51 protein-coding genes, 1 tRNA gene and 1 pseudogene (2 of these 53 running past the window's edge) are annotated in these 57,671 nt (G+C 45.0%); 25 read left to right on the forward strand and 28 right to left on the reverse strand.

All coding sequences use genetic code 11. The features are described 5' to 3' along the window. The 4 genes from C9991_RS00395 to C9991_RS00410 form a co-directional block, all read left to right on the forward strand. On the forward strand, window positions 1–83 hold the final stretch of the coding sequence (locus C9991_RS00395; RefSeq protein WP_106810682.1) for a DUF4249 family protein. It extends 841 nt beyond the left edge of the window; only the last 83 of its 924 coding nucleotides appear in the window; the start codon falls outside the window, past its left edge; the stop codon is at window positions 81–83. A 190-nt stretch (window positions 84–273) separates the two neighbouring features. Then, on the forward strand, window positions 274–783 hold the full coding sequence (locus C9991_RS00400; protein ID WP_106810683.1) for a nitroreductase family protein: 510 nt from the start codon (window positions 274–276) through the stop codon (window positions 781–783). A gap of 11 nt (window positions 784–794) precedes the next feature. Then, the gene (locus C9991_RS00405; protein WP_106810684.1) at window positions 795–1,304 is read left to right on the forward strand and encodes a thioredoxin family protein; all 510 of its coding nucleotides are present in this window, start codon (window positions 795–797) and stop codon (window positions 1,302–1,304) included. A gap of 50 nt (window positions 1,305–1,354) precedes the next feature. After that, entirely contained in the window at window positions 1,355–1,810 is a 456-nt protein-coding gene (locus C9991_RS00410) for a copper resistance protein NlpE (protein WP_106810685.1), read from the forward strand. 78 nt (window positions 1,811–1,888) lie between these two features. Here the strand turns inward: C9991_RS00410 and C9991_RS00415 are convergent, their stop codons facing one another. The 4 genes from C9991_RS00415 to C9991_RS00430 are packed head-to-tail and all read right to left on the reverse strand — an operon-like array spanning window position 1,889 to window position 4,664. Beyond that, window positions 1,889–2,653, reverse strand: a complete 765-nt coding sequence (locus C9991_RS00415; protein WP_106810686.1) for a TlpA family protein disulfide reductase — start codon at window positions 2,651–2,653, stop codon at window positions 1,889–1,891. 43 nt (window positions 2,654–2,696) lie between these two features. After that, on the reverse strand, window positions 2,697–3,386 hold the full coding sequence (locus tag C9991_RS00420; RefSeq protein ID WP_106810687.1) for a hypothetical protein: 690 nt from the start codon (window positions 3,384–3,386) through the stop codon (window positions 2,697–2,699). Between the two features lie 49 nt (window positions 3,387–3,435). Continuing rightward, window positions 3,436–4,173 carry a PG0215 family putative anti-sigma factor gene (locus tag C9991_RS00425; protein ID WP_106810688.1) on the reverse strand — a complete coding sequence of 246 codons (738 nt, stop codon included), beginning with the start codon at window positions 4,171–4,173 and terminating at the stop codon, window positions 3,436–3,438. After that, on the reverse strand, window positions 4,170–4,664 hold the full coding sequence (locus C9991_RS00430) for an RNA polymerase sigma factor (RefSeq protein WP_106810689.1): 495 nt from the start codon (window positions 4,662–4,664) through the stop codon (window positions 4,170–4,172). Before C9991_RS00430 ends, C9991_RS00425 begins: the two co-directional genes overlap by 4 nt. 173 nt (window positions 4,665–4,837) lie before the next feature. On the opposite strand from C9991_RS00430, the gene C9991_RS00435 reads away from it, so the two are divergent. The 5 genes and pseudogenes from C9991_RS00435 to C9991_RS00455 all read left to right on the forward strand — a co-directional run. Then, complete coding sequence (locus C9991_RS00435; protein ID WP_232823254.1) at window positions 4,838–5,467, forward strand: SDR family NAD(P)-dependent oxidoreductase; 630 nt, start codon at window positions 4,838–4,840, stop codon at window positions 5,465–5,467. 201 nt (window positions 5,468–5,668) lie between these two features. Further along, entirely contained in the window at window positions 5,669–6,541 is an 873-nt protein-coding gene (locus C9991_RS00440) for an AraC family transcriptional regulator (protein ID WP_106810691.1), read from the forward strand. A gap of 71 nt (window positions 6,542–6,612) precedes the next feature. Continuing rightward, window positions 6,613–6,870: a hypothetical protein gene (locus C9991_RS00445; RefSeq protein WP_106810692.1), complete on the forward strand. Its 258-nt coding sequence runs from the start codon at window positions 6,613–6,615 to the stop codon at window positions 6,868–6,870. A gap of 48 nt (window positions 6,871–6,918) precedes the next feature. Next, window positions 6,919–7,452: an MBL fold metallo-hydrolase gene (locus C9991_RS00450; RefSeq protein ID WP_106810693.1), complete on the forward strand. Its 534-nt coding sequence runs from the start codon at window positions 6,919–6,921 to the stop codon at window positions 7,450–7,452. 99 nt (window positions 7,453–7,551) lie between these two features. Next, window positions 7,552–7,746: pseudogene (locus tag C9991_RS00455) on the forward strand (HAD family hydrolase); the annotation flags it as partial. Window positions 7,747–7,865: 119 nt separating this feature from the next. On the opposite strand, the gene C9991_RS00460 reads toward C9991_RS00455, so the two are convergent. After that, window positions 7,866–8,273 carry a hypothetical protein gene (locus C9991_RS00460; RefSeq protein WP_106810695.1) on the reverse strand — a complete coding sequence of 136 codons (408 nt, stop codon included), beginning with the start codon at window positions 8,271–8,273 and terminating at the stop codon, window positions 7,866–7,868. Window positions 8,274–8,393: 120 nt separating this feature from the next. Here C9991_RS00460 and C9991_RS00465 point away from each other — a divergent pair, with 120 nt between their 5' ends. The 3 genes from C9991_RS00465 to C9991_RS00475 all read left to right on the forward strand — a co-directional run bounded on the left by C9991_RS00465 (window position 8,394) and on the right by C9991_RS00475 (window position 11,967). Beyond that, window positions 8,394–9,092, forward strand: coding sequence for a nitroreductase family protein (locus tag C9991_RS00465; RefSeq protein ID WP_232823206.1), 699 nt, complete (start codon window positions 8,394–8,396; stop codon window positions 9,090–9,092). A 27-nt stretch (window positions 9,093–9,119) separates the two neighbouring features. Next, window positions 9,120–9,818, forward strand: coding sequence for a winged helix-turn-helix domain-containing protein (locus tag C9991_RS00470; protein ID WP_106810697.1), 699 nt, complete (start codon window positions 9,120–9,122; stop codon window positions 9,816–9,818). Between the two features lie 103 nt (window positions 9,819–9,921). Beyond that, complete coding sequence (locus tag C9991_RS00475) at window positions 9,922–11,967, forward strand: porin family protein (RefSeq protein WP_106811702.1); 2,046 nt, start codon at window positions 9,922–9,924, stop codon at window positions 11,965–11,967. Between the two features lie 138 nt (window positions 11,968–12,105). Here C9991_RS00475 and carB read toward each other — a convergent pair whose 3' ends face one another. The 5 genes from carB to C9991_RS00500 all read right to left on the reverse strand — a co-directional run bounded on the left by carB (window position 12,106) and on the right by C9991_RS00500 (window position 19,845). Next, the gene (gene carB, locus C9991_RS00480) at window positions 12,106–15,330 is read right to left on the reverse strand and encodes a carbamoyl-phosphate synthase (glutamine-hydrolyzing) large subunit (RefSeq protein WP_106810698.1); all 3,225 of its coding nucleotides are present in this window, start codon (window positions 15,328–15,330) and stop codon (window positions 12,106–12,108) included. 107 nt (window positions 15,331–15,437) lie between these two features. After that, entirely contained in the window at window positions 15,438–16,514 is a 1,077-nt protein-coding gene (gene carA, locus C9991_RS00485; RefSeq protein ID WP_106810699.1) for a glutamine-hydrolyzing carbamoyl-phosphate synthase small subunit, read from the reverse strand. A gap of 215 nt (window positions 16,515–16,729) precedes the next feature. Continuing rightward, complete coding sequence (locus C9991_RS00490) at window positions 16,730–18,607, reverse strand: amidophosphoribosyltransferase (protein WP_106810700.1); 1,878 nt, start codon at window positions 18,605–18,607, stop codon at window positions 16,730–16,732. Between the two features lie 162 nt (window positions 18,608–18,769). Continuing rightward, window positions 18,770–19,570 carry a polysaccharide biosynthesis/export family protein gene (locus C9991_RS00495; RefSeq protein WP_106811703.1) on the reverse strand — a complete coding sequence of 267 codons (801 nt, stop codon included), beginning with the start codon at window positions 19,568–19,570 and terminating at the stop codon, window positions 18,770–18,772. Between the two features lie 201 nt (window positions 19,571–19,771). Next, a tRNA-Pro gene (locus C9991_RS00500) sits at window positions 19,772–19,845 on the reverse strand. 188 nt (window positions 19,846–20,033) lie between these two features. Here C9991_RS00500 and C9991_RS00505 point away from each other — a divergent pair. The 5 genes from C9991_RS00505 to tsaE are packed head-to-tail and all read left to right on the forward strand — an operon-like array spanning window position 20,034 to window position 27,151. Beyond that, a complete protein-coding gene (locus C9991_RS00505) occupies window positions 20,034–21,287 on the forward strand; it encodes a 3-phosphoshikimate 1-carboxyvinyltransferase (RefSeq protein WP_106810701.1) in 1,254 nt (417 codons plus the stop codon). Window positions 21,288–21,344: 57 nt separating this feature from the next. After that, entirely contained in the window at window positions 21,345–21,737 is a 393-nt protein-coding gene (locus C9991_RS00510) for a hypothetical protein (protein ID WP_106810702.1), read from the forward strand. Between the two features lie 15 nt (window positions 21,738–21,752). Beyond that, window positions 21,753–25,136, forward strand: a complete 3,384-nt coding sequence (gene porW, locus C9991_RS00515; protein ID WP_106810703.1) for a type IX secretion system periplasmic lipoprotein PorW/SprE — start codon at window positions 21,753–21,755, stop codon at window positions 25,134–25,136. 23 nt (window positions 25,137–25,159) lie between these two features. Next, window positions 25,160–26,713, forward strand: a complete 1,554-nt coding sequence (gene porX, locus C9991_RS00520) for a T9SS response regulator signal transducer PorX (RefSeq protein WP_106810704.1) — start codon at window positions 25,160–25,162, stop codon at window positions 26,711–26,713. Window positions 26,714–26,737: 24 nt separating this feature from the next. Beyond that, complete coding sequence (gene tsaE / locus C9991_RS00525) at window positions 26,738–27,151, forward strand: tRNA (adenosine(37)-N6)-threonylcarbamoyltransferase complex ATPase subunit type 1 TsaE (RefSeq protein WP_106810705.1); 414 nt, start codon at window positions 26,738–26,740, stop codon at window positions 27,149–27,151. 160 nt (window positions 27,152–27,311) lie between these two features. Here the strand turns inward: tsaE and ribD are convergent, their stop codons facing one another. From ribD to C9991_RS16805, 3 genes are all read right to left on the reverse strand, one after another. Then, a complete protein-coding gene (gene ribD / locus C9991_RS00530; RefSeq protein ID WP_106810706.1) occupies window positions 27,312–28,280 on the reverse strand; it encodes a bifunctional diaminohydroxyphosphoribosylaminopyrimidine deaminase/5-amino-6-(5-phosphoribosylamino)uracil reductase RibD in 969 nt (322 codons plus the stop codon). A 67-nt stretch (window positions 28,281–28,347) separates the two neighbouring features. Then, a complete protein-coding gene (locus C9991_RS00535) occupies window positions 28,348–29,007 on the reverse strand; it encodes a hypothetical protein (protein WP_106810707.1) in 660 nt (219 codons plus the stop codon). Then, window positions 28,992–29,144, reverse strand: coding sequence for a hypothetical protein (locus tag C9991_RS16805; protein ID WP_198643720.1), 153 nt, complete (start codon window positions 29,142–29,144; stop codon window positions 28,992–28,994). Before C9991_RS16805 ends, C9991_RS00535 begins: the two co-directional genes overlap by 16 nt. Before the next feature lie 29 nt (window positions 29,145–29,173). On the opposite strand from C9991_RS16805, the gene C9991_RS00540 reads away from it, so the two are divergent. After that, on the forward strand, window positions 29,174–30,673 hold the full coding sequence (locus tag C9991_RS00540) for an alkaline phosphatase family protein (RefSeq protein ID WP_106810708.1): 1,500 nt from the start codon (window positions 29,174–29,176) through the stop codon (window positions 30,671–30,673). Between the two features lie 225 nt (window positions 30,674–30,898). On the opposite strand, the gene C9991_RS00545 is transcribed toward C9991_RS00540, so the two are convergent. After that, window positions 30,899–31,231, reverse strand: coding sequence for a Fic family protein (locus C9991_RS00545; RefSeq protein ID WP_157949315.1), 333 nt, complete (start codon window positions 31,229–31,231; stop codon window positions 30,899–30,901). A 78-nt stretch (window positions 31,232–31,309) separates the two neighbouring features. Beyond that, the gene (gene fmt / locus C9991_RS00550) at window positions 31,310–32,287 is read right to left on the reverse strand and encodes a methionyl-tRNA formyltransferase (RefSeq protein WP_106810710.1); all 978 of its coding nucleotides are present in this window, start codon (window positions 32,285–32,287) and stop codon (window positions 31,310–31,312) included. Between the two features lie 134 nt (window positions 32,288–32,421). On the opposite strand from fmt, the gene C9991_RS00555 reads away from it, so the two are divergent. From C9991_RS00555 to C9991_RS00565, 3 genes are all read left to right on the forward strand, one after another. Beyond that, window positions 32,422–32,991 carry an L-threonylcarbamoyladenylate synthase gene (locus C9991_RS00555; protein WP_106810711.1) on the forward strand — a complete coding sequence of 190 codons (570 nt, stop codon included), beginning with the start codon at window positions 32,422–32,424 and terminating at the stop codon, window positions 32,989–32,991. Window positions 32,992–33,057: 66 nt separating this feature from the next. Next, on the forward strand, window positions 33,058–34,827 hold the full coding sequence (locus tag C9991_RS00560) for a chloride channel protein (protein WP_232823255.1): 1,770 nt from the start codon (window positions 33,058–33,060) through the stop codon (window positions 34,825–34,827). A gap of 26 nt (window positions 34,828–34,853) precedes the next feature. Next, window positions 34,854–36,290, forward strand: coding sequence for a lipopolysaccharide biosynthesis protein (locus tag C9991_RS00565; RefSeq protein ID WP_106810713.1), 1,437 nt, complete (start codon window positions 34,854–34,856; stop codon window positions 36,288–36,290). A gap of 52 nt (window positions 36,291–36,342) precedes the next feature. Here C9991_RS00565 and C9991_RS00570 read toward each other — a convergent pair whose 3' ends face one another. From C9991_RS00570 to C9991_RS00580, 3 genes are all read right to left on the reverse strand, one after another. Then, a complete protein-coding gene (locus tag C9991_RS00570) occupies window positions 36,343–36,999 on the reverse strand; it encodes a SprT-like domain-containing protein (RefSeq protein WP_106810714.1) in 657 nt (218 codons plus the stop codon). Further along, the gene (locus C9991_RS00575; protein ID WP_106810715.1) at window positions 36,996–37,562 is read right to left on the reverse strand and encodes a peroxiredoxin family protein; all 567 of its coding nucleotides are present in this window, start codon (window positions 37,560–37,562) and stop codon (window positions 36,996–36,998) included. The genes C9991_RS00570 and C9991_RS00575 overlap by 4 nt, the downstream gene beginning before the upstream one ends. Window positions 37,563–37,736: 174 nt before the next feature. Further along, window positions 37,737–39,287 (reverse strand): ATP-dependent DNA helicase, encoded by a 1,551-nt coding sequence (locus tag C9991_RS00580; RefSeq protein WP_106810716.1) that lies wholly within the window; start codon window positions 39,285–39,287, stop codon window positions 37,737–37,739. Between the two features lie 179 nt (window positions 39,288–39,466). Between C9991_RS00580 and C9991_RS00585 the strand changes: the two genes are divergently transcribed. Further along, the gene (locus C9991_RS00585) at window positions 39,467–39,718 is read left to right on the forward strand and encodes a type B 50S ribosomal protein L31 (RefSeq protein WP_094881737.1); all 252 of its coding nucleotides are present in this window, start codon (window positions 39,467–39,469) and stop codon (window positions 39,716–39,718) included. A gap of 165 nt (window positions 39,719–39,883) precedes the next feature. Continuing rightward, on the forward strand, window positions 39,884–40,825 hold the full coding sequence (locus tag C9991_RS00590; RefSeq protein WP_106810717.1) for a DNA/RNA non-specific endonuclease: 942 nt from the start codon (window positions 39,884–39,886) through the stop codon (window positions 40,823–40,825). 168 nt (window positions 40,826–40,993) lie between these two features. Here the strand turns inward: C9991_RS00590 and C9991_RS00595 are convergent, their stop codons facing one another. From C9991_RS00595 to C9991_RS00635, 9 genes are all read right to left on the reverse strand, one after another. Beyond that, entirely contained in the window at window positions 40,994–43,102 is a 2,109-nt protein-coding gene (locus C9991_RS00595; RefSeq protein WP_106810718.1) for a fimbrillin family protein, read from the reverse strand. A gap of 77 nt (window positions 43,103–43,179) precedes the next feature. Further along, window positions 43,180–44,142, reverse strand: a complete 963-nt coding sequence (locus C9991_RS00600; protein ID WP_106810719.1) for a fimbrillin family protein — start codon at window positions 44,140–44,142, stop codon at window positions 43,180–43,182. A 58-nt stretch (window positions 44,143–44,200) separates the two neighbouring features. Then, on the reverse strand, window positions 44,201–45,259 hold the full coding sequence (locus tag C9991_RS00605) for a DUF5119 domain-containing protein (RefSeq protein WP_106811704.1): 1,059 nt from the start codon (window positions 45,257–45,259) through the stop codon (window positions 44,201–44,203). A gap of 8 nt (window positions 45,260–45,267) precedes the next feature. Next, entirely contained in the window at window positions 45,268–46,542 is a 1,275-nt protein-coding gene (locus C9991_RS00610; protein WP_106810720.1) for a DUF3575 domain-containing protein, read from the reverse strand. Window positions 46,543–47,531: 989 nt separating this feature from the next. Next, window positions 47,532–49,505 (reverse strand): thioredoxin family protein, encoded by a 1,974-nt coding sequence (locus tag C9991_RS00615; RefSeq protein WP_198643721.1) that lies wholly within the window; start codon window positions 49,503–49,505, stop codon window positions 47,532–47,534. A gap of 86 nt (window positions 49,506–49,591) precedes the next feature. Beyond that, window positions 49,592–50,428 carry a fibrobacter succinogenes major paralogous domain-containing protein gene (locus C9991_RS00620; RefSeq protein WP_157949316.1) on the reverse strand — a complete coding sequence of 279 codons (837 nt, stop codon included), beginning with the start codon at window positions 50,426–50,428 and terminating at the stop codon, window positions 49,592–49,594. Continuing rightward, window positions 50,425–50,862: a hypothetical protein gene (locus C9991_RS00625; protein ID WP_198643722.1), complete on the reverse strand. Its 438-nt coding sequence runs from the start codon at window positions 50,860–50,862 to the stop codon at window positions 50,425–50,427. Before C9991_RS00625 ends, C9991_RS00620 begins: the two co-directional genes overlap by 4 nt. An 861-nt stretch (window positions 50,863–51,723) precedes the next feature. Further along, the gene (locus C9991_RS00630) at window positions 51,724–52,551 is read right to left on the reverse strand and encodes a GSCFA domain-containing protein (RefSeq protein ID WP_106810724.1); all 828 of its coding nucleotides are present in this window, start codon (window positions 52,549–52,551) and stop codon (window positions 51,724–51,726) included. Between the two features lie 14 nt (window positions 52,552–52,565). Beyond that, a complete protein-coding gene (locus C9991_RS00635) occupies window positions 52,566–55,142 on the reverse strand; it encodes a YfhO family protein (RefSeq protein ID WP_106810725.1) in 2,577 nt (858 codons plus the stop codon). Window positions 55,143–55,700: 558 nt separating this feature from the next. Between C9991_RS00635 and C9991_RS00640 the strand changes: the two genes are divergently transcribed. Both C9991_RS00640 and C9991_RS00645 read left to right on the forward strand, forming a co-directional pair. After that, window positions 55,701–56,384 carry a 5'-methylthioadenosine/adenosylhomocysteine nucleosidase gene (locus tag C9991_RS00640; protein WP_106810726.1) on the forward strand — a complete coding sequence of 228 codons (684 nt, stop codon included), beginning with the start codon at window positions 55,701–55,703 and terminating at the stop codon, window positions 56,382–56,384. A gap of 22 nt (window positions 56,385–56,406) precedes the next feature. Beyond that, window positions 56,407–56,892 carry an S-ribosylhomocysteine lyase gene (locus C9991_RS00645; protein ID WP_106810727.1) on the forward strand — a complete coding sequence of 162 codons (486 nt, stop codon included), beginning with the start codon at window positions 56,407–56,409 and terminating at the stop codon, window positions 56,890–56,892. 110 nt (window positions 56,893–57,002) lie between these two features. Here C9991_RS00645 and ltrA read toward each other — a convergent pair whose 3' ends face one another. Beyond that, window positions 57,003–57,671: the end of a group II intron reverse transcriptase/maturase gene (gene ltrA / locus C9991_RS00650; RefSeq protein WP_106810728.1), read on the reverse strand. 738 nt of this gene lie beyond the right edge of the window; the window shows 669 of its 1,407 coding nt (coding positions 739–1,407); its start codon lies beyond the right edge, outside the window; it ends in the stop codon at window positions 57,003–57,005.

The following is a 57,671-nucleotide window of genomic DNA, read 5'->3' on the forward strand; positions in this document are numbered from 1 at the left end:
ACACAAACGTACACGGAGGCTACGGATGTATAGGAGCCTATGCGGAGGTAGTGGGCAACTGGCTTAAATATAGCAACAATTAAAACTCTACAATTATTTGCTTAACCGAATTCTTTTATCTAAATTTGCAAAAAACAAAAAAGCCTATGCCAAGATTCATCAACCCATTCTCGGACTGGGGATATATCAGCATTGAGCGTAGAAGACAGAAAAAAATATGACAAGAGTTTGAAGATAATGCTCAACTATATTATTTCGTAACAATATATAAAAATGAATATTCTAGAACTATCACAACAGCGATTCTCGGCACGCAAATATACAGCCGAGCCTGTAAGCCAAGCCGACTTAGACTATATACTCGAATGTGTACGTCTTGCACCATCAGCTGTAAACCGCCAGCCATGGAAGTTTGTAATTGTACGCAGCGAGGAAGCAAGAAAGAAGCTGTGGCTTGCATACGACCGTGAATGGTTTCGCACAGCCCCACTATATATCGTGTGCATGAAAAATAATAAGGAATGTTGGACACGCCGTTACGACGACAAACCTCATGGCGATATAGATGTTGCTATAGCTGTAGAACACCTGTGCCTTGCTGCTACCGAACCTGGACTGGGTACTTGCTGGGTATGCAACTACGACACTAATGTTATGAGTAAACAATTCCATAGCGACGACTTTGAAACTGTTGCCATAATCCCCATTGGACACATAGCCGAGGATTGCCCACACGCAGAGAAAAAGCGCAAGGCAATGGAGGAGATTGTAGAAGAAATATAAATAGAAAACAAATGAAGAGATTATTAATAACAGCGATTCTCATGGTAACGACCATGATGACTATCACGGCTCAGACCGCATTGAAGAAGGTATATAATGAGAACATCGACCCAATGGAACAGATTGACAAGGCTCTTGTCAATGCTAAGGCCGAAGGCAAATATGTAGTATGCCAAGTAGGTGGCAACTGGTGTCCATGGTGTCTGCGCTTTGCCGACTTTGCCGAAAAGAACCAAGCAGTAAACAAAGTTATTAATGACAACTTTGTTTACATACACGTAAACTATAATCCACGCAAGGCTGGTGGCGAAGAAGCAGCAAAGAAGGCTGCCAAGCTTATGCAACGTCTTGACAATCCAGCCCGATTCGGTTTCCCCGTATTCGTTGTGCTTGATGCCAACGGCAAGGTGTTGCACACACAAGACTCAAGTTTTCTTGAGAAAGAAAAGAGCTACAGCGAAAAGAAGGTGCTAAGATTCTTCAATAACTGGACTCCGGCTGCTGTAGAAAACAAGAAATAAGCTATAAGTAAAGAGAAATAAAGGATAATAACAACAAAACACTAATAAGTATGAAAAGAATTTTTATTTATGTTGCAGTAATGGCTGCAGCAGTTATGGTTTCTTGCAATGGTAAGAAGACAGCACAGAATGACGCAAACAACGATTCAACAAGCGTAACTGATACAACAGCTACTGGCGAGAATGTTGACCTAACTACTGTTGCCGGCACTTACGAAGGCACATTGCCTGCTGCCGACTGCCCGGGAATAAAGACTGTTCTCACTATCAATGCTGACAGCACTTATGAAATAAAGCAGGACTATATAGACCGTAAGGACGGACACGATGAGGCAAGCGGTGTACTGCAAGTGCTCAGCGGCAATGTCTTGATGCTTGTACGTCCATCAAGCGGCGAGCATACATTCTATAAGGTTAAGGACAGCAAGAGCATCGTTATGACCGACTCGCTTGGCAATGAGGCTGAAGGCGAAATGGCTAAGCTGTACGTGCTGACAAAGAAGTAAAAGCTACATTTATTAATAACAAACGGGAACAGCGAACTCCTATCATTCGCTGTTCCCGTTTTTCTTTCTACTTAAGCCTCAACTATGACCAACTAAAGCATCTATCAATTGCAATATCTCACTGCTGACATTATCATTAGCGCCATGCTTGCAATATCTTACAATGCCATCCTTATCTACAACAATGGTCAATGGATAGCCCTCATTGCCCACTCTTTTGGTGAAATACGTGTCATTGGCAATGTGTGTCCAATTGAAACCTTCCTTCTCCGTGATTTGCTTCACCTTGTCGACATTCTCGAAATTGGCTGAAACGAACTGCACATCAGGATATTTGTCTTTCCACGTCGATAGGATTGGCATCTCCCTACGGCACGGTCCGCAACCAGAATACCACACATTTACAACCGTAACATGACCTTTCAATCCATCCTTAGTCCATGTCTTGCCGTTAATATCTTTCTCAGAGAAATCATCCGGAAGAGCCTTGCCAACAACAAACTTCTCTACATCAGTTGAATTGATAAGCTTTCTCATCTTGGCAAAGTTCTGCGCTCCTTCCTCAAGTTGCTCACCATTAAGCACATTTTCAAAAGGAATTTCATACTTCTTTATCGACTGCGGCACCTTGAAGTCGTCGCCTACAAAGAGATTTACAACCCTATTTCCGTCCTTATCAGCAAGAGCCATTATCGAACTGCTAATCTTAAAAGCCTCATCCATCGGCAATTCCTTAGAGAAATAATGGCCTCCAATTCTATACATTGGCACTATCTTGTCCTGTGCTATCATCTGAGATGCGACACACAACAACAAACCCAGCAGTAACAAAATCTTTTTCATACGTTGATTGTGTTTTATATCCTACCATTCATTATAGCAAGCATCACTTTGTCTTGATAATACAGATATCATGCGTCTTGCCAATTTCCCCATGCTCCATAGCTGCCTTTGAACCACGCTTCAATATAACGATGTTTGATATTTTCGATGGTGCAATGTCTTTCACTTCCTGAGACGTTGCTGACTTGCCATCTACTACATACAATATGTTCTCCTTGCTTGCCTTGGTGAAGATTTTCAGCACACCATTCTTCCCTTTCTCTCCATAGGCGTTGGCTACGTCCGACCCTGGCTTGTACACATTTATTGAATTTATGTCGCCAGACTTGATATCGTTGATAGACCCAGTGTATTCCTTACCATCCAGAATAATCAATGGCTTGGAATTAAGCACGTCAAACTTTGTCACTTCCACCTCTCTCTTACCTGCCTTTTCCGACTTATTTATATTGTTTCCATTTGCCAAAGTATCCTTTGTGATGTAATGAAATTCGGTAGAAACTTTATACGGTCGGTTTCTCAGACTATCAGGCAATATTTCATCAGTATGTATACTGTAAACATCCCCTTTGTCGTCTTTTATCACATTAAACAACAAGATTTTCTTTCCCGTGAGTTGCGAACCGTCGAAATTCTCTATCTTCTCGCCATTAATGATAAAGACGTTTTCTTGCGCATACGATGCTGCTGCCACAAAGAGCGCAATAAATGTAAGGACAAAAAACTTTTTCATAAGTATAATATTTTAAGTTGTTTATTATTTCTATCGAGAGCTAAAGGTTTTAATTGAGTGCAATAAACTGACTGCTCAACTCATCGTCAGAACATGAGACAATGAAGGAGGCAGACGTTCCATCATCATAACATTTGGTTACAATGTTTGCCTCACCCACTTTTCTTATCTCATAGCTTTCCACCTGTTCGTTTGGTAATGTTACCGTAGCGATGATATTATCAACCCTATTGACTACACTTGGTTCGACTGTAGGCAATCGCTTTTTGGTCAATCGCTTGGATTGAGTCTTACTTTGAGTGTTATTATCAACCTTTTCCTCTGTAGATTTTTCTATTGCGTCAGTATCTTGTGTCTTGACTATGTCCACATCATATTTTACCACGTCTGCCTTTTTAGGCTTTTCTACAGCAACAATTTTGTCTACAGCAGAAGTATTGTCTGTAAAAGCTGTCCATGGTTGGATAGCAACAAATGCCACTACTACTGCTGCACATGCCGCAACAGCCAACCAACGCCATACATGTGATGTATGTTTTGGCAGTATATGCGCTGCAGAGGGTTCAACAGCCACATCAGATGTGAGCATTGCATCAAGTTCCGCATTGCTGAAGTTGTAATTATCAGTCTTGAAGCTACTAAACATCTCCTTATATACTTGCCATTCCGTAGGAATATCATCAGCTGTATCGAAGTATTCTGCAAGCTGCTGTTCCTCAAGTTCAGTAGTCAGACCATCAACAAACTTGCCCAACAGTCGTTCTATATATTCTCTTGAGTATTTCATTGTTTTGCCTTTTTAAGATTCTTAATAAGTTCCATTCGTGCCTTGCTTATCATTCCACGCACCGAGCTTTCCGTAGTACCAATTATACGTGCAATATCTGCATACGGCATATTCTCGACGTTGCGCATCCGTATAATGGCACGATGCCTGTCGCTAAGTGCTCTGATACTCTGTTTCAGCATACGGTCACTCTCTTTAATTTCCAGTTGGTTATGCGGATTGTCAGCATTAGCCATATATCCAACCTTATCTATCTGCACATTACATCTTGCGTCACGAAGCATGTTAAGCGACACGTTTCTACACACAACCGAAGCCATGTGCTGCATCTTTGTAGCATCCGCTATACGCTCACGTACAGTCCACAGTTTCAAGAGAGTTTCCTGAACAGCATCCTCAGCGTCAGAGCCATTACCAAGATAGTGCATAGCCTGCTTGAGCAAACCATCGCGCAGACTCTCTGCACCATTCACAAACTCTTGTATTTCCACGTCATTTCTTTCTATTTGTTTTTACATTAATAATAACACAAGAGTTATTATTTCGCTACGCAAAACTAATAAAAACAGGAGATTTTGTTGTAAGTACAGCCATTTATTTGTAATTTCACATAGAATCCCCTCAAGATATTCCGATATATGCCAATGTAGATAATCGTATCGGTATCGTAGGACGTCGAGCAAACCTACTTAATAAATTAAGTCGACAATACCCATCCAAAACTATTATTGCAAAAGCAGATGTTGCAAACTTAGAAGAGATTGAACAGGCGATTAATACACTTCACAAAGAGTTAACACACTTTGATCTTGTCATCATGTGTGCAGGCGTTGGTGACATTAATACCACACTTGACTATGCAATTGAGCGTCCTACAATAGATACTAATGTTGTAGGTTGGACTTATGTTATTGATAAATTGTATTGCATTTTTGAGCAACAAGGTTTTGGTCATCTTGTAGCTATAAGTTCTGTTGGCGGATTGCGAGGCGAACTAGCAGCACCTGCCTATAGTGCAACTAAAGCTTACCAAATAAATTATATGGAAGCAATTCGGAAAAAGGCTTTCAAGAACGGTGGTCGTATAACCGTAACAGACATCAGGCCAGGTCTTGTTGACACAGCCATGGCAAAGGGAGAAGGTCTGTTTTGGGTTATGCCAGTTGAAAAAGTATCTAATCAAATCATTTCAGCCATTCACAAAAAGAAGTCCAAAGTCTATGTCACAAAACGATGGCATATCCTTGCTTTCATCTACAAAAATTTGCCATTTAGTATTTTTAAGCGATTGTAATCCAAGACCTCTGGTACCATTAAATTGTCATCGTCAATATCTCATTCACGGGTTTATGGACTGTGTAAAATTAGCAGCGTGGATTGGATTTTCTGGTATATCAAATTTCAGATGTTCGTTAAACAATCAAATAAATATAGTCTATGCAAGTAGTGTTCAATATAGTTTTGGTAACTTTGTGGAATCCAAAGGTATTTGATTATGAAATTGATTGAATTTAGCAAAACAGAATGCGGAGTTGATTTTCTGATGAAAGTCGGTCCCAAAAAAGATTTGAAAGGCAACATTTCCGATGTCGCTCCTTTCAAGTCAGACTTTTTTGAGATATTCTTTTTCCTGAAAGGTAACGGGAGGATTCTTCTTGGTGACAGGACAATACCTATACATGACAATACAATTCTTTTCATATCTCCTTTTCAACGGCAAAAATGGGAGGTGGATGAAGATGCCCTTGATTTCAAGTTCGTCATTTTTCAAGAGGAGTTTATCAATAACCTGATTTCCGACAAATATTTCGTTTACCGCCTGTTGTATTGTTATCAAACTGCCTGTCCGCCGTTGTTGGAGATAGCTGCCGACGAAATGTGTCGGTACGCAGATTATATTGACGAAATGGCGTATGAACAGGTACATCCAGTGGCAGACAGCTATCACATGCTACTGTCCTCCCTGTACAGCCTGCTGATAAAACTCAACCGGGCATACGCCAAGGAATACGCTCTACCTTTCGGTGCACCTAAAAACAATTATGCCTATAAGTTCAAACAGCTTCTGGAAAAACATATTGCCGATAATCTTACCGTTAACGATTACGCCGAAATGACGGGGGTGAGCAGGATTTGCCTGAATAAAACCGTCAAGGAACAGTTCGGAACAACGGTGTCGGATATGATAAGGTATCGTATGACGGAAGAAATCAAAAGCCGTTTGTTGTTTTCCGGTTTGTCGGTTAAGGAAGTGGCTTTCTCGCTTCATTTCTCGGAGCCGAACCACATGATGCGTTTCTTCAAGTCGCAGACAGGACAAACTGTATGTGAATTCGTAAGCGGTTATCAAAATGGTAGTATTCCGTAAATCTATGGTAGTGCCTTTCTGTCTCAAATGTATTAATTTTGCAGCGAAATTAAAACTTAAAATTTGAGACAATGAAACGAATTACAACAACTCTTCTGTTTATCAGTCTGTTTCTGTGCGTCTATGCGCGCGGAAATGCTGCAGAATCCCAAATTCAGTTAGTTAGAAATGCAACCCTGCTTATTGACTATGCCAGGCATCATATTCTGCTCGACCCGATGCTTTCACCTAAGGGCGCATTAGGAAGCGTGAGAGGCAAAGTAAAAACACCGATGGTGGAATTGCCAATGAAAGTAGACGAAATCACCAAGGGGCTTGACCTCATATAGGTTACCCACGCTCACGTTGACCATTTTGACCCAACGGCAGCGGCTGTATTGGATAAGTCGCTGAAATTGTTCGGACAACAAGCCGATGAACAATACTTTCTTAACTGCAACTTCTGGAATGCCGAAGCCATTGCCGACAGTGTGGTATATGACGGTATCACGATCATTCGCACGGATGCGCAACACGGCACTGGCCGCATGCTGAAAAACATGGGAGACGCTTCGGGGTTTGTCCTGAAGGCCTCCGGACATCCTACCGTTTATATAATCGGTGATGGAGTTTGGACACAAGGTATTGCCGACAATATCGTAAGATATAATCCTGACTATATCGTGGTTAATTCCGGCGGAGCCGTAATGCCCGGCGGTTACGACGCTACGCCCATCATCATGGACGAACGGCAGGTCATGGCATTGATACAAGAAAGCGGCAACGCGAAAATCATTGCCGTACACATGGATGCTGTGGATCATTGCCTTACCACCAGAGCTGTTTTACGGAAAGAGGCGAAGAGAATGAAAATAGGAAATGATAAATTGCTCATTCCTGAAGACGGAGAGATTATTTCCTTGAGTAAATAACATTTGATTTGGATAGTGGAATGAGGGTGTGTCAAAATGGGAGTTATAGGAAGTTCTATTTTGACACACCTACGCTTCATTTAATGAAAGGCATAAAGAATAAAAAGATTTCTATTTTTTGACATTGACGGTACGCTCGTGAGTTTCACAAACCACAAAATTCCAGAGTCTGCCATATATGGATTGACGCTTGCGAAAGAAAAGGGGGCCGGCATATACATTGCGACAGGACGCCCATACGGGCTTATAAACAATATTGAAGAAATAAAACACTTGGTCGATGGCTATATATCGGTCATTAGAAAAATGACAAGAAGATTTTTCTAATGACCAATTTTGAATAAACTATTGAGTCGCTTTGGAAGCGATAAATTCTCTTACTGTATATTACTTAGTATACCATCATTAGTATCTTAGAATATTGATTTAATATAGCTAATAAGTTCTGTATTGTTGCAATTAGGAACCTCAAGAGATCTGCCTCCTTTCAAGCCATGCATACACAGTTCTTTTTCAGAAAGCTTTGTGCCTTCATATTCTTCAAGAAGTTCAAGTTTATAGGTAATATCATTAGGTGGTGTTTCTACCCAAAACGCTTGATCTTCACGTTTGCAATTCTCTGCGGTCACCACCATTTTGAAGCGTACACAACGCTCATCAGACATAAAAAGATACACAATGTCTCCGATAGAAAAACGTGCTCTTCCCATTCTCCAGCTGATAAATCCAAGACTGTGGATTACGTCAGCATGTCTACACCTTTTTCTGTTGGCAAAGGCAAGCCAAGTGCGATTTAGTGTCATGCCTATAGGATATTTCATAATCAGTTGTTTTGATTTACAAAAATACTTTATTTGAATGATTCATACAAATATTCATCTGATATCTTTCATAAAGAAAAAAATGTGTATCTTTGACATCTGATAAACATTAAAGTATATATGACGATGACATTACAGGAAGCAATAATGCTAAGACATAGCGTGCGCAGGTACATACACAAGCCTTTATCGGCAGAAATCATTGAGACGCTGAGGAAGAAGATAGAGGAGTGTAACGCTGAGGGCGGACTGCACATTCAGCTTGTTACTAACGAGACACGAGCTTTCACGGGACTCTTCTCGTACGGCAAATTCTCTGGTGTTGAGAACTATATAGTGATGGTAGGCAAGAAGGCTGACGACCTTGACGAACGTGTGGGCTATTACGGGGAACAACTTGTACTGCTGGCGCAGACGCTCGGACTGAATACTTGCTGGGCAGGACTGAGCTATCGCAGAGTGGACGAGGCTTACAGTGTTGGTGATGACGAAAAACTGACGTGTATGATAGCCTTGGGATATGGAGCTACGCAAGGACATAAGCGCAAGAGCAAGACAGCAGAGCAAGTGAGCAACATCAGCAGCGACTCGCCCGAATGGTTTCGCAATGGTGTGGAAGCAGCACTCCTGGCTCCTACAGCCATCAATCAGCAGAAATTCTCGTTCACTTTATTGCCTAACGAACAAGACACAGAAGACAAACCAAAGGTTCTCGCCAAGCGAGGTTTCTCAATGGTGGGATATACTAAAATGGATATAGGCATAGCCAGACTGCACTTCGAGATTGGTGCAGGAACGGAAAACTTCGATTGGGCGTAACGTCCTTTTTATATAAAGAGAACAATTATGAAGACACTTCCATACATAGTATTCAGCTTTATCATGCTTTGCGCATTGTGCACCAGCATAAACAGCTATAACAGAACAGAGAATATGATAGCGCAGGACGTAAATAGGGCTTTGGAGCAAGTCCTGGCGAAGATGCCTGACAATGTGGTAACCACAGACACCATACGCTGTTATCGTAACTATCTGACCATTGCCGAGCTGAAGGATACGGCAGGCATTGCCATGCGTACTGTTCGTAGGGACGGACGTTGGGAGACGAAGATGGTGGCAGAGGCCAACTATGGCTTTGCTGCGACATTCATGATGTCTGACCAGAAGGCTTCCGGCTCTCTTATGTTTGTCGGTATGATGTGGCTGTTGGGTAGTCTGTGGTATGTGAAGCGGAAAAGGCCAGAACTGGTGGCGCAAGGTTTGGCGTACGGAGGCATAGTGCTCAATGGCGACAAGTTTATGACGCTTTCGGGCGAGCAGATCCGTCTTACACCAATGCAGCATTCCCTGCTCGAGATGTTTATGCTGACGGACACGCATACTCTCTCAAAACAGGAGATTTGTGACCGTCTATGGCCGAAGAAACCTGACGCCAGCGATACGCTCTACACTCTTGTACGACGCATTAAACCAATCATCGAAGCTCATAGCCGTCTGAAGATAGAGTCGGACAGAGGCAAGAGCTATAGTCTGAAACTCAAATAGATAGGATGGTTGTCAGCCAATTGTCAGGGAAATGTCAGACAGATAAATTGGCTTTCTTAAAAGGAGAATATATATTTGCATCGAAAATCAAAAAATGGTGCAAATGAAACGATTGATTACACTTTCCATTATTCTTTCTTCCACATTCTGTGCTTATGCTCAGGATGTGGAAAAGACTATCACGCTCGACGAAGTGACAGTAAAAGCAGCCAAGGTTGTGAACAAGGCAGACGGTATGATAATTTATCCTACCGATGCTCAGAAGCAAGCTTCTAACAATGGCTACAGCATTCTTGAGAAACTCACACTTGCCAATCTTCGTATCGACAACATCAGACATTCTATTACTGCCATCGACAATAGGGGAGGAGTTCAGATTAGAATAAATGGTATCGTGGTTGGCAAACCGGATATGTTGGCTCTCAATCCAAAGGACATCTCCAAGATAGACTTCATCAACAATCCCGGCGTTCGTTATGGTGACGGCATAGCCTATGTCATTGATATAGTGACACGCAGAAACGAGAGCGGATATACCGTTGGCACGGACCTTACCTCGGCGCTTACCACGTTGCAGGGCGATGACATGGTTTATGGTAAATGGAACAAGGGCAAGAGCGAATTATCGTTTTCGTATGACGTGAGCGGGTATAAAACCAAAGGCGAAAAGAGCAAGCAGTCGGCAGATTACACCTTGACAGATGGTAGTATCTATACAATAGAACGAAACGATGTGGAGTCGCTTCGTAAATCCATATCGCATGATGCAAAACTTACCTATAACTGGTCAGACTCAACGGCAACAGTCTTTCAGGCATCATTGAACGGAGCATTCAACAACACTCCCGACAATTATACTGTTAAGGATATTGTGGACGGCACTCGCCAATATAAAGCAACAAGTAGAGCGAAAGACAAGAGCTATTCGCCCGTATTGGATATCTATTTCTTCCGTCAGCTCACGCCATGTCAGTCTGTTACCGCAAATGCTGTAGCCACGTATATCTCCACACAGACAAGCAGTTATTATGACGAGGGCACACCTTATAAATATAATGTGGATGGCAAGACGGCTTCTCTGCTTACAGAGGTAATCTACGAGAATCGACTGAAGCCCTTCACTTTCTCTACAGGCTTGAATAACAGTTATAAGTACATCAAGAACAACTATCTTGGTGATGCTTCCTCTTTTACCAAGACCAACAACAACCGCCTATATGCCTTTGCCGAAATCAAGGGCATGCTCCAGCCTTTTAGCTACACATTAGGAACTGGCGCAAGTTACATTCATTACACTCAGAACGGACACAGATACAACTTCTGGACTTTCCATCCAAAGGCATCTCTGACATATCAGATTAGTAATAGCATGCAGCTGAGCTATACTTTTGGGATGCAGGACAAAGTCTCGCGCATAGCCATGACGAGTGATGCTACGATTCGCACAAACAGTATGGAATGGACAGTAGGCAATCCTGACCTGAAACCTTCGCACGATATTGAGCATCGCCTACATGTTTCATACAACACAAGTCGCTTGCAGACCTTCGTTGAAGGTTATTATAAACAATGTCTAAAACCGAACATGGCTCACTATGAGCGAACTGACGGCAATAAGTTTCTTTATACCCAAATAAACCAAAAGGAGATAGACGCGCTGGATGTCTATGCATATGCAAGCTATTGGCTCTTGCCCGAAAAGCTCCAAATTGCAGCCAATGGAGGAATATATAGATGCTTCAATTTCGGCTACGGCTATACGCATTGCTACACCTCATGGTTTTATGCAAGTAGCATCACGGCTTATCTCGGCAACTTCACGTTGCAAGGCTATGTTGACAACGGCAATCGATTCTTGGAGGGTGAATCTAAAGGCTACAACGGAGCTTATTCGGTACTGAAAGCATCCTACACATGGCGCGATTGGCAATTTTCATTGTCATGGGTAAATCCATTTATGAGCAATTACAAGTCGTACGAGAACGAATTGCTCAACCGCAACCTATATAAGCATACCATCGGCTATTCCAAAGGCAACGGCAACCAAATATCCCTGAACCTATCCTGGCGTCTAAGCCGAGGCAGCAAGCATAAGTCAGCAGAAAAGAGAATTAACCTGCGCGACACGGATAATGGTATTATCAAATAAAAATACAAAAAACGACAATAGAGACAATGTAGACAACTCAATAGCGGTTGTCAGTCATTGTCTCTATTGTCGTTTTTATGTTATTGAGAGTTGGGATTTCATAACCCTCAACTCTCAATTCTTAATTTTCAACTCGGATTAGTATTCACCCCAAGCCTTGATGTCGATATCCTCAATCTTCGTTGTGCAGAATGCATAGATAAATGCACTTGCAAGACGAGCATTGGTGATAAGAGGCACGTTGAGGTCGATAGCGGCACGACGAATCTTGTAGCCGTTGGTAAGCTCTGAGCTTGTGAGGTTCTTCGGGATGTTGACAACCATGTCGATAGTATGGTTGTGCAACAAGTCGAGAGCCTTAGGCTCTTCACCCTCCTCTGATGGCCAAAGCACATGAGTGTTCTCAATGCCATTCTCTGTAAGGAACTTGCTTGTACCACCTGTAGCATACAGTTTGTAACCATTCTCAAGAAGCATCTTGGCTGCGTCGAGCATTGCAACCTTCTGCTTTGCACCACCTGTAGAAAGAAGGATGTTCTTCTTCGGAATGCGGTGACCTACAGAGAGCATACTCTTAAGCAATGCTGTGTTGGTGTCGTCGCCCAAGCAACCTACCTCACCGGTAGAGCTCATGTCAACACCAAGCACTGGGTCGGCCTTCTGCAAACGGTTGAATGAGAACTGCGAAGCCTTGATACCTACATAGTCGAGATCGAAGAGGTTCTTGCTCGGCTTCTCTACCGGCAAACCAAGCATTACGCGAGTAGCAAGCTCGATAAGGTTGATCTTAAGAACCTTGCTCACGAATGGGAACGAACGTGATGCACGCAAGTTACATTCGATAACGAGGATATCGTTGTCGCGAGCCATGAACTGAATGTTGAATGGTCCGTTGATGTGAAGTTCCTTGGCAATCTGACGACCTACACGCTTACAGCGGCGAACAGTCTCAACATAGAGTTTCTGTGGCGGGAACTGGATGGTAGCGTCACCAGAGTGTACACCAGCAAACTCAATGTGCTCTGATATAGCGTAGGCGATAACCTCACCATTCTTAGCCACAGCATCCATCTCAATTTCCTTTGCATGCTCGATGAACTTACTAACCACAACAGGGTGATCCTCACTAACGTTGGCAGCCAACTGCAGGAATCGCTTAAGCTCATCCTCATTTGAACAAACGTTCATAGCAGCACCCGAGAGAACGTAAGACGGACGAACGAGTACTGGGAAACCTACACGCTCGATGAAGCGGTCGATATCCTCCATACTTGTAAGTGCACTCCACTCTGGCTGGTTGATGCCATTGTTGGTAAGCATCTGCGAGAACTTAGCACGGTCCTCAGCATTGTCGATATCCTGAGCCTTGGTACCGAGAATTGGCACATGCTGCTCGTCGAGAAGCATAGCAAGGTTGTTAGGTATCTGGCCACCAGTAGACACGATTACACCATGAGGAGTCTCAAGGTCGATGATGTCCATCACGCGCTCGAATGTGAGCTCGTCGAAATAGAGACGGTCGCACATATCATAGTCGGTTGACACTGTCTCTGGGTTGTAGTTGATCATTACCGAACGGTAACCCTCCTTGCGGATAGTATTCAGAGCCTGAACACCACACCAGTCGAACTCTACAGACGAACCAATGCGGTAAGCACCTGAGCCAAGAACGACGATAGAACGCTTGTCGTTTTCGAAAGTAATATCGCTCTTAACGCCAGCGTATGTCACATAGAGGTAGTTGGTCTGAGCTGGATACTCTGCAGCAAGTGTGTCTATCTGCTTAACAACAGGAAGGATGCCATAGTTCTTACGACGTGAACGCACCACAAGCGAAGCCTTGCGCATAGACTTAAGCTCGTCCTCCAAACCTACTGCACGAGCAATCTGGAAGTCGGTGAAACCATAAACCTTGGCTGTACGCAGAAGTTCCTTGTCGAGAGTGTTGATATTGCACTTCTTCATAGCCTCATCGATGTCGATGATGTGCTTGAGTTTCTCAAGGAACCACTTGTCAATCTTTGTCAGCTCATGTATCTGGTCTACGGTATAGCCCTTATGCATAGCCTTCGAGATAACAAACACACGCTTGTCAGTAGGCTCGCGCAAAGCTGCATCAATATCCTCTATTTCAAGCTCCTTGTTCTCTACGAAGCCGTGCATACCCTGGCCAATCATGCGCAGACCCTTCTGGATAGCCTCCTCGAAGTTGCGGCCGATAGCCATAACCTCACCTACCGACTTCATTGAAGAGCCAAGCTCCTTGTCTACACCACGGAACTTAGAGAGGTCCCAACGTGGAATCTTGCAGACTACGTAGTCGAGTGCCGGCTCAAAGAAAGCGGATGTTGTCTTGGTAACAGAGTTCTTCAACTCAAACAAGCCATAACCCATACCGAGCTTAGCAGCAACGAAAGCCAAAGGATAACCTGTAGCCTTAGAAGCAAGAGCAGATGAGCGGCTCAGACGAGCGTTTACCTCGATAACGCGATAGTCCTCCGACTGTGGGTCGAAAGCATACTGCACATTACACTCACCAACGATGCCGATATGACGAATAATCTTTATAGCCAAAGCACGGAGCTTGTGATACTCTGAGTTGGTAAGGGTCTGCGACGGAGCGATAACGATCGACTCACCAGTATGGATGCCTAATGGGTCGAAGTTCTCCATGTTGCAGACAGTGATACAGTTGTCGTAGCGGTCGCGCACTACCTCATACTCTATCTCCTTCCATCCCTTCAAGCTCTTCTCTACCAACACCTGCGGAGAGAACGAGAATGCCTTCTCGGCAAGCTTGTCAAGTTCTTCCTCGTTGTCAGCAAAGCCAGAACCAAGTCCACCGAGAGCGTAAGCAGCACGGATAATAACCGGATAGCCAAGCTCGGCAGCAGCCTTACGAGTCTGCTCTATATTCTCGCAAGCCTCGCTCTTGATAGTCTTAACGTTGATTTCGTCGAGCTTCTCTACGAAGAGCTCGCGGTCCTCTGTGTCCATAATAGCCTGAACCGGAGTACCAAGCACCTTCACATTATACTTCTCGAGGATACCCTGACGATAAAGCTCAACACCACAGTTGAGCGCTGTCTGTCCACCAAACGAGAGCAGGATGCCATCAGGACGCTCCTTCTTGATAACCTCCTCTACGAAGTAAGGCTGAACAGGAAGGAAATATATCTGATCGGCAACACCCTCTGATGTCTGCACGGTAGCAATGTTAGGGTTGATGAGCACAGTCTCAATACCCTCCTCACGCAAAGCCTTGAGAGCCTGAGAACCAGAATAGTCGAACTCGCCCGCTTCACCAATCTTCAAGGCACCCGAACCGAGCAACAATACTTTCTTTATATTTTCGTCTTTCATTTATTCTAATGCTTAATTGATTAATGTTTGATGTCTAAATGGCTGATGCCATAAACATACAAAACTTAAACATTTGGATTTTTCACTTTTCGTTCTTCACTTTTCACTTACTTCAATGCTTCCACAAACTTGTCGAACATGAACTCTGTGTCTACCGGACCTGAGCATGCCTCTGGATGGAACTGGCTTGAGAACCAAGGCTTAGACTTGTGGCGAATACCCTCGTTAGAACCGTCGTTCATATTTACGAACAATTCCTCCCAGTCAGCACCAAGTGTCTTAGCGTCAACAGCATAACCGTGGTTCTGTGATGTAACGAAGCACTTTTCGGTGCCAACCATACGAACTGGCTGGTTGTGCGAACGATGACCATACTTGAGCTTATAGATGTGAGCACCTGCAGCCTTAGCAAGCAGCTGGTTGCCCATACAGATACCACAGATAGGCTTGTCGGAAAGGCTCATCTGCTTCTGGATAATCTTAACGGCAGCCTCACACATGTCAGGGTCGCCAGGACCGTTGGCAAGGAAGAGTCCGTCAAACTCCATGTCGGTATAGTCGTAGTTCCAAGGCACACGAATAACCTCACAACCGCGGTTGATAAGACAACGTATGATGTTGGCCTTAACGCCACAGTCTACGAGAACAACCTTCTTGTCAGCACCCTCATTGTAGCGTACAATCTCCTTGCAGCTAACCTTATCTACGAAGTTAACTCCAGCATACTCGGCGGTTGGGATATTCTCAGGTTCGTCGTCAAAGATAATCTTACCCATCATAACACCATGCTCGCGCAACACCTTTGTAAGTTCACGGGTGTCGATACCTGTAATACCAGGTACGTGCTCGCGCTTGAGCCATTCTGCAAGACTTTCAACAGCGTTCCAGTGGCAATACTCCTCACTATAGTCAGCCACAATGATAGCCGAAGCGTAGATTTTGTCACTCTCCATGAACGTTGGCAATCCGTTCTCCTCAAAAGAGAAAGGAGGCACGCCATAGTTTCCTACAAGCGGATAGGTCAGAGTCATGAGCTGTCCGGCATAAGAAGGGTCGGTCAACGACTCAGGATATCCCATCATCGCTGTGTTGAAAACGACCTCTCCAGCCACTGGTGCTTCATAACCGAATGACTTACCATGGAACTTGGTTCCGTCTTCCAATACTAAAGTTACATTTCTCATAGTTCTATATCTTCTCTTTGTTTGTCTTGAATATTTTAGTTTCTTCTTTCCCCTTGTTTGTTATAGTTGGACTTATACCCTCCTACACTTATTCGCGCACAGACGCCCTGAAAGCGCAAAAGTGTAATCGTGGTATATACTTTTGCCCTTCCAGGGCGCGTGTTGCTAAGGTGTTGCCAACACAGGCTGCGACAGATCTGTCGTACCACTTATGTTTACATTAGCTTCTCCATATAGTTGACGAAAGCCTGGTTGCAGAGTTTTGTTCCGCCTGGTGTTGGATATTTGCCAGTAAAATACCAGTCGCCTTTATGGTTTGGTATAGCCTCATGCAGCCCATCAATAGATTGGTATACCAGTTCAACTGGTGTTTCCAGTTCGTCTGGGCGCAACATTTCTACTATCTTTTGGTTTATCTCGTCTATTGTGAACGGCTTGTATACGTCGCGTACACAGTTACGCATCAACTGCTTCGGCTTAAGCAGCTCAAGCTTGCACGACTCGTACACTCGCTTAAGCAAGTCTTGCATGCCTCGTTCCTTTATAAGCTCCATTGTTGCACGGAATACGCAGAACTCCTCAAGGCGTGGCATATCTATGCCATAATAGTCTGGATAGCGTATCTGCGGAGCCGACGACACGATGACTATCTTCTTAGGATGCAGACGGTCGAGTATACGCAAGATACTCTCCTTGAGCGTTGTGCCTCTAACTATAGAGTCGTCTATCACCACAAGGTTGTCTACGTAAGGTTCAATGCATCCGTATGTTATGTCGTACACATGTGAGGCAAGGTCGTTGCGCGAATTGCCCTCAGTGATGAATGTACGCAGTTTGATGTCTTTTATTGCCACCTTCTCCGAGCGTACAAGCGTGTCGAGTATTGCATGCAATTCCTCGTCTGTTGGTTTATGGTCGAGTTGTTGTATCTTCTCAACCTTCAGTCGGTTGCTGTACTTCTTAAATCCCGAGAGCATACCATAGTATGCCACCTCAGCCGTATTTGGTATGAAGGAGAATACGGTGTGGTCGATGTCGTTATCTACAGCCTTCAGTATCTGTGGCACAAGTAGCTCGCCCAGCTGTTTGCGCTCGCTATATATATCACGGTCAGAACCTCGGCTGAAGTAAATACGCTCGAAAGAACAAGCCGAGTCGCCTCGCTGTTGAAGTATCTGTTCCATTCTAACCTTGCCTTGTCTACTTACGAGCAAAGCATATCCAGGTTGCAATTCCTGAATATCCTCACACTCGAGATCGAATGTAGTCTGTAGAACAGGACGCTCAGATGCCACTGCAACAAACTCATCATTGGCATAATAGAATGCAGGACGGATTCCCCATGGGTCGCGCATAGAGAACATCTCTCCCGAACCGGTAAGTCCGCACATTACATATCCACCATCAAAATCAGGCATTGATGTCTTTAGAACATTAGCCATATCCATGTGCTCGTCTATATAATGTGTCAGTTCCATACCGTCAAGACCTTGAGCCTTAGCTTCCACATAATTGCGTTCAGCCTCACGGTCAAGACGGTGTCCCATCAGCTCGAGCAATGTATATCCATCGCTGTAAATACGCGGGAACATGCCTCGAGTCAGCATCTTCTGGAATATCTCGTCGATATTCGTCATATTGAAGTTGCCACAGATACATAGATTCTTTGCCTGCCAGTTGTTTCGGCGCAAGAAAGGATGTACGTATGAAAGTCCCTTCTTTCCAGTCGTGGAATAGCGCAAGTGTCCCATGTACAGCTCGCCAGCAAACGGCAAGTGTTCCTTAGCAAAGTCGGCATCGGCAAGCAACTCAGGTGAGAGGCAAGCAAATTCCTTCTGTACACGTCCGAATATCTCGGTTATCGCATCCTTGCCCTCAGCTCTTTCACGAAACATATACTCCGTACCTGGCTGTCCGTCGAGCTTCACGCAAGCCATACCTGCACCTTCCTGTCCTCTGTTGTGCTGCTTCTCCATCATCAGATAGAGCTTGTTAAGACCGAACATCCAAGTGCCGTACTTTTCTTGATAGTATTCCAATGGCTTGAGCAATCTAATCATTGCCACACCACACTCATGCTTTAATGGTTCCACGATTATTATCCTTAAAGGGTTATATATATACTTTTATCTATGTCTTTCTATAAAAGATTTGAAAAATGACGTTTTGTCGTCTGTTTGCCTTAACACTTAGTGTATAGGTAAAAATTAAGCGTCAGGTTCTTTACCCAACGCTTATTTGAGTGCCATAAGGCACTAATTTCTAACAATATTAACAACCAATGCAGCTACAGACGTCAAGATGCTCACGAATGAGAACCACAACGTCGTAGACTGACCAATAGCGGAGTTCTTAGCCTTCACGCTGTTCGGCTCTACATAAATATAATCGTTTTGCTGTACATAATAGTACGGCGAGTTGATGATATTGGCATCATTGAGATTAAGGCGATGAGCCTCTTTCTGACCATCAGCATTCTCACGTATAAGAAGCACATTGTCACGACGTCCATAGATAGTAAGGTCGCCTGCCTGGGCAAGAGCCTCAAGCACACTCATCTTCTCTGTAGACACGGGAACAACCTTAGGCGATGTCACTTCGCCAGCAACCGTTACACGATAGCTCGACATTGACACTGTTACAACAGGGTTTTCCGATTCGGCAAGATAGGGCTTAACCTTCGACTTGATAAGGTCCTCACACTGATCTTTTGTAAGACCGGCAACATGTACTGTTCCTACAACAGGAAAATCTATATCGCCGTCATTGTTTACAAGATACTGTAAGAGTGAACCAGTTGTACTACCTAAACGTCCGTCAGTGCCAAGTGTGTTCTGAATAGAGAGGTTAAACGGCTTTGATGTAGAAGGATCGGAAGTAACAACGGTTATAGTCAAAAGGTCCTTAGGCATAATGCGTGCATCATAGAGACCTTTTGATGCTGTGAGACTTGTAGAATCAATGTTCTGGAAATAAGCAACCTGCTTGGCTGACGAACAAGCGTCGAGCAGCAATACTATTGTCATTAAGACAAAAGGGATCAACAATTTCTTCATATTAATACGTTGCAACATAATTGTGATTGGTTGTGCAAAAATACTACATATTTCTGATACTGGCAAAGTTTTACGACATTTATTTTATTGTAGTGCCAAATTATTAATATATATAATATGTATAGGGCGATTTACTAAAATATACGTCCACATACAACAAAGGGTTAAAACACTGAACTTCAGTATCTTAACCCTTGTAAGTCGGGATGACTGGACTCGAACCAGCGACCTCACGCCCCCCAGACGCGTGCGCTAACCAACTGCGCTACATCCCGTACTCCTTAAAAGCGAGTGCAAAGATACTTACTAATTGTGAAACAACCAAATTTATTGATAACTTTTTAACGTACGTGGATTTATTTTTTTATCTTTGCAGTGTCATATGATTTTTATGATAAACGTCATTAGACACTATACAACAACTGTTGTTTAAAACAATAACAAGTAATATAAAACTTAGCATATGCAATATATACTTAACCCACCAGCATCGCTAAACGCAGACATAAAGTTGCCATCATCTAAAAGCATCAGCAACCGTGCTTTGATTATACACGCTCTGTCTAAAGGTCATCTGCTACCAGAGAATCTGTCTGTGTGCGATGATACGGAAGTGATAGTTAATGCACTGATGTACAATCCAGATGTTATCGACATCAAGGCTGCGGGAACGGCCATGAGATTTATGACTGCTTATCTATCGGTTACACCTGGTGAGCACGTCATTACTGGCACTGAACGCATGAAACAGCGTCCTATACGCATACTTGTTGACGCTCTGCGCTATATCGGTGCTGATATAGAATATGTAGGCGAAGAGGGTTTCCCGCCTTTACGTATTAAAGGACATCCACTAGATGGTGGATATATGGAGGTTCCAGCCAATATCAGTTCTCAATATATCTCAGCCCTGTTGATGATAGGCCCTGTATTGAAGAATGGACTTGAGCTGAAGATGACAGGTGAGATAGCCTCTCGACCATATATAGACCTTACTCTATGGATGATGCGCGAGTTTGGTGCCGATGCCGATTGGAGTGATGTCGACACTGTTAAGGTTACCCCAAAACCATATCAGCAGCATAAGTATCTTATTGAGAACGACTGGAGCGCATCGTCTTATTGGTACGAAATGATGGCTCTGTTGGGCGACACCGAATCGTCAGTTTCATTGTTAGGACTCTTTGACGCGTCAAAACAGGGCGACTCTATTGTTAAGTATATATTCTCATTGCTTGGTGTTAAGACCAGATTTGTCAATGAAGAACAACAGGATGCCGCTTCGGTTGTGAAACTTAAGACATTGCCTTGCCTTCTGCCCAGACTCGACTACGACTTTGTCGCTGCTCCCGACCTGGCACAAACTATTGTCGTTACATGTGCATTAATGAACATTCCGTTCCGTTTTACTGGATTGGCAAGCCTTAAGATAAAGGAGACCGACCGTATTGAGGCACTTAAACGCGAATTGCTTAAGTTAGGATATGTGCTGCGCGACGAGAACGACGACACTCTTATATGGGACGGCACACGCTGCGAACCTACATTCGAGCCTATCGACACTTACGAAGACCATCGTATGGCAATGGCCTTTGCACCAGCAGCAATCAAATGTCCTGGACTCCGTATCAACAATCCGCATGTTGTTACAAAGTCGTATCCGCAATATTGGGACGACTTGGAGAAGGCGGGATGGAAGATTGAGAAGGTAAAGTAGCAGACTCAAGACCATCTTGCTTACCTTTTAGTAGCTTTAACAAACAAATAAGTGTAAATGCTGATTCTGATATTATCAATAGTTGCACTCGGCATCTTTGCAGCCCTCTATTCGCTGCTGTCAAGCCGTGGCAAACATGACGACGAACCTATAAAGGTGGCACAGACATGTGCCACCTGTGATGGTACACCCACCACAAAGTGCGAACAAGACTGTATGATGGAGGCTTCAACCAAGCCAATTGAATATTTCGATGACGAGGAACTCGACTCATTCATTGGTCGACCTGCCGATAGCTATACCGACGACGAAACCGAACAGTTCTCTGATGTGCTATATACCATGCGTCAAGACGAGGTTGCGGCATGGTGCCGAAGCCTTAACCTCCGCGGCATACAGTTGCCAAACCAGATTAAGGACGAGGTTGTGATGATGATATCCGACAATTGAAGTTACTCTTTAGATGTGAAAAGATTTTATTCTAGACATATTATCCCATTCATTATCGTTGCCATCATTGTGGCAGCGACAGGATGTTCTACGCAGAAAAACACGGCTAAGACTCGTTTTTGGCACGGCTTCAAAGCCAGATACAACACCTATTATAATGGCTCGCTTGCTTATATCGACGGCTCATTGGAAAAAGAGAACGGCAATAAGGACAACTTCACCGAGATGTTGCCATTGTATACTGTTTCTAATAAGCAAAGCCGCGAACTGGGCAAGGCCAACTTCGACCGTGCCATAGAGAAGTGTCAGAAAACCATCAAGTTGCATAGCATAAAACGCCGACCCGAGTGGACAAAGAACCGACGCAAGACCGAAAAAGACATTGAGTGGTTATCGCGTCGCGAGTATAATCCTTTCCTGTGGCGCGCATGGCTGCTTATGGGCCGATCGCAATTCTATAAGGGAGCCTTTGACGAGGCTGCCTCAACATTCGCATATATGGGACGCCTGTACCAAACCCAACCTGCCATATACGCAAAGTCGCGTGCATGGCTTGCCAAAAGCTACATAGAGGAGGGATGGCTTTACGATGCAGAAGACGTGATACGTGGTATGGAGCGCGACTCTATTCATTGGTCGGCACGCAAGGAATGGGATTATACCTATGCCGACTACTATATACACACTGGCGACTACGCCAAGGCTGTGCCCTATCTGCGCCGTGTCATCAAGCACGAGATGCGCCGCAAGCAGCGTGCAAGGGAATGGTATCTTATGGGACAGCTACAAACAGCACTTGGCAATAATACCGAAGCTCTTAAAGCATACAAGAAGGTTGTGCGACAGAATCCACCTTATGAGGTTGAGTTTAATGCCCGCATTGCTATGACAGAGGTGTTGTCGGGCGCACAATCCAAGAAGATGATAGGCCGACTGAAGCGCATGGCTGCATCCGACAAGAATAAGGACTATCTCGACCAAGTATATTATGCACTTGGCAACATCTATATGTCTCGCCAAGACACAGCAAATGCCATATCTGCCTACGAGCGTGGTGCTGCCAAAGCCACACGTTCTGGCATAGAAAAGGGTGTATTGCTGCTTCGCCTCGGCGATATATACTGGTCTATGGAGCGATATGGCGATGCCAAACGTTGCTATGGCGAGGCTATAGGCATGCTTGACAAGGAACGCAAGGACTACGAGCAAATGTCCGAACGCTCAAAGGTTCTCGACCAGCTTGTTCCATATACAGATGCCATTCATCTGCAAGACTCGTTGCAAGCACTCGCCAATATGAGCGAGGCCGACCGCAATGCTGCTATCGATCGTACTATTAACGAGCTTAAGCGTAAGGAACGCGAGGAGCGTCGAAAACAACAGGAACAGGATGCCCAGCAGACCATAAACAAAAACAGCGGTAGCAATACTGCCATAAACAATCGTCCTAACGCTGCTCAGCAGAACAACCAAAACGCTAACGCCATGTGGTATTTCTATAATCCTATGGCCGTTAGCCAGGGAAAGGCTGCCTTTGAAAAGCTATGGGGCAAACGCGAGAATGCCGACAACTGGCAACGTATAAACAAGACTGTCGTAGCTATGCAGCAAGACGAGCAAGAGATGTCGCAGGAACAGCTCGACTCTATTGCTCATGTCGAAGCAGCTGCCGACTCATTGGAGCAAATTGCCGACAGCGCACAAAACGATCCGCATCGACGCGAATACTACTTGGCACAGATTCCATTCAGCAAGGAACAAGTCGAGACAAGCAACAAGGTTATAGAGGATGGTCTCTTCAACTCGGGTGTAATATTCAAGGACAAGCTCGACAACCTGCCTTTGGCAGAGAAACAGCTTGTGCGTCTTGTGTCATCTTACACCGACTACGAGCATCTTGCCGATGCCTACTATCACCTATACTTACTATATATGCGCAAGGGAGAGGCACAAACTGCCGACTCTTACGTAGAACGACTTAAGAAGGAGTATCCCGAAAACGAGTGGACTACACTGCTCTCCGACCCTCACTTCGTCGAGAATGCCCGTCTTGGCACAGCTATGGAGGATTCGCTTTACGCCTCTACATACGATGCTTTCAAGGCTGCCCGCTATAAAGAGGTGGCTGCCAACGTACGTGTGTCTACCGAACGCTTCCCACTTGGTGCCAACCGCGACAAGTTTGTATTCATAGGCGGACTGAGCAAGCTTAATGAGGGCGATGCCGAAGGATGTCTTGCCGACATGAAGATAGTTGTTGATAAATATCCGCAAAGTGGTGTGGCTACTATGGCTGGTATGATTGTCAAAGGAGTTAGCGAGGGCAAACGTCTACATGGAGGTCAGTTCGACCTTGCAGGTGTATGGGATCGACGAACTGTTGTATTGCGCGACAGCGACTCTACTGCCATAAAGCCGTTGTCCGACGACCGCAACGCTGCCTTTGTATACGCTATTGTATATCGACCTGACTCGGTAGACGAGAACAAGATGCTGTTCGAATTGGCTCGTTACAACTTTACAAGCTACATGGTGCGCAACTTTGAAATAGGTGTTGAAGATGCCGACGGACTGCATCGTATGACTGTACGCGGATTCCGCAACTACGATGAAGCATTGCAGTATGCACGTCAGCTGCACAAGCAGACATCTGTTACAAGGCTTATTGGCAACGGTAGATTGTATATAATAAGCGAGCCTAACCTACCGTTAATTGGTAAACAGTACAGCTATACCGACTACGAGAAGTTCTATGCCAAGCATTTCGCTCCGCTTAAAACAAGCACAGAGCCATTGCTTAACGAGCCCGAATTTATTGCACCTGCCAAGTCGAAGACCGAAGAAAAGCCGCTCGACGACTTTGACAGCCCGTCTAACGACACACTGAACAATACTAACGTGATCATCGAAGACGAACCTGCCGACAACAACACTGGCAACACGGTCATTATGGATGATAATACACAACTGCCTAACACTGGCAACACCGAGACAATTATCGATGAGAAGCCAGAACCAGCGGTTGACAACCAGACCGTAATAACCGACTTGGAGCCGGAGACTAAACCAATGGATAAGGCGGAAACAATAAACGAGATTAATCCTGAACCAAAGTCTCAGACCAAGTCTGTGGTTAAACAGGATGTCAAACCTGAGGTTAAGCCAAACACAAAGCCTGTGACTACAACAAAACCACAGGTTAAGCCTGAGGCAAAAACCAAACAGGAGCCTAAGACAGAGGAGAAACCTTCGGCAAGAAAGATTGAGGACGAGTTCTACTTTGGCGATACACCTACCCCATCGCAGTCGACTGCAAAGAAGACTCAGCCTACATCTAAGGACAAGAACAAGGATACCGACTTCGATAGTGACGAATATTACGATCTGGAAGGATTCTAATTAACAAAACCATATAAACATATATGACGACAGGATATTTGCTTTGGTGCGACGATGAGATTGAGCTCCTTCGCGCCCACATCATATTTTTACAGAAGAAGGGATACGAGGTGGTAACGGTTAGTAACGGTACAGATGCTATTGAGCAATGCCGTCAACACACGTTCGACCTCGTGCTGCTCGACGAAATGATGCCTGGTCTTACAGGTCTCGAGACGCTGCAACAGATCAAGGAGATACAACCTGCCACGCCCGTCGTTATGGTAACGAAGAGCGAGGAAGAGAACATCATGGACCAAGCTATCGGCTCAAAAATTGCCGATTATCTCATAAAGCCGGTCAATCCAAGCCAAATTCTGCTGACGCTCAAGAAGAACATCCACAAGAAGCAGATCGTGACAGAAGTTACACAAACTGGATATCAGCAGAACTTCCAAAACATTGCCATGCAGATTATGGATAGCCAGTCGATCGACGATTGGAAGGAGGTTTACCGCCGCCTTGTACATTGGGAGCTTGAGTTAAGTTCTACCGACTCTAATATGACCGAAATGCTTGAGATGCAGAAGGAGGAAGCCAACAACGGTTTTGCCAAGTTCATACGCCGCAACTATATGGATTGGGTCAAGCCCGGAGTCACCGAACGCCCACTTATGAGTCCCGACATCTTCAAGCGCAAGGTGTTTCCATTGCTCAACAATGATCAGAAGGTGTTCCTTATTGTCATCGACAACTTCCGCTACGACCAATGGCGTGTGCTCTCGCAAGAGATTGGCGATATGTTCGACATCGACGAAGATATGTATATGAGCATTCTTCCCACCGCAACCCAATATGCACGCAATGCTATCTTCTCCGGACTTATGCCCGAACAGATAGAGAAAATGTTTCCTGATCTGTGGGTTGATGAGGACGAGGAGGAGGGCAAGAACCTCAACGAAGAACCGCTTGTACGCACGCAGATAGAGCGTTATCGTCGCCACGACACCTTCTCATATCATAAAATAAACGACTCGGTTGGTGCCGACCGCTTGCTTGAGCGCCTTAACGAACTGATGAAGAACGACCTAAATGTTGTTGTTGTCAACTTCATCGATATGCTTTCTCACGCCCGTACCGAGTCTAAGATGGTGCGCGAACTTGCCAATAACGAGTCGGCTTATCGCTCTATCACCCTATCGTGGTTCCGTCATTCGGTCATGGCCGATTTGCTTAAGGCATTGGCCCAAAAGGATTGCAAGATTATTCTAACAACCGACCACGGCTCTATACGTGCCTCTAAACCGGTAAAGATTATTGGCGATCGCAACACCAACACCAATCTGCGTTACAAGTTGGGCAAGAATCTCAACTGCCAGTCAAAGGATGTGTTTGTTATTAAGAATCCACATGAGGCTCAGTTGCCTGCACCAAACATCTCCACATCATACGTGTTTGCCACAGGCAGCACCTTCTTTGCCTACCCCAACAACTACAACTACTACGTGTCCTATTATAAAGACACGTTCCAGCACGGAGGCATATCAATGGAGGAAATGCTGATACCGCTGATTACGCTGAGTTCGAGAAAGAAGTAAAAAGAATAAAATAACAATATAACAATGGAAATTAAAATCAACTCCTTGGCAGACATCAACGAGGCTGCCAAGCAATTCATTGAGAACATGGGCGACGGCAAAGTGTTCGCCTTTTATGGCAAGATGGGTGCTGGTAAGACAACATTCATAAAGGCTATATGCGAAGAGCTTGGGGTAGACGACGTCATTACATCGCCTACATTCGCTATTGTAAACGAGTATCAGAGCGCTACAACGGGCGACTCAATTTACCATTTCGACTTCTATCGCATCAAGAAACTGGAGGAAGTATACGATATGGGATACGAAGACTATTTCTATAGCGGCTCGCTCTGCTTCCTCGAATGGCCCGAACTTATAGACGACTTGTTGCCTGAGGATGCTACAAAGGTAACTATCGAGGCTACTGATGATGGCGGAAGAGTAGTGAAGTTTTAAACGAAGGCGGATTCTATCCATACCTTTATTCGTATTACACCTTATATATTTAATATGAGGATGTGTCAAAACTCAAACAATGCGGGCTGAACCAAAGGTCGCCGGCGCGAAGCGGAAAGGCAAAGCCCAAATTGCGACTTTTGGCACACCCTCGTATATTTTATATCATAAAGTTTAGGTTTTCCCAAACACTGATAATATTACCGTCACACTCTTTCCTGCTAACCAGCCTTGCCTCCTTTGGCATTTCAGGTGCCTTAGTTCCGTCATCCACCGTTATTGGTGCCGTTTCTATGCGTATTTCATCCCATAACCCGGCATCGATAAACGATTGCAACGTGGTGCGTCCTCCCTCAACAATAAGCGACTGACACTTTTCATCGTATAGCCATTGCATAAGTTGCGGCAGTATGGGCTGCTGCATGTCCATGCCCTCAAACAGCTTAATCTTGCTGCCAATAACGATACGGCGAGGCGATTTACCTGCCCAGTCGCGTGTGTTTAGTTGCGGATTCTCGCGCTCGTCTGTCACACGTCCTACCAATATGGCATCGTTCTCGGCACGCAGTTTGTGCGATAGCATACGTGTGTATGCAGTAGATATTGCAAGAGCCTTGCCATGGTCGTCTATAAAGTGGTTGGCTGTTTCGGCCCACTTCAGCAGGATGTATGGCCTATGATGCTCGTTGTAGGTAATAAAACGCTTGTTAAGTTTGCGACACTCAGCCTCAAGCACACCCACCGTCACCTCTATTCCGGCATCTTGTATCTTCTTAATGCCACGTCCCTTAACCTTGGCAAAAGGGTCTACACACCCCACAACACATCTCCTTACACCTTTCTTTATTATAAGGTCGGCACACGGAGGCGTCTTACCATAATGCGAGCAAGGCTCAAGACTAACATAAATAGTTGCCTCATGCAGCAGTTGCTCGTCCTCAGGCTTAACCGAGGCAAATGCATTCACCTCGGCATGCCCTTCGCCACAACGCACATGATAACCTTCACCGATTATTCTACCATCGGCTGCCACTATCACCGCTCCAACCATAGGGTTAGGCTTAGCATTCTGCATACCGTTGCGTGCCAATTGCAGGCAACGGTGCATAAACCTTTCATCGGTTGTCATTACTGTCTTTATTTGTTTTAATTTCAATAATGTGGAGGGGTGCAGTCCGTCTTCTCACTCGTAAAGCTTAAGCCTCAATAAGCGTAGCCTCACCATCCTTCCAAGCCTCAAAGTAAGGCGGTTCGTCGCGCAAAGAGATATCATCGTATACAAACTCGGCAACAACAGTCTCCTTACCGTCAGGCAGAATCAATCCCATCTTGCCGTCACGCTGTGCTATTACAGGCAGAGTGCGCAAGTCGTCCACATATACATAAGGTGTGCGTAGGAAGTCGTAGTGTGCCGGAATAAGCACATTACCCTGATGGTCTTTGATACCAAACTTGCCGTCCTCCTCGTACACATCATGATACTGCTCATACTTGTCGCGTATGCGGTTGAGGTAGAACACCATCTTGCGCTTGTTGTTCACCAGTTCTACAAGATAAGAGAAAGTGTCCGAGTAGTTGGCCATAGCGCGTGCAAGTACTATCTTGAAGTCAAGTCCAGACAGTACCTTGCGGTTCAGGTCGATGTAGCGAGCTATGGCTTTCTCCTTCTCTGGAATAGTGAGTGTGGCAAGCTGCTCTTCAAACTTAAGCATAATGGCCTTCGAGCCCTTCATTGCCTTGATGTAGCGATGAATCTGTCGCGCCATTTCGTCGCATACGAACTTGTCTATGCGCTCCATCTCGATACTGTCAACATAAGTATCTTCGAAGTTTTCTTGTGTTATCTTTTTTTCCATAGCGTTATCTTGGTTTTAATTATAGGTATTTGTATACCGCCAAAAGTACGATAAATTATTGAAACTTCAAAGAAAATGCCGTTATTTTTATCATTTCCACCCACAAGCCGAATATTATTGCTACCTTTGTACATCATAAAACTTAAAAATAAAAACCGACAAGACAATGAAGAAAATCATTCTTTCTGTATTGATGTGCTGTGTTGCAATGATAGCAGCGGCACAGGTAGAACGTCCTAAACTGGTTGTTGGTATTGTTATCGACCAGATGCGTTGGGACTATTTATACTATTATTACGACAAGTATGGCGAGGGCGGTATGAAGCGTCTTATCAACGAAGGTTTCTCTTGCGAAAACCAGATGATAAACTATCTGCCTACCGTTACCGGCGTTGGACACGCAAGCTTGTATACTGGTGCCGGTCCTGCCACTCACGGCATTGCTTGCAATACATTCTATAAGGACGGCAAATTTGTATATTGCTGCGACGACGAAAACGAGCAGACTGTTGGCTCTAAGTCGAAGGTTGGAGCTATGTCGCCTCGCAATATGATGAGCACAACAATTGGCGACATGCTGCGTCAGGCTACCAACTTCAAGGCTAAGGTATATGGTGTAGCACTTAAGGACCGTGCTGCTATCTTGCCTGCTGGCCACTCTGCCAATGGTGCCTATTGGTACGACAAGTCGATTGCCGGATTTGTTACAAGTACATATTATATGGACAAGTTGCCCGACTATATCACCAAGTTCAACAAGCAAATTGGCATCAAGCCGGGTATCGACCCTAAGTCTATTCCCGCCGGTGTTACCACAACATTCAACCTTGCCGAAACCATTATGAAGGCCGAGAACCTTGGCAACAACGGCACAACCGACATGCTCTGCGTTAGCATATCGTCTACCGATGCCATCTCGCATACTACAGGAACATGGTTGTCTCCGGGCAAGGAGAACGAGGAAGTGTTCCTTACACTTGACCACGACCTCAAGAAGTTCTTCGAAGCTCTCGACAATCAGGTAGGCAAGGATGGATACCTGCTATTCCTTACTGCCGACCACGGTGGCACACATAATCCCAACACGATGAAGGCACACAAGTTGCCTGGTGGTTATGCCGACGTTAATGCAGAAATAGCTACAGTTAACGATGCTATGGGCAAGCTGTTTGGAGTTGAGGGCAAGTACATCCACAGAGTTTTGGACTACAGCCTCTACATCAACCGCGACTTCCTTGCGCAGAACAATCTCTGCTACGATAAGGTTAAGGCTGCCATCATCAACGAGTTCAAGAAGAAGAGCGAGATATTCCCATTTGTCATCGACAACGAGAATGCTGCTATAGCCCCTGTTCCGCAATGGATACGCGAGCGTGTGATAAATGGCTACTACCGTGGACGTACTGGCGACATCACTCTAATTGTTCGCCCCGATCACTTTAGCTTTAAGGTTAAGGACGACTACTTTGGTGCACAGCATGGTGCATGGACTCATGCCGACACCCACATTCCTCTTGTATTTATGGGATGGCATATCAAGCCTGGCAAAACCAACAAGCTTACATATATGGTAGACACAGCTCCTACCGTATGCTCTATGCTTCACATCGAGGCTCCTTCTGCAGCAACCGGCAACCCGATAGTTGAAGTGGTTGACCAGAAGTAATAACAAGCCATTTGCAAGACCATTGTCGCCGTAATCAGCGTAGGTCTTTTACTATGAACTATTTGCAAAAAGCGGAAACTTTATACACTCTCACGCCTAGCACGAGGGTATATAAAGTTTCCACTTTTATTACATATGACACACCCTTAAGCATTTTAAAAGAATAAGACAACAGCAAGAATCCATCGTTCAATAACAGACAACTATCTTTTCTTAATCCATTTCTCACTTCGATTTGTTGCATTCATCATATACCGCCAGTCCTTTAACCGTCAACAAATATTTCTGACGAGGATGACGGGGCGAATTTGGATAAAGCAAACAGACATAGCCTTCACTAATGGCAGGATTCAGATAGAGGTCGAGAAAGTTCTTCCGTTCTTTAAGTCCTATTACCGACAACATTTCTCTTACCGACAAGTTCTTATCCCCTATGATTTTTATCAACTCCAATATGAAAGGATTGCTTGTATGCAGTTTGTCTTTTACTTGTGGGGTACTTGTGGGGTACTTGTGGGGTACTTGTGGGGTGTAATTTTGGCTGCACTTTCCATTCATCAGTTGCATGTATATGTAAGTAACGATTGCGCAAATCCCACTTTTCTCCTAATGTTGTTTATCACTCATACATATACACTACTTAACCTCAAACTCCTCCACACTCTTGAAGCCATTTAGGAAGTCGCGGGCAGCCATACGTTTCTTTCCGGCAGCTTGCAGCTCTACTATCTCAAGCCATTCGTCGGCAGTAGCCACAAACATATGGGCATGCTCAACCTTTATTGTACCAGGAGCGGCATCGCATGCACGTCCGGTCTTAAGCGTCTTGAATATCTTGAGCACAGAGGGAGATGCGTTCACGGCATCCGATTTAGGTGCAAGTGTTGTCCAAGTGCCTGGATATGGACTAAGGCCACGCACAAAGTCGTATATCTTCTTGGCATTGTTGTTCCACTTTATCTCGCATGTCTCCTTAAATATCTTTGGAGCCGGCAACAATTCCACATCCTCGTTCTGAGGCTGCGACGGCACATTGCCATCTGTGGCAAGTACCATATCTATTGTATCCTGACATATCTCGGCACCAAGCTGCATCAGTCCATCGTATACATACTCTACATCCGCATCGTCGGGAATGGCAAACTCGCGCTGAGTTATGATACGACCTGTATCTATATCATGATCGAGGAAGAAGGTGGTGACACCTGTCTTTGTCTCACCATTTATCACAGCCCAGTTGATTGGAGCTGCACCACGATACTGAGGAAGTAAGGCTGCATGAACATTGAATGTGCCAAAACGGGGCATTCCCCATACTATCTCAGGCAACATTCTAAATGCTACAACAGCCTGAATGTCGGCATTGTACGAGCGCAACTGCTCTATAAACTCAGGATCCTTCATCTTTACCGGCTGCAATACAGGCAGGCCATGAGCAAGAGCATACTCCTTTACAGCCGATGCACGAAGCACCGAACCATGTCGGCCAACTGGCTTATCGGGCTGTGTAACTACAGCTACAACGTTATATCCTCCTTCTACAAGGCGCTGCAAAGAGCCTACTGCAAACTCGGGGGTGCCCATAAACACTATACGTAAGTCTTTCTTTTCCATATCTTGATTTTATTGTTTCAATGTTAAAGTTTCTATAGCTATTAATGCAAAGGTAGGAATTTTAGACGATACATTTGGCGATTTGTGCATAAAAAACCGTAACTTTGCGTTTATTAAATAACACACTATAAAAGATGACACAAAAGGAAGACATTAAAAACGCTATCGATGTAATGCGAAAAGGCGGGATTATACTCTATCCCACCGACACTGTTTGGGGAATTGGCTGCGATGCCACTAACGCCGAAGCCGTTGCAAAGGTATACAAGATAAAACAACGTGACGATTCCAAGGCACTTATCTGCCTTGCCGACTCTGTAGACCGTGTGCAACGTTATGTACGTGACGTGCCGTCGGTAGCATGGGATCTTATGGAGATAGCCGATAAACCTACTACCGTTATTCTTGATGGCGCCGTTAATCTTGCCCCTAACCTCATAGCCGAGGATGGAAGTATAGGCTTGCGCATTACTAATGAGGAGTTCTCTAAAGAACTGTGCTATCGTTTCCAGAAGCCTATTGTAAGCACAAGTGTAAACATAAGCGGCGAGCCTGCTGCACAGAACTATTGCGACATAGTACCCGAGATACTCGAGGCTGCCGACTATGTGTGCTGGACACGACGCCAGGAACACAAGCCACACAAGCCAAGCAGCATCGTGAAGATTAGCCGCGACGGACAGGTAACTATCATAAGAAAGTAAACGCAGTTGGCAAGTCAACATATAATGGAACAGACTACTTCCAACACATCAAATATACGAGGGCTCATGCTGCGCCTATACCAATGGCGCACTAAGCACCTTAGCGACCGCCAAGCCACAATTATATTGGCGTTCTTCATTGGTTTCTTTGCCTCTGTAGCTGCATTCATACTGCACACCATTATACACGAGATACAGCATCTGCTTACATCGCGCTTCCATGCCGACACGTTCAACTGGATGTACCTGATGTTTCCTGTTATTGGTATCTTCCTCACTTCTTTGTTTGTGAGATACGTGGTGAAGGACAATATATCGCACGGTATTACCCGTATACTTTATGCCATATCCTCAAAGCAGTCGCGCCTTAAGGGGCACAACTGCTGGACATCTGTCCTTGCATCTGCCATTACCATCGGTTTTGGTGGATCTGTAGGTGCCGAGGCTCCTATTGTACTCACGGGTTCGGCCATAGGCTCTAACCTTGGACAGTTGTTCCGAATGGACAACAAGACACTTATGCTGCTCGTTGGTTGCGGTGCTGCCGCCGCTATTGCAGGTATCTTTAAGGCACCTATAGCCGGATTGGTGTTCACCTTGGAGGTGCTTATGGTAGACTTAAGCATGGCATCGCTGCTGCCTATACTTACAGCTGCAGTCACGGCAACGTGCTTTACATATATATTTATGGGTAGCGACTCGCTATTCAACTTCCATCTTGACGGAGCGTGGATGGTAGATCGTGTACCTGCAAGCATCATTCTCGGCATTGTATGCGGCATGGTGAGCCTATACTTTATACGCTCTATGTCGGCTTGCGAGGGCATCTTCGGCAAACTAAAGCAGCATCGTTATGCCAAATTGGCGTTAGGTGGAGTGATGCTTAGTTCACTCATATTCCTCTTTCCTGTGCTCTATGGCGAGGGTTATTCGGCTATCAATGTGCTGTTGAACGGTATGAGCGAGGCAGATTGGAACGAGGTGTTGCGCAACTCATTATTCTACGGACACGGCAATCTGCTGATACTCTATATAGCAATGGTAATTGTAACCAAGACTTTTGCTACAGCTGCCACCAATGGAGGAGGCGGTTGCGGTGGTACATTTGCGCCTTCATTGTTCGTTGGAGCCTTCAGCGGATTCCTCTTTGCACGTTTGTGGAACACGTATGAGTTAGGAATTTACATTCCCGAGAAGAACTTCACGCTGCTTGGTATGGCTGGTGTCATGGCTGGAGTTATGCATGCGCCGCTTACGGGTATCTTCCTCATAGCCGAGATAACCAATGGCTACAACCTCTTTATGCCGTTGATGATTGTAGCTGTGTCGTCTGTTCTGACAATAAGCATATTCGAGCCGCACAGTATTTATGCCATGCGTCTGGCACGCGAGGGCAAGCTGATAACCCACCATACAGACAAGTCGGTGCTTACACTTATGAGTATGGACAGTGTTGTTGAGCACGACTACACGGCAGTTAATCCTGACATGCCTCTTGGCAAACTGGTAAACGCCATATCAAAGAGCCACACCAGTTTTATACCTGTACTTGATGCTGCCGGAAGCATATTGGGCGAGATAGACATAACGAAGATTCGCCACGTCATGTTCCGTGCCGAATTGTACAACAAGATGAGTGTCAGACAGCTTATGCAGCCTATAGCCGCACAAGTGGGCATTAATGACTCGATGGAGGAAGTGATGCGCAAGTTCGACCTAAAGGGCACTCGCTACTTGCCTGTGGTTAATACAGCCGGACATATAACGGGCTACATTTCGCGTTCGCGTGCATACAGCATGTACCGAAAGATGGTGGCCGACTTCTCAAACGAATAAGAAAACAAGGAACAAAGAACATAGGGATGGAGACTCTAAAGGAAAAAACAGCCAAAGGACTGCTTTGGGGCGGACTGAACAGTGGCATACAACAGATTATAGGATTGGCTTTCGGCATTGTTTTGGGCCGACTGCTTGCTCCTGCCGATTATGGCATGATGGCTATGATAAGCATATTCTCGTTGGTTGCCACTGCCCTTCAAGACAGCGGTTTCCGCACTGCACTTACCAACCTTAAAGAGCCAAAGGCAGAAGACTACAACTCTGTGTTCTGGTTCAATATCATAATGGCATCGTCGCTATATGCCATTCTATTTTTTGCAGCACCACTCATAGGCGAATATTATCACACGCCGAAGGTGGTGCCATTGTGTCGCTATGCCTTCCTAAGCATAGTGATAGCGTCGTTTGGCACAGCCCAATCGGCTTACCTTTTCAAGAATCTTAAGGCTAAACAACAAGCCGAGGCGGGAGGCATTGCTGTTATCGTGTCGAGCACAGTTGGTGTGGTTATGGCTTTCTGCGGTGCCGCCTACTGGTCGCTTGCCACACAAGGCCTGGTATATGTTGGCATCAACACCTTTTTCCAATGGTATTTCTCGCCGTGGCGTCCTACTGTACACGGCATAACATTTGCGCCTGTGCGCCGTATGTTCCGCTTTTCGTGCAAGATACTTGCTACAACCATCATGACTTGTGTAAACAACAATGTGCTTAACATATTGCTTGGCCACTACTTCTCGCCACGCGACACGGGCAACTACAATCAGGCTTACCAATGGAACACCAAATGCTACTCGCTTGTGCAAAGTATGGTGGCGCAGGTAGCACAACCAGTGCTTGTAAGCCTCAACGGAGAACAGGGCAGGCAGATGGATGTATTCCGCAAGATGATGCGCTTTACGTCGTTCATCACCTTTCCGCTGATGTTCGGCTTCGGACTTGTGGCTAAGGAGTTTATAGTTATAGCTATCGGCGAAAAGTGGCTTGCGTCTGCCGAACTGATACAGATACTATGCGTATCGGGAGCAACAATGCCTCTTGCCACTCTATTCTCCAACATGATTATATCTAAGGGTCGTTCGGGCACATTCTTTTGGTGTACCTTCTCGCTCGGACTTGTTCAGATTATAACCATGCTGCTGATATGGCAATGGGGCATACGCAATATGGTGATAGCCTATATGCTTATCAACACATCATGGTTGCTGGTATGGCTATTCTTTGTAAGGCGACTTACGGGTTATGGCTATTGGCGTTTCTTCTGCGACGTAATGCCATTTGCACTTGCAGCTGCTGGTGTTATGGCTGCAAGCTATGCCGCTACGCTATCGCTCAGCAACCTTTGGGCATTGCTGATATCACGCTTTGTTATTGCAGCCACATTATATTATATAGTGATGAAGGTTGCAAGAGTAAAGATATTAAAGGAATGCGAGCGCTTTTTGTTTAAGCGCAAATAAACAAAAAGTGCGGCATTTTATAAAATTATCCGTAGAATATAACCATACTATATTATGGCAATACCAACGGCTGCATTGCAGCCGTTTTTTCGTTGTACAGCTCTTTGTCAACACGTCGAGCACGCAAACTTCTAACCACAGGATAGTCGGCAAAATAAGGATCAGACGACATATACCAGCGATAATCCACTATCTCTTTAACTCCTTTAGCCATAACATCGAGCTTGCGTGCAGACTTCGGACTTACTACCGACAACATACGTGTGCCGTCGTTAAGCACTACAGCAAGCACAAGAAAGGCTGACCGACGCGACCTACCCGACTCGTCTGCCACTTTACGTCCACGCATTGACGACGTAATTGTTATATGCCAACCATACTTACTGTTGAGCTGGTGCATTATCTCGCGAAACACTTTGCCGTGCGACGAAGTGTCGGGAATGCGCTTATATATAATATAATAATGTATCATCTCGTGCAACAGCGTCTCCTGAAACTCTCGCTCGGTACACTCATAATAAGTACTTATGCGAATAACAAAGTCGCTGTACACACGTTTCAGCAACCTACGCGTACACTTGCATGCCATAGTGCCAAGACGTGTACGGGCTTTGGACAATACAATACGAGGCATAGGCAGCTCACCACCAAAGTAGTCGGTGTTGAACTGCTTAAACCATGTACGCAGTATGTCGGTTGTCAATATCATTCGGCACAGTCGGGATAAACGGATGTAAGATATGCTCCTACCTTGTCGGACATAACGGTGGCAAGCACAACCTTGCCGTCAGGACCAATGACATATACTGTAGGAATCCACTTAATGGCATAGGTATGTGCCACAGCCGACTCGCGCATATTCTTCATATCGCTAACCTGGGTATACTTTATGCCAAGCTTCTCCACCCCATTCTTCCACGATTCTGTTTTAGTGTCGAACGACACACCTACAAACTCAACTCCCTTTGGGGCAAACTTCTCGTAAAGAGACATTATATATGGAGAGTCCTTACGACAGTCGGGACACCATGTAGCCCAGAAGTCGAGCACCACATACTTGCCACGCAAGCTCTTAAGCGAAAACTGCTTGCCATCAATGGTCTTTAAGTTGATGTCGGGAGCGTCGGTTCCCGACTTAAGAAGATTGGTAGCATACTTTGCGTCGAGGTCTTCTACCACATTTGCCTGTGTATTGGCAGCGGTTTGGGCATTGATAGCCTGTGGCATAATGGTTAGTGCCAAGGCAAAGAGAAAAAGCTTAATCTGTTTCATATTGTTATGTTCTAATTTTTAATTAATGTACATTTATGGTTCACGTAGGAGGTACGGTCTCCGAACCGTACCACTCAAACTGCCAGTTCTCAGTGCCATATAGCCACTTGCGTGGTACGGTTCGGAGACCGTACCTCCTACAATATCTTCTAAATTACCTGTTGTCTAGTCTTCCTATTCAGTCTGTGTCTTAGGCCAGTTGACCAGGAACAGTTTCTCGGTAGCTCGTGTAAATGCAGTATAAAGCCAGTGTATATAGTCGGGTGTCAGCATATCGTCCGTCATATATCCCTGGTCTACATATACATGTGCCCATTGTCCGCCCTGTGCCTTGTGGCACGTAACGGCATAGGCATACTTTATCTGCAAAGCGTTATAGTAAGGGTCTTCCTTAAGCTTTTTATAGCGCTCGGGCTTAGTACGCACATCGGCATAATCGAGCATAACCTGTTCGAACAGTCGGTCGCTTTGCTCGCGCGTAAGAGCTGGAGCCTCGGTAGACAATGAGTCGGTAAGAGCCGTAACTTGCAACTCATAGTTGTCGTAGTCGGGAAACTGCAACCAGAGATCTACGAAATGGAATCCATAAAGGTCGCGTCTATTGCGCACACGTTGTATTACGGCACGGTCGCCATTTGCAATAAACGAAGGCGTAGGCTGGTCAGGTTGCTGCACTTGTACAGCCTGCGACTTAGCCGATGCTGTAACAACGGCACCAGTAGGCAATGTGTTAGCAGCAAGATTCTGCGCTGCCGCCGATGTAGAATCCTTGGCAAGTCCGGCACGATTCTTAACTGCATCCTGCTCAGTCCAATAATAGTTGTTCTTAACAACCATAAGCCAGTCGCCCGACGTAAGTTCCTCCTCACGCCAAAGCACCTGGTTGCGTATGCCTTGATTGTATATATTGGCACGCTTGTTCGATCTTGTCACCACCATAGTCTCGTCCATACCCACCTGCGAATAACTTGTGGCAAGCGACTCAATAAGTTCGTTGCCAGGCACATTAACGATGTCGGCAAATCCCTTGAACCTAATTTTAGGCAACTCAGTAGCCTCGTCGTGCGTTATCATTTGGCGTATAACGGTAGCATTATAGAGTATGCCCGACTCCTGACTCTGTCGCAGCACCTCATTAAGGTCGCTCTCGTACAGCGACAATCCATATCCGCGCATAAAGTCAGAGCACAGGGCAGGCGATTCCTCCTCGCCTACAGGTGGCAACTGAGCTTTATCACCGATAAGCATAAGTCGACAGTTTCGACCGTTATACACAAATTGCACAAGGTCGTCTAACAGACATCCCGTGCCAAATACAGCACCTTGCAGCCCCTCATTGGCTATCATCGAGGCTTCGTCCACCATAAATAGGGTATCGGTGTGCATGTTAGGAGCAAGCGAGAAAGCGCCCTCCATCGACTTCTGCCTATATATACGTCTATGAATGGTAGAGGCTGGAGTATCAGAGTTGATAGAGAACACCTTGGCAGCACGACCCGTAGGAGCAAGCAGCACCACACGTTGCCTGAGCCTTTTCATTGTACGCACAATGGCACCAGACAGAGATGTCTTGCCCGTACCGGCCGATCCTCGCATTATCATCACCGCTCTATCGTCGCTATCAGACATAAACGAGGCGAATGTAACAAGGGCTCGGCTTTGGTCGAGAGTTGGCTCAAAGCCGAAGCTTTGGCGTATTTGGTATATCAGTTCGTCGTGTAGCACTTATTTTGATGTTTTGTTTCTTATTTTCATGCAAAGTTACTGATTAGTTTGCAAACGCTAACCCAATGATTAAGAAAAAGCTATAAAAGTTTGGATATATGCGAAAAATCTTGTAACTTTGCACCCATTAATGCTCTAAAAGCGTTTATTCAATTAACATTCAAAATATTTTAAACAAAATGAAGAAGGGAATTCATCCAGAAAACTATCGCCCCGTCGTATTCAAGGATATGTCCAACGGCGATATGTTCCTTACAAAGTCTACATGCAAGACTTCAGAGACAGTAGAATTTGAAGGCGAAACTTACCCAGTAGTTAAGGTCGAAATTTCAAGCACATCTCACCCGTTCTATACAGGTAAGAGCAAGCTTGTTGATACCGCTGGTCGCGTAGACAAGTTCATGAGCCGTTACGCAAAGGTTCGCAAGTAAGGAAAAGAAAACGAAAAATATACTATCCCCCCACAAAAAGGGATAGACACATTCTTTTTTTGAATATGCACATCGAAAGTGTGTTCTAAGCGTAGTTGCATATACGCTCAGAACACACTTTCTTTTTGCTTTTCATTATACTGAAATCTAATTAATACACTCAATATGAAACTATTGCACACCCTACGCCCGCAAAGCATCCTTTACCTTTGCTTTGCCTGCCTTACATTGTTCTTTGTAAGTTGCGGCGACGACAATAACCCCGTTATTGACGACGGCAAGCCTGTAAACAAGAACGCAAATGTGGTTACAACCGATAAGGCTGTGCTGCGACTGGAATTTCCGGCGCTGAAGAAGACGGGCAGACAACAGATTATTGTGCATAGACTGTCAAATACAGATTACGATAAAGACCGTGTGAACTTCTGCACAGAATGGGATTGCGACAAGAAGTCGCAACGTTGGTCGTGCTATCAATTGCATAGGGGCTTCAGCGGAAACCATTCGCGCACTGGCTCATTCACAGCCGACCCTGCCCTATCAGAGGGCGACTATTGGGCAGAATATACTTATTTCCCAGGTTTCGACCGCGGACATATATGCCCAAGTGCCGACCGTACATTTTCGAAGGAAGCCAACGACCAAACCTTCTATATGTCGAATATGCAGCCACAGTATCATGCCTTCAACGGCTTCGACAGCAAAAACAACAAGAATAAGGGATTATGGCTACGTATGGAGCAACAGCTTCAGACATGGGCCAGCAACCTTGGTCCTAAAGACACCATCTTTGTATGCAAAGGCGGTACCATCGACGACGAGAAGAACATCATTAAACGTATTGACGGCAAGCTGATTGTGCCAAAATACTTCTTTACGGCTATTCTAAGAAAGTACTACATCAACGGCAAGCACGAATATATTGCCTTAGGATACTGGTGCGACCAGACCAACTCCTACCGCACAAACGAAACCATAAAGCAGCATTGCATGTCCATAGAAAAGCTTGAACAGCTTACGGGCATCGACTTCTTCTGCAACCTGCCTGACGATATTGAGGCTAATGTAGAGAAGAACTATAATGAAAGCAGCTGGAAATGGCTATAACAACAAATTTTGCGTATTGCCTCAAGTCGCATCATGGGAGTAAGGGGATTTTGTCTCTTGCGACTACACCATAAGGATTCTTTACGAAAACGAGTCGTTTTAGAGAGGTATCCGCAACCCGAAATATCAAAAATATTACAGGTTGCGGATTTTAGGTTTATCTAACCTTTATTTCGTTCCTGGCATCTTGCGCATGGCACGATGCTTCAGATTGGCGGTTCTTGCTCTCAGCTTCGTTCCTACACCTTCGGTATACTGATAAGCGTTTTCGTTGTCGTGGGCAACATCCGACGCCGTGGAAGTCCAATACTCGCCAGAGAGCGGATAGTCATTATCCTTCATCTTCGTATACTCATTCTTTGAAGGCAGATACCACACGAGGTTTTCTCGCTTAAGTACCGGACGATAAGCCGTAGTGCCACCTTCTGAACCAATTTTCTCCTTATTGAACTTATTCTTCAATATACACATTCGGGCGGCATATTCAGCAGGGTCGATGGGCAACTTCTTGTCGGGCTTTCCGCCCCAATCCTCCAGTTGCTTCATTAGTCCGGTCACATCGCTAATACCATTGAAATTATACAATTCCCAAGTGTTCTTATTTCCGTCGTCAGGATCGTCCGACACATCAAGGTTAGGCACTTTACTAAAGTCGATGGTAAGACTTTTCAACTGAGCCCAATATGTGGTATAAGTAATATAATCCTGATATTTATCACCATAATACTTAATCTGAAGCTTCATAATCCATCTTCGTATTGGACCTAATATACCATGACCACCAGCATCGCTCATGTCATAGGTGATTTTCATATCATTATCCCACAAGAATCCCCATGGCGACACCTTGTCCTCTAAACGCTCGCACCCCAATCCTTCGGTATTCCAGCTTGGGAACAACTGTTCGAGAGTATATACCACAGGAGCCTGTTTGGGATAGTCTTTTGGCTTAAGCTCAAGATCCACCTTTCGGTTTGCCCTATCTATGTTCTCCTCAAGGAAGGCATACACCGTCACTTCGCCATCGCCTGTGCCCGAAATGCTTGACGTGCCTCGGTCTTCCTCCACCCAGTATCCAAGCGAGGTCAAGTCGGTAAGCTCTTTGCAAAGCGTCACCTTTGGCGATTTTGATGTCAGCGTCCATCCCTTCTCCAGATACTTCGACCTTATCTTGATTGGACAAATCACATAGTGTGCGTCTTGCAGTCCGGGGTCTTCGGTAAATTCCAATTCGTAGTAAGGCGAAATCGAGAGTCGATAGGTCACGGTTTTGCCCATAGGCCATTCAGCTCCGTTGAGCGACGCGCTGATGGTTCGTTCTTTACCCGAATTCTTGTCTTTATACACCACTTCGAGTTTGCTGTCCTTGCCCAATGTCTGTGGCAGCAGCATGAAAGCCGCCTCGCCATTGTATAGTATTGTGCCATTGGGCGTGGTTGTGGTGGTAGTATAGTTTGGAGCTATAGAGTAGTCGGTGGTTTCCCCGTCGAGCGTCCATTTCGAAGTAGCCATGTCGTAGGTTCCCGACTTGTGCACATTAGTGATTTTCACACTCTGGATAGAGCCATTGGTCATCTCTGCTCCCGTCAATATCCTCACGGCTGTACACAGATGTTTGAATTGCAGGTTTACTGGAGCGCACGTCGAGCCCGTGCCTGGATTGGACATATAGCCTGTGTATGCAGCCATAATGTCGGGCTGCTTTAGAGCATCGTCGGGTACTGTATATTTTATCGTTGTTTTCTTCACGTCAGGTACAGGATAAACAGGCGTCTCCGTGAAAACGCCATCATCCGCAGGAGCCCATGCAAGGAAGTTCAGCTGTCGGTTGCCGGGCCAGTAGTAGATGTTTGCCGACTGCCACAAGGAGCCTTTCTTTGTGGCAACATCATCCATATAATATTGTGTGCCGAAGGTGCCGTCGGCGTTCTTTACTTGTGCCACCACCTTGAATTTGTCGTACATGTCCGTAAGCATACTGGCACGTGTGGCATGTTGCTTATTGTTGGCTTCTATTCCGTCGCTCACTATAGCACGCACACACAAAGTGTCGGTCGTCTCATCCGACCTGAGCACATAGCTGGTAGAAGTAACGTCCTCGCCATTGCCATTGGCACGTGTGGCATTGTCGTCATCGGAAATACCAAAGCGGATACAGTCAGTCTGGCTTTTGCCAAAAGAGTCTAATGTTCCATCGCTGCTGCATGAAAAGAGTGACAACGACAGGAGCGCAGCAGCCATGCCAGCTGTCTTGTGTAAGAGTTTTTTTCCTTTCATTTTGATTTGGGTTTAAGGGGTTGTGAATTAAATGTGAGGGGGAAGATTATTCCCCCTCAGAAAAGAATTAGTTGTTATTACATTGTTATACCTGTGTCTGTAAAGCTTCCCCAAGAATTTACAGAAACTTTAAACTCAATAGGACAAAGTTCTTCATCAGGATTGATGTTTTTCTTGTCGAGAGTAGCTGTCAGCTGATAGCTCTTGTTTGGTTGCAATGCCAAAGATACTGTTGCAGTATGATCATATACATCGGTTACGCCATGATGTACACGTGTCACCTTGAATGAGATTGTATAATCTGTTGCAGTAGTTGTAGGAATCATGTACTTATGGTCAGAACGTCCTGTCTTGTCATCAACTTTTCCTGTCATATTTCCGAACTCAAGGTCCTGCGGATTTGATGTAGTCCAGACAACAGCATCTATTGAAGCAGCAAGTGCTGCTGTACCATTAGCATAAGCATTTGTAATCTTAACGTCAGAAACGTAAACACCCGAACCATCATCCATGCCATTTGTAAACTGGAAACGAACACGAGAGAGAAGGTGATTGAACGTCAAATTCACAGCAGCAGGACATGAGCCACCATTATACAAGCCAAAATCGTTTGTTGCATAAATAAGGTCTGTTTCACCTGTTTTATTGTCAAAGGTAAGTGAGCCCCACTCACCGTACTCTGTTGGAGCTGTAAACGTATAAGCATTGTGCGGAGCAAGAGCCTGGAAACTATATTTATAATCCTTCTCCCAATAAACCAACGGAGTGCCATAAGACCATACGCCACCTGTTTTGGTCATGTCTCTTGCTACGAATGGTGCACCTTTCTTTGTTCCATCTTTGCTCTCAAATCTACCCCATATTTTAAATTTCATGAGGTTGTCTGCTGTAGCGTCATTGGTAGTACGTGTACTATTGTTCACAAAAGTTTTAAACTCGATAGCATTCTTGTTGTTAGCCATCTCTACATTCTCGTCACTGCTACAAGAAGCGAGCATCATACTAGCCGCAGCCATACCAATTAAAAATAGATTTTTCATAATGATAGGTTTTAAATTGTTAATTATTATTTTTAAAGTAAAAGTTATTTTGTCTCTATTATTTTAGAGGAATAACGACATCTTCAAACTCGCCCCATCCATCTACTCCGACATCAAATCCAGAGCTGCCTTGCTTTCCGTCCTCGTCCGAAATCTCTATGCCGCTCACCACAATCACTCCACCTTGCGGTTGGTTGTTGATTTGTTCGGTGACATCGAAGTTAAAGGTCTTGATAATGCCGTTTTTCAGTCGCACCTCAAGATTCAAGGCATTGCTGTGCGGGGCACGTGTTGTGGAGTAGAATCCGTTGGGATAATCAGGCACGCCGAACGAGGTTATTATAGCCTGTGCTCCCCACGACTCCATAGTGCAGTCGTAGAGTAGCGTTGCCGTCTCCTTCGATGTGTAGCCACTATTCAGATAAACCGAGGCTGCCATGCCCGACAAGGCTCCGCGCGTCAGCTTGACATACTCCAATCCCTTACTAAACTCATAGCGCACAAGATACTTGAACACCAACGGGTGCATGGTCACCTCCATAAGCGGGGGCTCCGAGGTTCTCTCCGAGGTATAGCTCTTGTTGTAGTTGCCGTAGAGCATGTCGGGCATGTTCACGGTGTTCTCCTTCGCTCCGGTTTGGCTGTTGAACGGATTGCCCAAATAGGTTGATCGGGTGCGGGTGCGTGTAGTGGCCTTAGCAGAGGCATACGAATACATTTCGTCGAAAACGATATATTCGGTGTCGTTGTTGTAGAACAACAGCTGATGCTCTCCAGAGCGCAGACCAACGGTTTCGCCCATAGCCGCCATGTTTATCATGTCGCTCTGTCCCTCCTTAGGGAAGTCGTGCATTCGCAATCCGGCAGGAATCAGCGGTCGCAGGTCGTCGTATTGCATACCGTAGGTTTCGAGCCATGTGGGAAAGTCAATCCAGTGGGTCGACCCATCCTTTCCTACCTCCCATTCCTGCTGATAATTGGCACTCACATGCAACTGAAATCTTGACGCATGGGCGTTGTGGTCGAAGCACAGCTCCTTATGGTCGCATGAAGACAACAAAGTCATGGTAGCAACGACGAGCGATGCAGCCCAGGCAGCTACTCTGCCTTTATTCATCACGTTAATCATTTGTTGCCTCCTTTCTTCACATTATAATTGTTATTGCCTAAGAGCCACACCAGCGTCACCTCAATCTTTGTAGGTCCCCACCAGTGTCGGTTGTTGGTGGCCTGCCACACGTAGTGTCCGTCAATTGGAATGTATTCGTAGTAGCGTCCGCCCATATATCCAGCCACAAGGCTGAAGTCGATGTTCAGTCGCTTGGCTATTGGCATTGAGTAGCCATATTCGGCACCAAAGGCATAGTTTAGTCGGTTCCACAGCGACCCTTCAGGTTCGCCTGCCATATATCCCTTGCCTCCAAACTCAATGTCGTAGGTCAGGATTTGGGCGTTGATTCCGATGTGGTGGCCTTGCAAGGGTTTCTGCTCAGAAGCATGTCCAAACCACTTTCTTGCCGACAGTCCTCCGCCATACACTCTCCAGTAGCGATGCTTGTTGTTGTTGCTCCACCATGCGTACATCCAGTCGGCTGCTAAAGACAATCGTCTGCCAAGCGACACCTCGACACCGATATTCGGAATAGCAAGCGCGTCGTAGAGCATATTCGTCTTTAGGGCGAAATAGCAGCTGCTCTTCGCGGCTGGCATAGGCTGAGTTTCCTCGGATGATATTTCTTGGGGTATTGTGTCAACAGATTGAATGGGTGTTTTTACCTCTTGGAGTATTTCTGTTTGTTTAGTTTCTTTTTGCTTTTGCTTAATGTATACCATCAGTATGCTCGCATTGCGTATTGAGGGGAAGAACTCTCGCAGCATATAATTCCATGTGCGTCCGAAATTCATGTCCATCAGTCGTTTCTTGCGACTGTCAACAAGAGTACCTTTGGCGTTGTAGGTGTATTCCGGGGTCTGCCTTATCTGGTAGAGCACATCGTCTTTGTGTGGCATGTCCGATCGTTCGACATATATGGCGAGCTTCTGCCACACGTCTGTCTTGTCGCACTTGAACACTACGCTGTCTGGCAAGTCTACCCTTTGCCTAATGTAATGCTCAAGGCTTGCGCATCTGTCTGCCACAAGCTGCTTGTTCAGCAGAGACCTGCCTTCTGGCGAGGCCGAGCCGCAGAACGACACGCCCGTAATTTCCATATTGGGATTGCGCTGAACGTCGGTCAGCAAACCTACAATCTCGGCGAGATTGGAAGCGTTGTCACCGTAGTCAAGATCTATCTCGCTTGAGCTTACACGGAAACCAACACATATCTCCTTGCGATAGGTCTGACCTGACACACCTATACAGCATAAGAATAATATTGCAAGATTAATCAGTAGTTTCATAAGAGTTATATATTGTATTTTAGGTATTTAATCAGTTTAGTGTAGTCAGTCCTCTTGCCTCTTTCATTTAAGGGCATAATTATAGCCAATAAAAAAAGTCACAGATTTAGTTGTTTCTTTCTGTTTCAAATATACAACAAAATTTCTTCCCCCCCCCTTAAAAATTAACATATTTTCAAACTCTTAACATTTAGAAACATTAAAAACAAGAAAAAACGGAATATTAAGCCAAAAACAAAAAATACACATTATTATAAAAGAAATTCAAGTTTCACAAGCGAAAGAAGTTATTGGAAGATAACTCGCTTCGCTCGTGAAGTTCTTGCAAGCAAGCGGCAAAGCCGAGCAAATGGACAAATGTTCTTGAAACATCGTTGTTTGCAAGGCTTTAACTGTCAAGGCAAATATCCTTATTCGTCTGTCTACTTGTTTACTGATAGCATGTAGAAGACATGCGAAACTTGAGTAATAAACTGCTTCATGGTACGAAAAAATGTTTTTGTAAAAAAAGTGACATAAGTGACATAAATCTCGTAATAAATTGAATAACAATAAATTAGAGGATGGTAGATTCATGGCAGATAGAACCGATTTTCACAGTGCATTTTCAACGGTATTTTTCTGTATATATCTCCCACAGATTCCGCAGAAGCCACAGAATTATTGGCGCATGACATCCTGGTCGTATAAGGATTTCACGGATGAAACGCTCGGGCTTCGTCGGCGAATAGCACGGATTTTGAGAAACGCCGACAATCATATTTCTAAAGGGGTTGGGTTGAATCCAACCCCTTAGGCTGAATACGGGGTGTGTCGTGAAACGCGACATCCCTCAATCAATAATAATTCACCCTATACCTATTTTGCCGAAATTGTACGCTGAACGATTCGTTCACCGTCACAACGACAATCCCCCACTCTATATTCCTGTGGTATTTGAATTGGATTACGATGGTGTCGGTTAAACCGACACCATTTGAACATAGTCATTACTTCACAATAACCTTCACTGTACGACCGTCGCTCATCTTGATAATGTTAATACCCATTACTGGAGCTTTGATGCGCTGACCTGAAGCATTGTATCGAGCCACCTCTACAGCATCGTATTTCGCGTTGTCCACAACGCCTTGTATACCAGTAGTGTTGGAGACGATGTTGTAACTCTTGCCAGCGTTTACTACCTGTCCGGTTTGCTGATCAATCACAATAGCGATGACAGCCACCTTTCTACCCGTAGCCTTGAGAGCATTCTTGAGAGCAGCCTTAGTGGGCATAGCCACATCATAAGAAGTTGTAGTTGTCTCATTGGCAGTCAGCGTGACGGGAGCAGCCAAGTTGGACGCATTGCTATAAGAGCTACCTATCAGCACGTCCATGAATTCCCAATTGAAGTATTTGGAACCCTTATCACCATCCTTTGCAAAGATTGCGAGATCCTCCTCACCCTGATCAATCAGCTGCTGCTTTGTAAAGTTAGTATAATAATTGCTCTGACGCCAAGAAGATTTGTTAGCCGTCAAGTTATCGGCTGTGAGCACGTAAGCTATATCATATTTGCCAGAAACGTATGAGTCGATATTGGCATTCACCGTCACGACAGTAGAATCGGCATTCCATACGCCATTAACATCCACACCAATCATCGGCACATCCTTCACGGCTGCAGCCATGTCATCAAGGATAGACTTGTTTGATCCATAATATGGGTCAATGGCCCTTCCATTGCGGTTTATCACACAGGAGGGAGCACTTGACAAGCCAACATTTGCATAGTCAGACGCGAACATCGGGTCGCTGGCATTGAACTTGTGGATGGCGATACCTATGAAGTTGTCGGGATAGTGGGCAGCAGCCTTCTCCATACCGACAAGACCACGAGGACACCAACCGCAACCAGTACCCGTAAACTCCTCAACAACGACACCGCGATTGAACATTTTGGGAACCACCCTGAGCGTGCCCTTGGCAGTAGCATTCTGGCTTTGGTTGGCATTGCCATTAACCTTAGTCACCTTTACAGCGACCTCACGGTTCTTAACTTCGGAGCCACATGGTACAGAGACGGTGATTTCACCGTTTTTACCCACAGCCACGGCATTAGCCATTGCAATATGCTGCTCGTCCAAATCCATGCCATCAACCGTAACCACGCAGTCGAGGTCGCTGACAGCCTCCTTACTGTTGTTGTAGAAAGAAAGGGTGACGTCAGCGTTGGTGTTGACAACACCCATAGCTTCACTAAAGTCCTTCAGAGACACATCATAGTTAGCAAAATCGCCCTCAATGAGGAGCTGAACACTCAGATTACCATTTTGACCGCTGAATGGATACCAGCTGACACCATCACCACCCTGGGATGTAGGGATATTGCAATAAATCCAGAGCTTGTTGTCCAAATCATCGCCCTCTTTCACCGCCGAGATTGGATAGCAGTCAAGAGTATAATAATTACCAGCCCGCGTGTTGCCTTGCTTGAAATTATATCCTACCAAATATCCTTCACCGTCGGTAATATCAATCGGTTGAGAAAGCATTACCTCGTTCCATCCCACTTTTGCAGAAGCAACATCCTGACCGAAGAGTTCGTCCCCTATACTGACGTCGGCGAGAGGACCAGAGGCCTTATTGATAAACACTCGTGAGTTGGTCTGCGATGCACAGAGACCAAAGCGCATGCCGACAATCTTCTTTCCCACATAGCCAGACATCAAATCCGACGACAGATAGGCACCAATCCTGTTATCGCCAGGAAAGTCTGGGACACCTATACCATTCTCATTCAAATCATCAGAAGAGTACAGACCCACCCAATGCTGGTTGGAAGCAATCTTGGCTACCTTCCTCGCTTCCGTGTGCTTGCCAACTGAAGGACCTATTGACACCACACGAGTGTTTATCTGTGCAGATGCACTCAGAACAAGAGCAACAGCTGCAAGAGACAATAATACCTTTTTCATCATGTTTACTTGTTGTTGATGTTTTTAGCCATCGCCCCATGAAGGAGCTGATGACGATTGATTCTTATTATTTCAACATGCGTCCTGTATTACGGACATACAGCTCTAACCGAACGTCCACCGCCACGGTTGCCATTACCCCAATCCCAGTTGTCCTCATTGAAGCGGAGATAATATCCACAATACTCACTGTCAGAACTGAGTGTACCAGACCAATAGAAACCGAATTTACCTTCGTCATATAGATCTGATTTCGAGCGATAGCCTGGGGCAGGAAGGAATATCTGAGCGTCATTAGGACCTGTCACCAGAATTCCATCCACACCATTTTGCTGTGTCCACTCCTGATCACAGTTTTCATACAACTCTTTCAGTTGCTCAACAGTTGGCATTTGCCATGAGCCGCCCATGCGTACATGAGCCACATCAAACGAAGAGCCTGTAATGTCAGAGCCAATATTAATGAAACTGTATTTGTTGCTATTGTAGTGGGCGTATGTATCCCAACTATATTCATCTTTCTCTATTGTCTCGCCCCAAGCATAATAACCGCCGTAGGCTTCGGGAAATGAAGCGCCTACATTGCAGCAAGCCCATTTCGTGCCGCTTGGCAAACCGAGGTCTACGGCATGGGGATGATGCTCATCTGGACAACAATTCTTTAATGTGACGAAGTCTATATGGTCGATCGCATCTAATGGTGTTCTATACACACTGTCTTGAGTCCATATTTCTTGTACGACATATTCGTTCTTGACATTACTCTGAATGTCTTTTTGCGAATACACTACACTATCCACTTTAGACTTCAAGAACATCGACTTTCCCTTGCCGTCATTTCTATACTGATAAATGGCTTCATTCTGTGCCATTACTCCACAACACATAGCGAAGAGGAGTGTAAAGGAGGTTACAAGTCTTTTCATAGCTTACGGATTTTAAAAGTTACAGACGAGGTTTTTACAACATACACCGATCCGGACATTCCCGCAATGGGCAATGTCGAACAGCCTTGTGTGTCAGTTGTGGAAGAAGTGAGAAGCGTACCGTCAACAGTATAAACAAATACGCGAGTGCCAGGAACTGCATTGGCTATCTTTAATTCGTCCCCTATTAATGAATAGAGGGTTCCCGAGCGCTCAATACCGTTGATATTCGTAGGATTCACATTCACATAAGTTAGCTTAAGAACATCTGCCGAAGGATAGCTAACTTCGTCCATGTGGGTGGTGATTACCAAGTCGTTGTTATTAAAAGTGACAAGAGGACGTTCACTCAATAAAATTGTCACCTCATCACCAGATGCTTTATGAAGGCGTAATGCATTTACCCCCCGCATCGTCAGAAGCTCCCATTGCAAACATCGGCAATAAAGAAACAAATAAAAGAATGGTCTTTCGCATAGATCTGTCTGTTAGATGTTAGTTAATAATAAAGTTAATAATTCACAAACGCGAAGGTAAGGCATTTCAAAAGATAACATTAAAAACAAAAGTTAAAAATATACAAGACTTAGATGTTTTTTTGCGAAGGGGTTGTTATTTCTTAAATTAACATGAATTCGATAAAATACAAAAACTTACACATATACACAATGTAAGTGTATCCGCCTTAAAAATTACCCAAAAAATCGAAATCAAGCAATACCATTTTCATTTGTCAGACAAGGCACACCCAACAACATCATATTGCCAGATTTGAAAAATCAATGTCACACCCAATCAGTTCAACCTCAATCTGAACGATTCATTCACCGTCACAGCCACTATCCCCCACTCTACATTCCCATGGCATTGTGGGATTGGATAACGATGGGGTCGGTTGAACCGACTCCATATAGTTAATGAATAAGTAATGTTGCAAAGTGTGTTAATATGCACTTATTTTATGATTTCTGCAATGTATCCTATTATCGAATCTGCCATATCCAATGGTTTAGTATCATCAACGTTAAAAAAAGCAGTCTATGTGACAGCCGAAAGGCGGAATGTGACAGACAACCCCCTACCATACCCTCCTACTATATGTAAAGACAATTCTGAACTGCTAGTTATTATCAAAGACTTTGATAATTAGAATTTCAACCTGTATTGTGATTGTATTCATATTATATTAAATGGCGATTTAATATAATATACTTGCCCATTTAATATAATATACTTGCCCATTTAATATATATTAAATCGCCATTTAATATAATATACTTTGCAAGGCACATTTGCTACGGCATTTCAAATCCTTCGTACTTAGCCTTCAATGCATCAGCTTTCGCCATTGTCTTGCGCAAGAACTCCTTGTGTTCTTCGCTATCTGCATTGAACGGACGATGACCCAACGCGGCTTTAACCGGGCGCCATTCTTCAAGAAAGCTGCGTGTATGCTCACTGAAATATGTATCGCCAAACCGTTGCCATATATATTCTACAGCCTGGTCGGACGGATGAAGCATGTCCTCACGATAGAATCGATAGTCGCGCAACTCGTCGTTCACTATCTCATAGGCAGGAAAATACTCCACCATATCATGCTCACGCACCACCTTGTCGGCAGCAAGCAGAAGCACGGCTTTTGACAGCTGACTGCCATGAAAGCCATACTTGGCGTATCTTATCGGACTAACCGTAAGCACCACACGCACATCAGGATTGACACTACGCAGCCTGCCAATGGCACGACACAAGTATTCGGCACACTCGTCTACCGTAAGCTCACGCTCGGTAAACAGACGTTGAGGGCGCTTGCGGCAATTGTCCACTATCTCTCCTGTCTCGTTTAGTATATACACATGATTGGTGCCAAGCGTAAAGACAGCTGTACTTGGAGCCTCGGCATCTTCAGTCTCAAGCCTGTCGACATATCGGTCTACTGTATGCAGGATGCTTGCCGGATTGTACATTACACCATCAGGATTGACCACGGCACGAAACATATCGGCCACGAAACGCTGACCAATATTGTCGGCAAAACAAGAACCTACAAACAACATACGCTCGCAAGGTTCGATGCTGAACCCTGCGAGCGGTATATTTACAGGTGTGCTAAATTGCATAACAGATTATTTATTTAAGTTAAGGAGTTAACTTCTTTACTCCTTACCTTCTTTACCTCCAACAACACACCAGCAACAATGGCAAGCACAAGGAGCAGATAAGCCACATATGCGGCTGTCTCTGTATTCTTTACCGATTGCGGCTTGAATGTAAGTACCACTGTGTGCTGTCCCGGCTTAACGTTGATAGCACGCAAGATGTAGTTGACACGTCCTACGGGCACACTAACGCCATCTACTGTGGCTGTCCATCCAGGATAGTATACCTCGGAGAATACTACAATGCCACCCTTCTGCGACTGAACGGTGTATGTAAGTTCGTTGGCGTCGTACTTCTTCAGCGTTACCAAAGATGTGTTGCCTTGCTTCTGGGCAGTTCCAAGAACATCGGCAAACTTCTTATCTGCAACTGCCTCATGGCGCAAGTTGATAGTTCCTACTGCATCAATCTCCTGGTTGGCATTGTCAACATACTTGATGTTGTCTACAAACCAAGCATTGCCATAAGCATAAGGGTTCTGCAAAGGCACAGTCTGTCCGCCCTGAAGCGGAATGATAAAGTAGCGTGTGTTGAGCATATTGAGCACCGGATAGATAGAATCACCCGGCACACGTGTCATATCACCCTGAGCATCGGCTACTGCAGGCATAAGACGCTGCATCTCAGGTGAGATGTAGTAGTCGATAAGCTCCTGATAACGACGCAACTTGGCTGCATGATATCCACCGATAGACTTGTGATAATAAGATGTCTCGTTCTCGTTGAACGTGTTGGATGCCATGTTCAATACACGATAATCCTTGCCATGGTCTTGCAGAATCTGACGGTCGGTGGCTGTCTCTTGCTGAGGAGTGTCGCGCACACTGCGCTCTACAAACATATCATCGTAGAGATAGCGCTTGTTTACTTGCCACATATCGACAAGGCAAAGCACTATGATGGCTCCAACAGCATACTTGGTCTGCAACTTCTTCTTGAGAGCAAGCAGCAATATCACAGTACCCAAGACAATGATGAAGAACGAACGCCAGCAATCGGCGGTAAAGATAGATATACGTATCTCACGCAGATTGGCGATAAGCGGACCAAGATACTCGCTTGGTATCTGCTTAAGCGCCTCCATCTCTGATAAAGAGATAAAGTCGGGGAAGAACACCGAAGGCATGATAGCGAACAGGAATGCGCATCCTGCCGAAAGTGCGAAGCTTATCCAAAGGTAGTCGCGGCGCTTGGTTGCCACAGCACCGAGCGGTGTAAAGAAGATGAAATTGATGACGCGCTCACGCACAGTAACCTTCTCGTCAAGCGATTTTGGATTCTGCAACAATTCCTTTAGGGCAAGCATAGCAAGCAAAGGTATCGTAAACTCGGCTATTACGAGTATGGAAGCCACGGTTCTGAACTTGGCATACATTGGCATATAGTCGAGGAAGAGGTCGGTAAACCACATGAAGTTTCTACCCCACGACAGCAGTACAGACAATACAGTTGCTGCAAAGAGTGCCCACTTTATAGGTCCCTTAACGATGAACAATCCGAGTATAAAGAGCATAAATACGAATGCACCTACATATACCGGACCACTTGTACCCGGCTGATTGCCCCAATACTGTCCCATCTGCTGGTATACCTGATAGAATTGAGGGTCGGCTTTCTCCATAGCCTTCTCGTTGCTGGCGAGCGGAACAGAAGCTCCACCCTTAGCATTAGGTACGAGCAATGTCCATGTCTCGTCGATGCCATAACTCCACTGTGTGATATAGTCGCGATCGAGTCCGCTGTTGGTCTGATTAGCTGAGTTCTTCTTGACAAGCTCGCTCTTTCCACGCATCGACTCTTGTGTGTACTGCCATGTATGGTAAAGGTTGCTAAGATTGACAACAACTCCTAATACAGCAGCAACAAGACATACGCCGGTAGCCTTGGCAAACTGCGCAAGCTTCTTGTCGCGTACAGCCTGCCACAGATAAGCCAACACCATGAAGAAGATGATGAACATATAATAATACGTCATCTGCACATGGTTGGCCTGAATCTCAAGAGCTGTAAACAGAGCTGTTACAACAAATCCCCATACATACTTGCCCCTATAAGCAAGAACAACACCGGTTATCATCGGTGGCAAATAAGCAAGAGCCACAACCTTCCAGATGTGTCCAGCGGCAATAATGATGAAGAAATAACTGCTGAAAGCCCATATTATAGAGCCAAGAACGGCCAGTTCGCGACGGAAGTCGAAAGCACGCAGCAATATGTAGAAGCCCAACAAATAGGCAAATACATACCACACATTCTCGGGCAACCACAGATGATAAAACTTGCCCACCTCGTTTAACACCTGTTGACTGTCGTACGAAGGTGCCATCTGATAAGTAGGCATACCGCTAAACAGAGAGTTTGTCCAACGTGTACGCTCTCCTGTACGTTGATAATACTCCGTAAGCTCTTGTCCGGCACCGCGTCCGGCAGAAGAGTCATGACGATAAAGGATGCGGCCCTCTGTGTCTGCCGGGAAGAAGTAGGCAAATGCTATTACCGCAAACAACAACACTACCAAAATATCTGGCAGGAATCGTTTCAATGTCTTCATTATTATGATATATATAAACGTTTATATTTTCCGTTTGCAAAGTTACGCAAAGTATTGCATAAACGCTACGCTTTTCGTGGAGAAAAACGGGGTGTTTATTGAATAAATTTGTACGTTCGCACCACAACACCTATCTTTGCAAACGTAAAATGAACAATCAATATAATAAATAAACAGTCAAGATAGTTAGAGAGTTATATAAAAAGAGTTCATAAAACATCATTAAGTACACATACATACATCAGGTTACGTTTCATACACATTAAGCAATGTTATTAAGAACAATTATCAAGAGTTTCTACAGAGGTAGAATTCGTAAATGAATGAATTTTGTTGTTGATTAATAATTGTTTTCGTGAGAAAGCAAATTATAACGGCGGGATCTCATAAAGGTCCCGCTTTTTTTTGTAACTTTGCCAAACGTAATAAAGCTTACATTTAGGCAAGCCAAAACTTCAAGGCTTAAACAATGCCTTATCAAGGCAAGCCAACGAATTATCAGAGCCTAAGACAAAGCTTTATAAGATTAAATCAAAGCAAATAACAATAATATATATAATGAAGATAGGAATAATTGTGGCTATGGACAAGGAGTTTGCACAGCTCACTACCCTTGCCACCGACATGAAAGAAGAAATGCATGGCCAACGCAAGTTCGTTACAGGACGTATTGCACACAACGAGGTTGTGATGCAGCAATGTGGCATTGGTAAAGTAAACTCGGCTGTTGGTGCAGCCGAGATGATAGCTATCTATCATCCCGACCTTGTTGTATCTACTGGTGTAGCAGGTGGTGTTGACACATCGCTTGAGGTAACCAACGTTGTTGTAAGCTCGGAGTGTTGCTATCATGATGTATATTGCGGCGACGAGTGCAAACCAGGTCAGGTGCTCGGTATGCCCGAAAGATTTGGCTGTCCAAAGGATTTGGTAGAAAAAGCCACATCACTTGATTGTGAAACACATGTACGCAGCGGACTGATTGTTACTGGTGACTGGTTTGTAAACTCACGAGAGAAGATGCAGTCGATTGTAGACCAATTCCCTGACGCTACTGCCGTAGATATGGAGAGCTGCTCTATTGCACAGACATGCCATATCTACAACACACCGTTCATCTCGTTCCGCATTATCAGCGACATACCACTTAAGGACCATAAGGCACAGATGTACTTCGACTTCTGGGAGCGTATGGCTGAAGGTTCGTTTGAGGTTACACGTGCGTTCCTTGAGAAAATCTAACTGTTAAAACAACAATAATATTATGGACAAGATACCAAGTTTTACAATAAACCACAACCTCTTGTTGCGTGGCATATATGTTTCGCGCAAGGACACTATCGGTGGCGACACCGTCACCACATTTGATATACGTATGAAGGAGCCTAATCGCGAGCCGGCTTTGCATCCAGGTGCTCTTCATACAATTGAGCATCTTGCTGCAACATATCTGCGCAACGACCCTGAATGGAAGGACAGTATTGTGTATTGGGGTCCGATGGGATGTCTTACGGGCAACTATCTTTTGATGAAAGGTGACTTGCAACCTAAGGATATAGTAGACCTTATGCGCCGTACATTCCGCTTTGTAGCCGATTTTGAAGGCGATATACCAGGAGCAGCACCTAAGGATTGTGGCAACTGGTTGCTGCACGACTTGCCAATGGCTCGTTGGGAGGCACGCAAATATTGCGACGAGGTGCTCGACTGCATTAAGGAAGAGAATATGGTATATCCTACAAACGACTAAAATACACCTATTATATAAATCGAGTAGGAGGAAAACGAAGCAGTTTTCTTCCTACTTTCGTTTTCCGACCTCTCACACCACCGTACGTGCGGTTCCGCATACGGCGGTTCCTATTTTGGATACCATTCGAGATACGCCTCCATTAAAGTAGCATACCCTGCGGAGCGTAGTTTATTGTTATCTATCGCCCTTTTTAGAACAGGGCTGTCAGCTAGTCGCCAATAGCCCTTGCGAGTGTTACCCCATTCGTATGCTTGGTATTTATTGATACCGCATCTAATGAGGTTTGCCACTTTTGTCTTGACTTTCTTCCAAGCTTTCCATATACACATGCGTATTCTACGTCTTAACCATTCGTCTGTTACAAGCAAGAGACGCTTCATATTGGCAAAGTGATAATAGCCGACCCAACCTCGTATGTATTCTTTCAGCTTCTGCTTTCTCTTGGCATATCCCCATCCATTGCTGCGGTTTGTCAGTTCTTTCAACCTTGACTTCATCTTGGCTTTGGACTTTGGGTGCACCGTGAGTTGGCATTCGCCTTTCATCACATAAAAGGAGTAGCCGAGGTATTTCACTCCGCGCACATACGACACTACGGTCTTTTCCTTGTTGACTTTGAGATATAGAGTATTCTCTATAAATCGGGTTATAGACTCCTTCACTCGCATTGCAGCCCTTTTGGACTTGCAGAATATCATCGAGTCATCGGCATAGCGCACAAAGGGGAGTTCTCTGCGTTCAAGTTCCTTGTCCAATTCGTTGAGCATTATGTTACT

It is taken from the genome of Prevotella merdae, assembly GCF_900290275.1.
GTDB classification, from domain to species: Bacteria; Bacteroidota; Bacteroidia; order Bacteroidales; family Bacteroidaceae; genus Prevotella; species Prevotella merdae.

Coding starts and splice junctions, on each gene's coding strand:
- tsaE (WP_106810705.1), top strand. CDS start 26,738: ATGGAAATTAAAATCAACTCCTTGGCAGACATCAACGAGGCTGCCAAG.
- C9991_RS00555 (WP_106810711.1), top strand. CDS start 32,422: ATGACACAAAAGGAAGACATTAAAAACGCTATCGATGTAATGCGAAAA.
- C9991_RS00585 (WP_094881737.1), top strand. CDS start 39,467: ATGAAGAAGGGAATTCATCCAGAAAACTATCGCCCCGTCGTATTCAAG.
- C9991_RS00535 (WP_106810707.1), bottom strand. CDS start 29,007: ATGGAAAAAAAGATAACACAAGAAAACTTCGAAGATACTTATGTTGAC.
- C9991_RS00405 (WP_106810684.1), top strand. CDS start 795: ATGAAGAGATTATTAATAACAGCGATTCTCATGGTAACGACCATGATG.
- C9991_RS00440 (WP_106810691.1), top strand. CDS start 5,669: ATGAAATTGATTGAATTTAGCAAAACAGAATGCGGAGTTGATTTTCTG.
- fmt (WP_106810710.1), bottom strand. CDS start 32,287: ATGGAAAAGAAAGACTTACGTATAGTGTTTATGGGCACCCCCGAGTTT.
- C9991_RS16805 (WP_198643720.1), bottom strand. CDS start 29,144: ATGATGTACAAAGGTAGCAATAATATTCGGCTTGTGGGTGGAAATGAT.
- C9991_RS00630 (WP_106810724.1), bottom strand. CDS start 52,551: ATGCAATTTAGCACACCTGTAAATATACCGCTCGCAGGGTTCAGCATC.
- C9991_RS00425 (WP_106810688.1), bottom strand. CDS start 4,173: ATGAAATACTCAAGAGAATATATAGAACGACTGTTGGGCAAGTTTGTT.
- carA (WP_106810699.1), bottom strand. CDS start 16,514: ATGAGAAATGTAACTTTAGTATTGGAAGACGGAACCAAGTTCCATGGT.
- C9991_RS00495 (WP_106811703.1), bottom strand. CDS start 19,570: ATGAAGAAATTGTTGATCCCTTTTGTCTTAATGACAATAGTATTGCTG.
- C9991_RS00415 (WP_106810686.1), bottom strand. CDS start 2,653: ATGAAAAAGATTTTGTTACTGCTGGGTTTGTTGTTGTGTGTCGCATCT.
- C9991_RS00600 (WP_106810719.1), bottom strand. CDS start 44,142: ATGAAAAATCTATTTTTAATTGGTATGGCTGCGGCTAGTATGATGCTC.
- C9991_RS00505 (WP_106810701.1), top strand. CDS start 20,034: ATGCAATATATACTTAACCCACCAGCATCGCTAAACGCAGACATAAAG.
- C9991_RS00635 (WP_106810725.1), bottom strand. CDS start 55,142: ATGAAGACATTGAAACGATTCCTGCCAGATATTTTGGTAGTGTTGTTG.
- C9991_RS00410 (WP_106810685.1), top strand. CDS start 1,355: ATGAAAAGAATTTTTATTTATGTTGCAGTAATGGCTGCAGCAGTTATG.
- C9991_RS00620 (WP_157949316.1), bottom strand. CDS start 50,428: ATGAAAAGACTTGTAACCTCCTTTACACTCCTCTTCGCTATGTGTTGT.
- C9991_RS00400 (WP_106810683.1), top strand. CDS start 274: ATGAATATTCTAGAACTATCACAACAGCGATTCTCGGCACGCAAATAT.
- carB (WP_106810698.1), bottom strand. CDS start 15,330: ATGAAAGACGAAAATATAAAGAAAGTATTGTTGCTCGGTTCGGGTGCC.
- C9991_RS00590 (WP_106810717.1), top strand. CDS start 39,884: ATGAAACTATTGCACACCCTACGCCCGCAAAGCATCCTTTACCTTTGC.
- C9991_RS00605 (WP_106811704.1), bottom strand. CDS start 45,259: ATGAATAAAGGCAGAGTAGCTGCCTGGGCTGCATCGCTCGTCGTTGCT.
- ribD (WP_106810706.1), bottom strand. CDS start 28,280: ATGACAACCGATGAAAGGTTTATGCACCGTTGCCTGCAATTGGCACGC.
- C9991_RS00570 (WP_106810714.1), bottom strand. CDS start 36,999: ATGATATTGACAACCGACATACTGCGTACATGGTTTAAGCAGTTCAAC.
- C9991_RS00615 (WP_198643721.1), bottom strand. CDS start 49,505: ATGATGAAAAAGGTATTATTGTCTCTTGCAGCTGTTGCTCTTGTTCTG.
- C9991_RS00640 (WP_106810726.1), top strand. CDS start 55,701: ATGAAGATAGGAATAATTGTGGCTATGGACAAGGAGTTTGCACAGCTC.
- C9991_RS00420 (WP_106810687.1), bottom strand. CDS start 3,386: ATGAAAAAGTTTTTTGTCCTTACATTTATTGCGCTCTTTGTGGCAGCA.
- C9991_RS00475 (WP_106811702.1), top strand. CDS start 9,922: ATGAAACGATTGATTACACTTTCCATTATTCTTTCTTCCACATTCTGT.
- C9991_RS00595 (WP_106810718.1), bottom strand. CDS start 43,102: ATGAAAGGAAAAAAACTCTTACACAAGACAGCTGGCATGGCTGCTGCG.
- C9991_RS00545 (WP_157949315.1), bottom strand. CDS start 31,231: ATGAATGGAAAGTGCAGCCAAAATTACACCCCACAAGTACCCCACAAG.
- C9991_RS00470 (WP_106810697.1), top strand. CDS start 9,120: ATGAAGACACTTCCATACATAGTATTCAGCTTTATCATGCTTTGCGCA.
- C9991_RS00460 (WP_106810695.1), bottom strand. CDS start 8,273: ATGAAATATCCTATAGGCATGACACTAAATCGCACTTGGCTTGCCTTT.
- C9991_RS00610 (WP_106810720.1), bottom strand. CDS start 46,542: ATGAAACTACTGATTAATCTTGCAATATTATTCTTATGCTGTATAGGT.
- C9991_RS00645 (WP_106810727.1), top strand. CDS start 56,407: ATGGACAAGATACCAAGTTTTACAATAAACCACAACCTCTTGTTGCGT.
- C9991_RS00540 (WP_106810708.1), top strand. CDS start 29,174: ATGAAGAAAATCATTCTTTCTGTATTGATGTGCTGTGTTGCAATGATA.
- C9991_RS00565 (WP_106810713.1), top strand. CDS start 34,854: ATGGAGACTCTAAAGGAAAAAACAGCCAAAGGACTGCTTTGGGGCGGA.
- C9991_RS00560 (WP_232823255.1), top strand. CDS start 33,058: ATGCTGCGCCTATACCAATGGCGCACTAAGCACCTTAGCGACCGCCAA.
- C9991_RS00445 (WP_106810692.1), top strand. CDS start 6,613: ATGAAACGAATTACAACAACTCTTCTGTTTATCAGTCTGTTTCTGTGC.
- C9991_RS00510 (WP_106810702.1), top strand. CDS start 21,345: ATGCTGATTCTGATATTATCAATAGTTGCACTCGGCATCTTTGCAGCC.
- C9991_RS00465 (WP_232823206.1), top strand. CDS start 8,394: ATGACGATGACATTACAGGAAGCAATAATGCTAAGACATAGCGTGCGC.
- C9991_RS00575 (WP_106810715.1), bottom strand. CDS start 37,562: ATGAAACAGATTAAGCTTTTTCTCTTTGCCTTGGCACTAACCATTATG.
- porX (WP_106810704.1), top strand. CDS start 25,160: ATGACGACAGGATATTTGCTTTGGTGCGACGATGAGATTGAGCTCCTT.